A 57671-nucleotide genomic window follows, 5' to 3' on the forward strand; every position below is an offset into this window, starting at 1 on the left:
GGCAACGCAAAATCCGGAGCTGCGCAAAAATTATATGGGTGATCCGGCTCACGTTGTGAACTTCATGCGTTTTGTCGCTGAAGATGTACGCGAAATTATGGCTGAGCTTGGTTTCCGTACCATTCAGGAAATGGTTGGACGTACAGACTGTCTTGAAACGGTTCAGGCAGTAGATCATTGGAAGAAAAAAGGTGTGGATCTGTCTGTGCTGCTGCATGTACCTGAGATGCCGGAAGGTTCTGCACGTTATCGTACACAGCACCAGAATCATCAATTGGAAGAGACGCTCGACATGCAGCAACTGCTGACGTTGGCTCAACCTGCGATCGAATCTGGGCAACCTGTTGAGGCTGTTCTTCCGATTACTAACGTTAACCGGGCAGTAGGTACGATTTTGGGTAGTGAGATTACACGGAAATATGGTCTTGCTGGACTAACGGAAGACACCGTTCAATTCAAGTTTGTCGGTTCTGCCGGACAAAGCTTCGGGGCCTTTGTACCTAAAGGGATGACCCTGACTGTTGAAGGGGATTCTAATGACTACGTTGGTAAAGGGTTATCCGGAGGTAAACTGATTGTTATGCCTTCTCCAAAAGCAACGTTCAATGCCGAGGATAATATCATTATTGGTAACACGGCTCTGTATGGAGCAACCAGTGGTGAAGCTTATATTCGCGGGATTGCAGGTGAACGTTTTGCCGTACGGAATTCGGGTGCAAAAGTCGTTGTCGAGGGTGTGGGTGACCACGGTTGTGAATATATGACCGGCGGACGTGTCGTCGTTCTGGGCGATACAGGTCGTAACTTTGCTGCCGGGATGTCCGGAGGTATTGCTTACGTATATGATCCGGAAGGCACATTCCTGCAGCGTTGTAACCTCGAAATGGTTCTTTTGGAGCGGATTGAAGATGTATCTGAAAGTGCAGACCTGCGCGGCATGATTCAACGTCATGTGGCTTATACAGGCAGTGCTGCAGGTGAGCGTATTCTGGATAACTGGCAGGATTCTGTGAACCAGTTCGTTCGGGTTATTCCGAAAGACTTCAAACGGATGACAGAGCAGATCGAACGTGTTCAGGCGACAGGCTTGACGGGAGAGGAAGCTTTGCTGGCTGCATTTGAAGCCAATATGCGTGAGCTTGCACGTGCGGGAGGTTAAGTCCCTCTGTTAACAGGATTGCGTGAATGGGTTGTATGAAGAATTAATAGGAGCTTTATGGCTGCCGATGAGGCGCTGTAAAGCTCTTATTTGTGTTTCGACAAAATTAGAACCCGGACCAAAAACGCTATCGCCATGAGACGACAACATTGAGGAACTTTCTCAAGTATAATAAGGCTAGTTTTGGAGTGCAGGGAAAGTATATATAGATAAGAGAGGTTAGCGGAATGAATATGAAGAATCCAAACAGGGGCGAACTTAAGCCGACAGGTAAACAAGTGGAAGCAACCGAGATGGACATCATGAAGGTTTTACTGCAATGCGGAATCGACCCGGAGCGTTGGAACGAGTTCATATCCTCCGTCAACAATGAGCACTAATAACCAGGATCATACACAAATATGTATTGGAGGGAGTTAAGACGCAAAAAAACCCAGGAACCGAAGAGATGACTACTCGGGACTGGGTCTTCCTTTGTTGGAGTTAATCCATGCTGCGTTCCATTCGGACAAAAGCAATAAAACGACGTGCCTCTTCTTCTGTTAAGGGTTTGCCATCGATCATCAGGTCGAAGCGATCCAACACTTCCTTATCTGATAATTCAAGCGAGTCCACAAATTCCCGAACATCCTCATCCATAACCACATCGCTCTGCTTCGTACGCCCAATGAGATAATCAATGGATACATTAAAAATATCAGCAAGCCTGGTTAATACTTCAAAGTCCGGTTTGCGTCGATTCTTCTCATAATGGGAGAGAGCGGCCCTGGTAATATGAATGGAGCTCGCAAGTTCTTCTTGAGTAAGTCCCCGCTGTTCCCTTAATTCAGCAATGCGATTTCCGTAGTTCATACGCTTTTCCCCCTGAACGCCATGTCAAATATATTAAACCAATCCTGAGCTATTTTTTGATCAGGGCAGCTTTCCTGCAAAAAGATGACGCTTGGACAGACCTATATCTCAAATAGGTCTGTCTAAGGACATCTCATATTGTCGTAAATCAAAAGAACCATGTCCAAATACTGCTTGACATGATACAATTTGTATCGTAAATTGGACGTATGGAAGTTACAAAATGTATCATTTGGAATAATTTAAGTGTCTCCAAATTGTCTATGCAATATACCTGTGAGAAGGAATAATGGCAACACTTGGAGGTTAATCCATTCTAAAGGAATGAAACGATGAATTCAGTGATTCAGGAATGGGCCGATCTAGAATTAAATGTCCATATGTACATTCAGGAGTTTCAGGGTAAGACAGTAGACCGCAAACGACGTCCCGTTCTCTTGCTTGGGATGGATACAAAAGCGATTACTTTCCTGAGTGACCTGGTTTTACCGGTATCGTCAATGATGTTGATCGGTTTGGATGTAGAAGATCGCCAAGTATGTTTAAGGCTTCAGGCCAGCTTGCAATGGAAACAGCCCTTCGGCGAACTTACATTGTATCATTCAAGCCTGCATATTCAGCAAGAGCAGACACTATATATAACTGGACAGTTAAATCAGATGCTTCGTGACGTGCAGTTTCCTACGGTATCCCGATTTGCCTATGAAAAGGCAGCAGAACAACCGGACCTGCAGAAAACCTATCATTACATCGATTTTACCATATGAAGCATCACAAATTCTAAACATTTTCTGAACAAGCATGTACTTAACGCCATTTTACTATATTTCATAGCGTTATGCATTAGTTCTTTAACACCAAAAGCATTTTGCGCGATGAATAAAAGGGCGAGGGGGATCATACATTGAGGAAGTTTGGATATGGTTGAAATACACTGCCACATTTTATCAGGTCTTGATGATGGTCCGGTTCACATGGAACAGTCCATCGACATGGCCCAGAAGGCGGCAGCCTCGGGAGTTACCTCGATCATTGCAACTCCGCATCACCTGAACGGGCATTACAATAATGAACCGATTGTGGTCAATCAGGCCGTGGAACTGCTTCGTGCAGAACTTCGCAAACGCAACATTCGCTTGGAGATCCGCCCCGGACAGGAGATCAGGGTTCACGAAGCTCTGATTCGAGACTTACACGCAGGCAAATGCTGCACACTTGCCGGGAGTCGTTACATGTTGCTGGAATTGCCCTTTGGCTATATTCCCTCGCAGTTCACCGGAATACTTCATGAACTTAAAGTAGCCGGTATCGTACCTATCATTGCTCATCCCGAAAGGAATCACTCAATCCAGAAAAATCCTGGGCTATTGGTTGAATACATTCATCAGGGCGCACTGATTCAGCTCACGGCCCAGTCCATCATAGGACTTTTCGGACGAAAAGTTCAGAAATGGTGTTTTCATTTTTGCAAAGAAAACCCGTTTCATTTCATTTCATCAGACGCTCATGACATTCATATTCGTTCATTTGCTATGAATGCTGCATATGAGCAGCTAGGCCGCAGGTTTGGCAAAGAACTGGTTGCACGCTTAAAAAATAATGCTTGGTCGTTATGGAACAACCAAAGTATAGACATAGAGCAAGAAAAACCAATGGTTCTCAAACGCAGGTTGTTGTTCTGGTAAGCAGTCAGATCGATAGAATGTCTTCATAATCGCCGAATTGAATGGGAGGAATACAAGGTGGAACTGAAAGAGTACATGCAAATTTTACGCAAGCGAATTTGGATCATCGTAGCCTTTGTTGCTGTTGCTTGCATTGGAGCAGGTGTCAAAAATTATTTTTTTACCGTCCCCATTTATGAAGCGAACGCAAAATTGATCGTCAATCAGGCATATAACGCAGAGGGTGTTCCCAGTCTGGATATTGGGTCCATTCAAACCAACATTAAAGTGATTAACTCGTATATGGAAATCATCAAATCTTCAGCAATCCTCGACAAAGTAGCTGCTACATACCCCGATCTAGGCATGAACGGCAATCAACTGGCACAAAACATCTCGGTAACCACAGCGAATGAATCCCAGGTTATGAGTTTAACCGCTACCGGCTTGTCTTCGGAAAAAGCGGCCAAAACAGTTAACGCCGTTGCTAAAGTGTTTGAATCCCAAATCCCCGTAATTATGAAAGTGGATAATGTAACCATTCTAAGTGAAGCCAAACCCACGGAATCGTCCAGACCCATCAATGTAAATCCAACCGTTAATATCCTGATCAGCTTTCTCGTAGGACTTCTGCTGGCAGTAGGTTTTGTATTCCTCTTGGAATACTTGGATGATACGTTGAAAACCGAAGATGAATTGGAGAAAGAGCTGGGAATTCCAGCACTCGCTGTCATATCCAAAATCAAAAAGGAAGAAGTTCGCAGCTCCAAACAGACCACATCTCAAAAACAGGTAGGTGACGGCCAGTATGCCACGGTTAACCAATGATAAAGGAAGTCTAGTTACAATGGCTAATCCCAAGTCCAGTTCATCTGAGGCTTATCGGAAGCTGAGAACCAACATCCAATTTTCATCCATTGATAGTCAGATTCAAACGATCATGATTGCTTCGGCTTTGTCGGGTGAAGGTAAAACCACAACGATTGGGAATTTGGCCGTGACCTATGCACAGGAAGGGAAAAAGGTTCTGCTTATGGATACGGACCTGCGCAAACCTGCCGTGCACCGCATGTTTAATGTGCCCAACCATGTAGGGCTGACCAGTGTATTGTCGAGTCAATATAAAGTGACGGAAGTATTGAGAGAAACGGATGTGGAAGGACTGCATGTTCTCTCTTCAGGTCCGATTCCGCCCAACCCTTCCGAGATGCTGGGTTCCCGTAAAATGACAGCCCTGCTGGAGAGTCTAAAGGAAGAATACGATGTCATTCTATTTGATACTCCGCCTGTTCTGGCAGTGACGGATGCATTGATTATCAGTTCATTGTGCGATGGCGTCCTTCTTGTCGTAAGTGCAGGCAAGGTGAAGAAAGACTTGGTCAAAAAGGCAAAGGCACATCTCGAACATGTAAATGCTCGGATTCTCGGAGCAGTTCTGAACAATGTACAGGTACCGAAAAATCGGAATGCTGATTATGTCGAGAATGTTTAAGTGGCTTTCGTTATAAATCCCAAATAGCACTGTCAGGTCATGTCTACTATACCTTTATCAAGGTAGGCACTCGGTCACACTGTGGGTAGTGTACCTTAGACGTTAATCGTCAAGGGTGTGACGTGAGGTTGGGTTGAATGCCCCTTTATGAAATTGAAAGTAAGAATTGCATCAATTTATTTCAAGGTTTCATGGATTTAAGTGGTTCAACTCATACTTTTAAACCATAAAAATAAGAAGGATAGGGTGGTATTTATGACTAAAGTGAGGAAAGCGATCATTCCCGCAGCAGGTTTGGGGACCCGATTTTTACCCGCTACAAAGGCAATGCCTAAAGAGATGCTCCCTATCGTAGACAAACCGACGATTCAATACATTGTGGAGGAAGCGGTAGCTTCCGGTATTGAAGATATTATTATCGTAACTGGCAAAGGGAAGCGTGCAATTGAGGATCATTTCGATAGTGCGTTTGAATTGGAGCACAATCTGCTGGAGAAAGGCAAGCTGGGTTTGCTGGAAGAAGTCCGGAAATCCTCCAACGTTGATATTCACTACATAAGGCAGAAGGAAGCCCTGGGACTGGGGCATGCAGTTTGGTGTGCCCGAAATTTTATCGGCAATGAGCCCTTTGCCGTGTTGCTTGGCGATGACATTGTCGTATCCGAAGTACCGTGCACGAAGCAGTTGATTCAACAATACGAGAAGGTTAACCAGTCGGTGCTTGGTGTGAAAACGGTAAGTCCAAGTGAGACCTATCGCTATGGAATTATTGATCCACTGCATACCGATGGAAGACTTTCATCAGTAAATAGTATGGTAGAGAAACCGCCACTCGGTTCTGCTCCTTCCAATCTCGCAATCATGGGCCGATACATTTTGACGCCTAAGGTATTCGAGTATCTGGAAGAGCAAAATGTGGGAGCTGGTGGTGAAATTCAGCTTACCGATGCTCTGCAAATGCTTAATCACGATGAAGGCATCAGCGCGTATGATTTCGAAGGTTCCCGGTTCGACGTGGGCGAGAAACTAGGATATATCCTGACTACGCTAGATTTTGCGTTGAAAAATAATGAGCTGCGTGCACCTGTCTTAATGGCGATTGAAGAGATCCTAATGAAGGAAAAATTGAACCAAGTGCTTGTTGCAGGAGGGGATGGTCTGTGAATCTCTCGGGACCAGAATACTATGGAAGCGGCGGAGAGGCCATTGCCAAGGAAGCCCATGGGAAACTGCTTGAACAGCCATACTCCCAACGTGTAGGCGGGTACGCCGACGTTATGAAGCCGCTCATCGATTTCTTTGTAGCTGCTTTCCTATTACTGCTCACATCTCCGATCATGCTTGTCATTGCGGTAATGATCAAACTCGATTCCAAAGGACCTGTAATCTTTAAACAGGAGCGTTACGGAAAAAACGGAATCAAGTTTAATATTTATAAATTTAGAACGATGCGTACGGACGCGCCGAAATATGGCTTATCTCCAACAACAAGTCATGATCCCAGAATCACCCGTCTGGGTCGCTTGCTTCGCAAGACGAGTCTGGATGAGCTGCCACAATTGCTTAACATTATCAAGGGTGATATGAGCTTTGTGGGTCCTAGACCTGAAATGAAGCGAATTGTAGAAGAAAGCTACACCGATTTGGAGCGCAGACGTTTTCTGGTAAAACCAGGTATTACCGGGTTATGGCAGGTGAGTGAAGCTCGCAAAGAGCCCATCCATCACAATCTGCAATATGATTTCCATTATATCTCCAACGTCTCGCTGCAGTTAGACATTAAAATTATCTTCAGAACGGCAATGGTAATGATTAAAAGCAATACATTTTGACGGACGGAGCGTGAACGTATTGAAACATATTGTAGTGACGGGGGCAGCCGGCTTTTTGGGATCCCACCTGGTCAAATCTTTAATTCATCAAGGTCATCAGGTTACAGGAATTGATAATCTGTCGACAGGCGTGTCCAGTAACCTGGAAGAGGTGGCGAACAGCCACCTTTTTCACTTTCAAGAAGCTGATGTCACTTTGGCGGCTTCACTCGAGTTTCTGATTGATCAGCCTGTGGATGAGGTGTACCATCTTGCGTCGCCAGCTTCACCCAAATTCTATCAAGCGGATTCAATCGGTACCATATGGGTGAACACGCAGGGCACCTATCACATGCTTGAGCTGGCCCGAACCAAGGGAGCGAAGTTTCTATTTTCAAGTACAAGTGAAGCTTATGGGGATCCTGAAGTGCATCCACAGCCTGAGAGTTATCGAGGGAATGTAAACACATGGGGACCGAGAGCCTGTTACGATGAGGCCAAACGTTTGGGCGAAGTTTTTTGTTATGAATACTACACGAAACACAGAGTTCCCGTTAAAGTAGCGCGCATCTTTAATACGTATTCATCCGGTTTGCGGAATGATGATGGCCGTGTCATCTCTAATTTTGTGACCCAGGCACTGACCGGACAGGACATCACCGTTTATGGGGATGGCTCTCAAACCCGTTCGTTCTGCTATGTGGATGACAATATTCGTGGTCTGCAAAAAATGATGGAAACCGAAGAGGCGAATGGAGAGATTATTAATATCGGCAACCCGACGGAGTACACTGTCCTTGAAGTGGCGTATTTGGTAAAAAAGTTGGCCCAATCCGACAGTAAGCTGGTGTTCCAGCCTTTGCCTCAGGATGATCCCAAAGTTCGTCGTCCTGTCATTGATAAGGCGCGTACCGTGCTCGGCTGGGAGCCGGAAATATCACTGGAAACAGGACTGAAGTTAACGATTGAGAATGTTCGTGCCACATTGCAGGAAACTCCATGAAGCTAATCAAAGTGAGATGAGATGAGTGCATAAAATATTGATTGCCCACAGTTTGTATCCTCCGCATGTCATTGGCGGGGCAGAGATATCAACGCAGATCCTTGCACAGACGCTGAGTCCCAGTTATCACGTGAAAGTAATGACTGTTGGCAGTCATAAGGATGGCGAAGTGACTACAGATACGATTAACGGGATTGAGATATTACGATTACCATTTAACAATCGGTATTGGATCGGAGATTCAACCAAACAAGTATCCGCTCCAGATAAAGTGCTATGGCGAGTTCAGGATATTTTTAATAGGAAGCAGTATCAGCATATAAAACAATATCTTTTGCAGACTAAGCCCTCAGTAATTCATACTCAGAACATTCCGGGCCTAAGTCTGGCGATCTGGAAGGCAGCTTATGAACTTCATATTCCTGTGGTGCATACGTTGCGGGATTTCTCACTGATTGAACCCATTAAGATCGAGGCATACTCCAAAATATATAGACAAATTTCCAAAAGATATAGCCGGATGATCTCGGCAGTCATAGGCATATCAGGACATATCCTTAGAACTCATACAGGTCTGGGGTTATTTGAGCGTTCTTCCAAACATGTGATTCATAATATTGTCGAGAACAATGAAGAGGTACAGAATCTGTATGCCAGTAAACAGGTACATCATGATCAGCCTCTGGAAATTGGATATTTTGGGCAACTGACGGAAGTGAAGGGTGTTCAATATCTAATTGAAGCGGTAAAAAAACTAAATGAGCAAATTGTAGGTAAACTGTTCATTTTTGGGGATGGTCCAATGGTGGGGGAGTTAAAGGAAATATCCGAATCAGACCCAAGAATTAAATTTATGGGAAAGTTGGATAAATCACAAATTCCCCTGAAGATGAGGGATATGGACCTGACTATTGTCCCTTCCACTTGGAATGAGCCATTTGGCAGAGTAGTCATTGAATCTTATCAAGTGGGCACACCTATTTATGCTTCGAGGGTGGGAGGGATGCCAGAAATTCTACTGGATGCCGAACAATTCTCGTTTGCCCCCCACAGTGCAGAAGAAATTACGAAGTCCATTCTGCATTATTACAATCTGTCTGAGTCAGCGAAACAACGGTTGAAGAATCAATGCTTCGAGCACTGCCAGTCCTTTAATGAAGATTACCTTCTTAAAGAACATAGTGATATTTATGAAAAGCTAATCAGGCGTGGAGGTTAACATGCAAATGATATCCCTGAATGCCAGATCTCATCCACTCGTTCAGGTGAGATCGGATGCCCCATCCTCGCTATTTTTGGTTTCCATGCATATTTTGATCGTGTATTTATCCATTTATGGTTTGATATCCATTTACGTGGATAATATCGTGATTAGAACATTGAAAGATGTAGGTATGATCTTGGTTTCTCTTTTTGCACTGAGCAAAATGTATCGAGAACAAACCTCCTTTCTAAATCCGTTCTTGTTTGTGATGGGCTCAGTCATAGCGCTGGGCTCTTTGAATCTGTTCATGGGTTCGAGTGTGGTTACGCTCATCTATGGTCTGAAGATAACATTCTTACCTTTGATGATGATGTTCGCAGGTATGTTATTCGCTAAATACGGCGGATTCTACGCATTTGCCAGAACGAACTTTATTGTTTTCATTTTATTGATTGTAGGATGGTTAATTCAGTATTCATTAGGCATAGAGAAGTTAATAACGATGGGGTTTGTTTATGGTGTAAATATCAAGAACTATCTGGAAGGTGTACCTCGGCTATCTTCCATTACCTATTCACCTGATGGTTATGCCTATACCTTACTAATTACGGGTCTAATTGCAGAGCGCATGAAAGCAGCTGTTAAATACAACCTGTTTCGAATAAGTATCCAACTCTTGACGATTAGCTTCCTGTTACTGTCGACCATTCGTTCGGCTTTGGTGCTGTGGATCGTATATCAAGTTGTTCTGTTTTTTCTGAAAATTCGAAAGTACAACAAAAAGAACACATTAATACTTGGCATCACGTTTATGTTGTTGCCCATTGGTGTATTTGCTGGTACCCGCTTGTTGGATTCTTATAACCTGTTGTCTGTCTCTTCCATGCTTGATCGATTCAATAGCTGGGGAAGCAGACTAACATCTCCGTTGTCCATGCATGGGGTGGTAGGTAACGGTATTGGATCTGTTGGTGCTGCTAGTCGGCGAACGCACATGATCGGGTTGAACTCCAATAACTTCGCCGTGGATAATCAGATTTTTTCCTTTTATGAACAGACCGGATGGATAGGCTTACTTTATTTTGTTGTCTTGTTTGTTCTGCTCGTCGTGGCGCTTGTTCGTAAAATGGATTTACTGCCTTCTTCGGATAAAATTCGTTTACCACAAATGGCTACCGCACTACTCGCCGGAATTGCGGCTTCAAGTTTAACTACAAATGTACTTGAAATGTTTCCAGCCAATATATTTTTCTGGATTGTCATTGGTATGGCTCTTGTAGGTTCTCATGATGTATATGATAAGCCACAGAAAGTGGGGTGAGCGAAGTGAAGGTTTTGCATATTGGAGAGTACGTTGTTGGGGGGATGGCAACCTACCTTAATGAGGTTGTAGCATACCAGCGGCAACATTTCGACGTCTATCTCCTTATGAGTGCTTATAATAGTGCAACAAGTTTTGATTTGGAGTCAGATCATATTTTGCAATACAAATACAAGCGTCATCCCAAGCATTTTCTATCGGCGATGTGGCAAATTCATCAGACCATACGCAAATTACAACCGGATGTTATTCACATACACAGCTCATTTGCAGGATTGCTTGCAAGGAGCTTATTTTTTATTCAGCCCAAAAAAGCCAGCATCTTTTATTGTTCTCATGGATGGGCTTTTCTTATGGATACGAAGCCGTTGTACAAGAAGGGATATGCGTTCATCGAGAGGATTATGGCCTATAGAACGGATGTAATAATTAATATCTCTAAGCACGAGCTGGAAAGTTCCATAAAATTGGGTTTACCCGCCTCCAAGTCCAAGTTGGTGTATAACGGTGTACGTGAACGTGAAGATAATGGCGTGAATTCAATAAGCGAATTAGATCGTGATTCTGAAATGGTTCAGTTATTGTTTGTAGGCAGATATGATCGACAAAAAGGGTTGGACCTGTTGTTACAAATATTAAATGAAAATCCTGAATTACAGCGTTATCTCCGTTTATATGTTATTGGGGATAGTGTGCTGGAACAGAATGAATGGAGCTTTCCGGACAATGTTATCCGTTTGGGTTGGGTAAACAATGCAGATATTGATCGCTATTATCAACAGTGTGATGCAGTAATCATGCCCTCTCGCTGGGAAGGGTTTGGACTGGTCGCTGTAGAGGCCATGAAGAATCGAAAACCCGTTATTGCAAGCCGGCGCGGAGCTCTGCCAGAACTGGTTGAGCACGGAGATAGCGGATATTTATTTGACATCGAACATTCTCATGAACTGCTGCACATTCTCAAAAACCTTAACAAGGATGAGTTGAAGAAGATGGGTGAAGCGGGATATGTCTTGTATAAGAATAGGTTTCACGCGGAACGAATGAACGAGGAGATTGTGAATCTCTATCACCATGCCCATGCAGGCCATGTGGCCCAAGGAGCCTCTGTATCGGGTCATTTTGAACTTTCTAAGAGAGCTGGAGATGTACATGACTAAAATATATATTAATGCCCGGTTTCTTACCCAAACGATTACTGGAGTACAGCGATATGCACTGGAACTTGTAAAAGAAATAGATGCAATGATTGAAAAGGGAGAAATCGATTCTTCCCAGTACGAGTTTTGTTTATTGTCACCCTCCAACATAGTTACCCAGCCAGATTTCAAGCATGTTCGTCACAAAGTGGTCGGTAAACTAAAGGGGCACCTGTGGGAACAGCTGGAGCTGCCTTTTCACGCGAAGAATGGCCTCTTGATTAATCTATGTAACACAGGGCCGGCTTTTAACAAGAATCAGATCGTAACCATTCATGATGCTGCCGTTTTCAATTATCCTAACGCATTTTCATTTGCATTCCGCTCTTGGTACAAATTCCTGATGGTTCGTCTGGGCAAAACCTCAAAAAAAATCATCACGGTATCCCACTTTTCCAAGGGAGAGCTCATGCAGCACTGTAAAATAGCAGAGCATAAGCTGGCTGTCACTCATCTGGGCATCGATCATATTCATCGGAAAAAGGCTGCAGCAGGTACAAAAGAAAAATATGGTATTAAGTCTCCGTATATTTTGGCTGTCAGTACAATGAATCCTTATAAAAATTTTAATTTGATTTTTGATGTATTGCCCGAGATTGAAGCTCATCATCTGAACGTAGTTATTGTCGGGTCCAAAAACAGTAAGGTTTTTGGCGAACAAGCATGGACTGAATCGGATGCAGTGAATTGGGTGGGCTATGTTACGGATGAAGAACTAAAGGCACTATATGAAGAAGCTGCCGGTTTTATTTTCCCATCTTTATATGAAGGTTTCGGTTTGCCGCCGCTGGAAGCAATGGCAACAGGATGTCCAGTCATTGTATCTTCTCGTGCTTCCATTCCTGAAGTATGTGGGGATGCAGTTCTGTACTTTGATCCTAACCATCCCAAAGAAGCTGCTTCACGGTTAATTGAAATTACATCAGATCCAGATTTAAGCCAGCAATTGTCGTATAAGGGCAAACATCATTCAGGTCTATTTTCCTGGAACAAATGTGCAAAAGACACGGTAAATATCATTATGAGCACAGTGTAAAATTGAACCCATATGGTCTTTCAAGGGAGATAAATCGCATGACTAAAGTTTTTGTCGCAATTGATTTTCCACCAGAAAAAGGAGGAATTCATGATTATGCCTATGGGCTTATCTCTCAGATTCCTTCAGAAGAGGTTACGGTTCTAACCAATAAAATCAAAGATACGGTGGAATCGAATCAGTTTGACCGGAAAGCTGACTTTGAGATCATTCGGAAGCGAATATACTGGAACTCCAACAAAGTTCTGCTAATCCTATCGCAATTTATTTTAATATTACAGCTTATTATTCTGAAATGGCGTAGAAAGACGAGTGAGATTCACTTTGTTAATGTGTTCCCGGTAGGGGTTGCCGGGCCGTTCATGAAAGCATTCTTTGGAGTGAAATATTTCCCCTACGTACACGGTCTCGATGTTATGGGTATGGTAAACAGCAGGCTATTTCCACTCTTAATGATGATTCTTAAACGGTCTGACAAGGTGATAGCGAATAGTCAGTATACCAAATCCAGGTTGATAGAACTGGGAATACATGAACATCAGATCGTGATCATCCCTCCAGGTCTGAATGTGAGTAAGTTAAGTGGTGCAGTCGAATCCGTGGAGGATGTTCGAGACAAGTATGATCTGCATGGTAAGAAAGTGATGATTACCGTCTCTCGTCTGGTGGAGCGCAAAGGGCATGATGTCACACTCAAAGCAATCCGCCAAGTTATTAAGCATATTCCGAATCTTAAATATCTAATATGTGGTGATGGTCCTTACAGAGGTGAATTAGAACGTCTGGTTAGCCTATACGGTCTCGATACCATAGTTGTTTTCACTGGTGGAATTACCGATCAGGAACTTCATCAATTATATGAATGTTCGGATATATTCATTATGCCCAGCCGTGATATTAAGGAGAAGGGTGATGTTGAAGGCTTTGGCATTGTGTTCCTTGAAGCCAATTATTATAAGTTGCCCGTCATTGCCGGTAATAGTGGAGGAATACCTGATGCAGTGAAGGATCAAGTTACAGGGTACTTGGTTGATCCAATGGATGATATCGAAATCGCCAACCGTATTGAGGAGTTAGTTGTGAACGAGAAGTTGGCTGAAGAAATGGGAAATAATGGACATAATTGGGTTATCAATCATTGCCTATGGTCACATCGTAGTCAATTGCTGAAAAAGTTGGCGTAACCTCATTAAATTGTATTTTTGGAGGGGAACTATGAGGGCTTCAATATCCATCTGTACACATAATAGGGCTGTTGACACCATGCAGGCCGTGGAAAGTGTTTTGAATGGGGATGCAGAATCAAAAGATTATGAGATTTTGGTAGTAGATAATAACTCGTCAGACAACACAAAGGAACTTTTTTACTCACATCATTTTCCTGAGAATGTTCGGTATATTTTTGAGCCTCAATTGGGTCTGTCCTACGCGCGAAATAGATCTATAAAGGAAGCTAAAGGGGAGTTTATTTTATTTTTAGATGACGATGCACTGGCCTGTCCTTCTTGGATCAGAGAAATTATTCGCATATTTGACTTGAACTCAGAAATTGGCTGTGTGGGTGGGAAAATCGTACCAATCTGGGAAGGTGGCAAGCCCGAATGGATACCGAACGATATCATCAGTTTATATACACTTATGGATTTCTCTGGTGATATAGTAGAAATGGAGGCGCCAGCTATTCCATTTGGTGCAAATGTTGCCTTCAGAATGAGCATTTTTGAGCAGATGCAGCCCTTCAGAGAAGATTTAGGGCGTGTAGGAAGTAATCTGATGTCTAGCGAAGAAAGTGAGCTTATTGGCCGGGTTCGATTAGAGTATAAAGTATTTTACAATCCATACGCAGTTGTTGAGCACAAAATTGCTAAAAGTAGACTTACAAAACGTTGGTTATTAAGAAGAGTTTACTGGCAAGGAATTAGCGATGCTACCCGTTATCAAAAAAGCGGGTGGGGAATTTTTAAGCATGCAGCTAGAATAATTCAGGCAGTCTTATTAATTGTTATATCATTTAATAATGTTCAAAAGGTGATGAGTGAAATGGCAAAAATATCATACCGGAACGGAACAATTGTCGGTTCCTTCCGTAATGGCAGAGGATTGAACGCCTAATGAGTATGGCCGTTGCCAAAAACAGACGTGACTACAGCATGATTCAAAACATTCTTATGACGAGTTTTGCCAATATTCTTATTATGGGTGTTACAACACTCACGTCCATTGTGACAGCCCGCATGTTTGGGGCTACCGGCAAAGGCGAGCTTGCGGCCGTGCTGTTCTGGCCTGCGTTTATATCAGGACTTGCAGCTCTCGGGTTGCCGACTTCACTCATCTACAATGTTAAAAAACACAGTGATCAATTGCCGACATACATCAGCATGAGTTTTGCCGTTCAGCTTCCCATTAGTTTAATTGCCGGCATAATCAGCTGGTTTGGTATTCCCTTATGGCTCTCAGGATACTCTGAATCCGTAGTTACCATTGCACGCTGGTATACGGTCTCCATGGTCCCTGTTCTATTACTTATGGGAGTGCTGGCGGCATCAGCTCAAGGTACGGAAAAGTTTCATATTTATAATCTGTCGCGACTGCTTGCACCTCTTTTTAATTTGTTTGGACTTGTTGCATTATGGGCTGCAGGGTTATTAACTGTGGAGAAAGCCATCATGATCAGTTTTGCAGCCAATATTCTGGTTCTGCTTGGTTACATGTTCATGATGCGGCAACAGATTTTCGGTTCGATTAATCAATTAGTCTCTCAATTCAAAACCTGCATTCACCTGTTTAGTTACGGCATTCGAGTGTATGGAGTAGAGTTGTTAGGCACGTTGTATAACCAGTTCGACAAAATTATTATTTTGGCGCTTTTAACACCGATGGATTTTGGTTTATATTCTGTGGTTTATGCACTGTCCCGCATGTTCAATGTAGTACAGATGGCAATCACAAATGTGATCTTTCCCAAAGTTGCAGGAATGGAACAGGAGAAAGTACTGACGCTCGTAGGAAGAGCTTTTCGAATCAGTATGGTTCTTATGACGATCATCATCATACCCAGTATGCTGATTGGTCGTTTTTTTATTGGCTTACTATTTGGACCTGAATTTCTCCAGGCGAGCAGCACCTTTTATCTGCTTTCTCTTGAATGCATTGTAGGCGGGGGATCATGGATTCTGGCTTCGGCTTTTAATGCACTGGGTCGACCAGGCGTAATTGTTTTACGTCAGGTTATTGCACTTGGTGTGACGATTACCTTGTTTTTTGTGTTAACTCCGTTGTTTGGATTGTTTGGGATTGGCCTCGCCCTGTTACTGGGCTCATTTGTACGCATTCTGATGTCGCTCATATCCATATCTGTCATTTTTAAAATGCCGATTCGCAAAATGCTCTATGACCGAGCTGATATTTCATTTCTGAAGGATCGTTTAAGAGAGAAAAATATACTCAAAGGAGCCGGAAAAGATGCCAAACTTGCAAAGGACTCATCGCATGGATGAGTTGAAGAAGAAGCTTGAGCAGATATTGGAGATCATGCCTCCTGAGTCCAAAATCTACTATATTGATTATCCTGTGCATAGCAATTGCGGCGATCTGTTGATTATGAAAGGGACGGAAGCCTTTTTCAAAGACTATCGAATAAAAGTTGCTGAACGTTACAGTGTTCACGATTTCAATGAACAAACGGTAATCCCGAAAGACCATATTATTGTGCTTCATGGTGGTGGGAATTTCGGTGATTTATACGAAGCCCACCAACGTCTCAGAGAGAACATAATACGAAAATATCCCGAGCATCGGATCATTATTCTTCCTCAAACGATCTTCTTCAAGGAAGAAACAGCTCTGCGAAAAACGGCTGAAGTATTCAGCCAACATTCCGATCTTCATCTGTTTGTACGAGATGAACCCTCTTATCAGATAGCAACGGAGAACTTTAAAGGGTGCCACGTTTCATTGATACCAGATATGGCACATCAATTGTGGCCGATCGAGAGAAATAGCTCTCCGCGCAAAGAACGATTGAATTTTTATAGAACAGATATCGAAAAAGCGGCAGAACCTTCTCATATGGCTGCAGATCAGCAAGGGGATTTTCTGGATTGGCCTACTCTGTATAATCGCTACGAGCGCAAACTGGTGTATTGGCTAGGGCTTGGACTTCGGAAAGGAAGAGGCAGACGGCTGCTTCAGAAGATCTGGATGAATTACAGTGATTATTTGGTCAACAAAGCAATTCGTTGTTTCAGTGAATATGAGATGATTCATTCTTCGAGATTGCATGGACATATCTTGTCCTGTTTGATGGCGAAGCCCAATCTTCTAATCGATAATTCATACGGTAAAAACTCCGGATATTATCGAATATGGACCCACCAGGTCAACACAGCAACATTGGATTTATCTTCTGCTAAGAAAAGTCCAAAGATCGATCATAATTATATGGAGTCAACCGTGTCTGTTTAGCCTGCACATCCATTTCAAGGAGCATCCGTTTTTTGAAAAATATAGAGTGGAGTGATCATATTGCGAATCGTGCTTCTTTCCGGAGGATCAGGCAAAAGGTTGTGGCCCTTATCCAATGATACACGTTCGAAGCAGTTCCTCAAGGTGCTAGAAGGGCCGCAAGGGCAATCGGAATCAATGGTACAGCGTGTATGGCGGCAGCTGCAGCAAACGGGATTGAGTGAACTGGCGACGATTGCTACGAGTAAACCTCAAGTGGAAATTTTACGCAGTCAACTGGGAGAAGAAGTGGATCTGGTTGTTGAGCCAGAACGCAGGGATACCTTCCCGGCTATTGCTCTGACGGCTGTATATCTCTATTCGGTGCAAGGGGTAGGGCTGAATGAAACGGTAGCTATACTTCCGGTGGACCCATATGTGGAGGAATCTTTCTTTTACAAGGTTACCGAGCTAGAACAGGTGTTAGAAATTTCGGGTGCTGAATTGGCTTTGATTGGCGTACAGCCTACGCACCCTTCTGAAAAGTATGGTTATATTGTGCCAGCACAACGAATGGCAACCAGGGATGAACCAATAGAGTACGCCAAGGTATCCCGTTTTCAAGAAAAACCTCGCGAGGCTGAAGCGGCAGAGATGATCGAGCAATCTGCCCTTTGGAATTGCGGGGTTTTTGCGTTCAAGCTTAATTATCTGATTAATCTGCTGATCGAGCTTGAGCTGCCCATCCAGTATGAAGAGATGCTTAAGCAATATGGCAGACTGGAGAAAATCAGTTTCGACTATCAAGTCGTGGAAAAGGCATCTCAGATTGTCGTTACACCTTACGATGGATACTGGAAAGACCTGGGGACGTGGAATACGCTGACGGATGAGATGAGCACTAACATTGTGGGCAAGGGAGTTGTTACAGACAGCTCATTAAATACACATCTGGTCAACGAATTGAACATCCCGGTATGTGTACTGGGCGTTTCTAATGTAATTGTGGCTACAAGTCCGGATGGTATTCTGGTCAGCGAGAAAGAGGCAAGTCCACAGATCAAAGAAGTCCTTAAAGATAGTGCGGAACGCCCTATGTATGAAGAACGGCGCTGGGGCTGCTATAGAGTGCTCGATTATACACGGAATTCCAAGGGCGAAGAGGTATTAACGAAACGCATTATTATTGAAGCCGATAAAAATCTGTCCTATCAATATCATCTGAAACGAAACGAAGTTTGGACGGTTGTTTCCGGGCAGGGTGAGTTTATTCTGGATGGTGATTTACAACAGATTCATCAGGGCGATACCATTTCAATCCCATCTGGCGGAAAACATAGTGTAAGAGCTACCACGGAACTTGAAATTATTGAAGTTCAGATGGGTAGCGAGTTGATCGAAGAGGATATTGTAAGAATTGAAATGGAATGGGCGGACATCATCCAAAATTGTGTGAACTGGGGGAAAACAAGATGAATATTGCGGTAATTGGAACAGGGTATGTAGGTCTTGTATCGGGAGTCTGCTTTTCTGAACTCGGCAATCGGGTCATCTGTGTAGATAACAATCAGGACAAGGTTGAAATGCTGAACGCAGGGGAAGTACCCATTTACGAGCCTGGACTTCAGGAACTCATGGTTGCCAACAAACGGGCAGGCAAATTATCCTTCACGTCCGATATCGCAGAGGCTATTCGTGAATCCGATATTATTTTTATCGCAGTCGGAACCCCCTCTTTGCCAAACGGCGAGGCCAATCTGGGATTTGTTGAGCAAGTGGCAATCGAGATTGGTACCCATCTGGAGAGCTATAAAATTGTTGTGACCAAGAGCACAGTGCCTGTGGGCACTAATGATCGCGTAAGAGAGCTCATCCAGAGTATCTCCACTCAACCATTTGATGTGGCTTCGGTACCTGAATTTTTACGGGAAGGTTCGGCTGTTAAGGATACACTGAACCCGGATCGTATCGTGATTGGTACGGACAGTGAACGAGCGATTCAGGCGCTCAAGAAACTTCACCGCCCATTAACCGAAAACTTGATCATTACGGACATTCGGTCGGCAGAGATGATTAAGTACGCGTCCAATGCATTCCTCGCAACGAAAATATCATTTATTAACGAAATCTCGAATATATGTGAGAAGGTTGGCGCAGATGTTACACGGGTAGCGGAAGGAATGGGATATGATAAACGGATTGGTTCCTCATTCCTGAAAGCTGGCATTGGCTACGGTGGTTCCTGTTTCCCGAAAGATACACAGGCACTGATTCAGATTGCAGGCCAAGTGGATTATGATTTCAGATTATTGAAATCCGTAGTTCAGGTGAATCAGGATCAACGTTTCAATGTAATTCGCAAGCTTGAGGAAATTTTTGGAACCCTTAGCGGTAGAACCATTGCTATCTGGGGTCTTGCTTTTAAGCCTGATACTGATGATGTCAGGGACGCACCAGCTATTGATATTATTAGGTATTTGACAGAGGCCGGGGCTATTGTTAAGGCGTATGATCCGATTGCCACAACCAACTTCCGCAGAGAAGTTGATGCCGCCTCGATTGTTTGGGAAGAAAACCCCCTTCATGCGGCCAAAGGAGCCGATGCCCTTTGCGTGCTGACCGAGTGGAAGGAGTTCTCCCAAATGAATCTGAAGGAGCTTGCAAGCATGATGAATGAAGCGATCATGATTGACGGACGTAACGTGTACAACAAGGAACAGATTAAAGCCTCCGGATTCCAGTATTATTCTATAGGTCGTCCTGGGCTTAACCACGCTGAAGGCAAAGCGGCAGCAATCATCTAAACGGAAGATCATCATAACGTGAGTGAGGAAATACCATGAAAAAGTGGATGAAAATTTCGATCTGGGTGGTTTCCATTTTCGTCATTGCAGTGTTTGGGTATGCGACGTATCTATACCAATCCGTCAAATCTACGGCTGATCAGATCTATGAGCCGCGTGATCCTGCTCAGCCTGTGTCCATATCGGACAGTAGAGGCGGGCTGCCTGTTGATATTAATAGTAAAGAGCCCTTCAATGCTCTTATTCTCGGGGTGGATGAACGCCCGAACGATCCAGGGCGCTCGGATACTATGATCGTATTAAGTGTGAATCCTGGCAAAAAACAAGTGCTTATGTTTAATATTCCGAGGGATACACGAACCGAGATTGTAGGCCACAACACAGAAGACAAAATCAATCATGCTTATGCCTTCGGCGGTGTAGACATGTCGGTGAAAACCGTGGAACAGTTTCTGGATGCCCCTATTCACTATTACATGAAGGTAGACATGGAAGGCTTTGCGAAAATCATTGATTTGGTCGGTGGTGTGGACGTAAATAATCCGTTTGCATTCGATTATGACGGCCGACGTTACGAACAAGGAAATATTCATCTGGATGGTGTGGCTGCACTTGGTTTTTCAAGAATGCGGTATGATGATCCCCAAGGAGATTTAGGTCGTAATGGAAGACAGCGTGAAGTATTGAAGCAAATGATGAAAAATACAATGCAGTTCTCCAGTGTACTCAATCTTCAAAATATGCTGGATGAGCTCGGGACACACGTTAGGACGGATCTGACGTTTGATGAAATGAAGGAACTCATTCTGGATTACCGCAGTGATCTTGAACATATTGATACAGTGGAAATCAAGGGCAAGGGCGAAAAAATCAATGGTATTTATTATTACATTGTGGAACAACAGGAACGAGATCGCATTCATGGAATAATTCAGGAGAATTTGCAGAAATAAAGGTTTTGGATTGGGCAACGAAAGTGGTGATGACAATACGGATGGAGGAGGGCTCCGGAAAAAGGAGACACGGACGCAAACGGAGATTATACGGTTTTATCTTGTCCTTGTTGCTGGTTGCAGTTTGGATTTTGGTGATTTGGTCCATGTCCAAACAATCATACCAACAGCAGACCATTCAGCCTTGGCTGCATCAATTGTCCGAAAACGTCAAAATCGGATTTGCCTTGCCTGATGTACACTTCACTTACGGAGAGAATGACTATTCATTGAGACAGAGACCGTATGATTTTGCCGAGTTTATCTTTCGCAAGAGTGCACACTTGTTTGTCTATGCTGTGCTCGCAGTACTTGTCTACGGTGGACTGCGATACAGGAAAATGCGAATGGTGACCTCTATCGCTGCTTCGCTGGTTGTGGTGGCTATAATAGCCTCGATCGATGAATATATACAGCAGTTCAGCCCCAATCGAACAAGCTCGATACGTGATATCGGCGTGGATCTGATCGGAGGCAGCTGCGGGATTGCAATATATGTAATGACGAAGGCAGTGATCCGTAAATTAAGGTCTCGCGGACATTCGAGTTCTTGAGGATGATCTTAAACAAAGGGATTTCCCAGGAAATGCTCTTGTTCCTCCAGCTTCTACTTTCCTGCTATTCATCATAAGAATGGAGTAGGACAGGAGGGACGAACTTGCTGCGCAGACGCAATCGAAATGCCTTGTTCAAAAAGATTGGATTCATCGCACTTGTGCTGTTGCTGCTATGGTTAATAGGCAGAACGATCCCATATCTCTTTCGTGCAGATGCGCCGGACGACGCTGCTTCGGTGGTTGAAGAGTTTTACAAGTATGAGCAGGCGGGCGATTTCGGCAGCTCATGGGAACTGTTTCACCCATTGATGAAAGAGCGTTTCTCCAAAAGTGCTTATTTGCAGTCCAGGGCTCATATCTTCATGCAGCATTTTGGCGTGGAAACCTTTGAGTTTGAGATGGAAAAGCCCGAGCGGGAATTTGATGTAACGGTGATGGATGGCGTAAAGCCGTTTCCCGAGGCATACAAGGTCGGAATAACCATGAAGTACAGAAGTACCTTTGGGCAATTGGACATTGTACAGACCTGTTACGTCGTGCAGGATGGACAGGAGTGGACACTGCTCTGGTATTACCCTGGCAAGGGCGAGGAACAGCATTCAAGTGAGAGCAGCTAGTGATCCCCATGAAGTGGGGTGGCAGTTTAATATACACCTATACTTTGCATCATATTGTATCATTGTTCCTAATCTAAGCTCTATAAATGCGAGACTTTTGTCGCATTTATAGAGCTTTTTTTGTGTTTTACTCCATTTCAAAGCCGGAAAGGGCTTGACAATAGTCCTGGGGTCAAGTAAATTACGAGATAGATACAAAATGTATCAAAATTCAGCTTCTAACGACAAATAACAGGGACTACATTGCGCCTTGTTGAGGGGAAGGAATTTCTGTGATCGAAACGAGCCGCTTTTACTGTGTCAGTTGTGGGATGATTGTGTCGGTTGGTAGAGGCTCTGTCGAATTAAAGGAAGAGGGCTATGGAGGCAATCACGTATTTCGCACCGGATTTTACCGGAGTGAGATGCCGCTTGGATGCTGTGGAGCGTGTCAGATCCATATGAAGCGTAAGGAGAACACCCAGTTTACGGGACATTATACCAAAGATTATGATACACTATGTTCATATGAGAGGCGGGCATGATTTATTAGCCTGTCGATGAGGGAGGAAATTGCATGCAGCAGGAGCCGGTCGTCCGACTTCAGGGCGTCAGTAAAATCATATCTTCCCGATCGTTGGTCAGCGACCTGACTCTGGATATTTCTCCGGGGCAGGTTTTTGGTTTTTTAGGGCCTAATGGTGCCGGGAAAACAACAACGATCCGGATGATGGTTGGACTTATGTCCATTAGTAAGGGAGATATTTTCATCTCGGGACATAGTATCAAAAATGAATTTGAGCAGGCGGTGGCCCAGGTAGGTGCCATTGTAGAGAATCCGGAAATGTACAAATTTCTCACCGGATATCAGAATCTCGTCCATTTTGCCCGTATGTCGCCAGGGATTACCAAGGAACGCATTGCGGAAACCATTGAGCGTGTGGGGCTTACCGCTCGTATTCATGATAAGGTGAAAACCTATTCTCTGGGCATGCGTCAGCGTCTTGGTGTCGCCCAAGCCATATTACATAAGCCGAAGCTGCTTGTGCTGGATGAGCCAACCAACGGCCTTGATCCGCAAGGGATTCGGGAACTACGGGATTATCTTCGTCAGCTCACCCGAGAAGAAGGCATTACGGTCTTTGTGTCCAGTCACCTGTTGTCAGAAATGGAACTCATGTGTGATACAGTCGCCATTATCCAAAATGGTAAGTTGATTGACGTGAGAAACCTCAAAGCTGAAGCTGGAACGGATGCACAGACGGAAGTGGCCTTTGAGGTGAATGATGCACAGCGTGCTTCAGAACTTATTCAGGAGTCGACTGTTCAAGGCAACATGCTTGTGGTGCGCCTGTCGCGTGACCAGATTCCGGATTTCAATGCCAGACTGGTAAGCGAAGGTATTCAGGTATACGGTATCCGCAACGTAACACATACACTCGAAGATCAATTTTTACAAGTGACTGGGGGCGGAGGTATTGCCTAACTTTGGAAATCTGTTGTTGAATGAAAATATGAAAATCTTCCGGCGTCTCCGTACCTGGATTATGCTTTCATTTTTGGCTTTAATTTCGCTGCTGCTTCCGGTGCTGCTGAGAGAAGGCATGGGAGGCGGTGACGTTTACTTCTGGGAAGCGGCAATAACGACGGTTCAGATCGTATTCTTCCTGAATACCATCTTCTGTGTGGTCATTGCAGCTGAAGCGGTAGCTGGTGAATTCACATGGGGCACAATTAAATTGCTGCTTATTCGTCCGTGGTCACGCAGCAAAATCCTGGCTTCAAAATACATTACGGTTCTGGGATTCAGTCTGCTCAGTACAGTGCTCATTCTCTTGCTCGCAACGGGAATGTCCTATGTTCTGTTCTCCCATGATGGAAGTGCAGCTGGAGGCGTAACCTCGGCATCGTATGCCTTTACGTTATGGGCATACCTGTATGTTGATCTGTTTATTACGCTGGCCATTGCCTTTATGGTCTCCTCCGTGTTTCGTTCGGGAGCACTGGCCATTGGCCTGTCACTGTTTATCATGTTTACCCAGAGTATCTTTGCCTTGATCTTCAATCCAGCTCGCTATGACTGGGCCAAATATGTACTATTTAATAACATGGATCTCAGCCGGTATATGAATTCGGGAATGGACCTCGGATTGTTCGGCGGAGGTAATGCAGGAATGACCCTTGGCTTCTCGGTTGCCGTGTTGGCCGTGTACTATGTAATTTTTATGGTTGTTTCGTGGGTTGTATTCAGCAAAAGAGATGTGGCAGGCTAACCGCCTGCTTCTTTTTTTACTCATTTTTCATCGGCAAGAGAAAGGTCCTTCACGTTAACTGACATGCAATGTGGCAATACTTGCATTTAAGGGTACATATAATCAGGTGACTGAAGAAGGCATATCAGATTATAGCCCAGTGCTGGGAGAGCAGTGTATGGAGGGGATCAATTTCTTGATAAACAACAAGTTCTACCGAATTTGCACAGCCATTATTTTGCTGCTGCTCATTGTGTATTTGGGAGATAAGGTAAATTTTATTTTTCGCCCGTTAACATCACTAATACATATCATTATTATTCCGCTGTTAATCGCGGGCTTTTTCTATTATTTGCTTCGGCCGCTTGTTGATTTCATGGAACGACATCGGTTGAAAAGGGCCCTATCCGTTCTGATTATTTATGTTGTGATTGCCCTGCTGATTGCCGGGTTTAGCGTGCTCATATGGCCGTCACTTCGTGAGCAACTGTGGAACTTTATTGAAAATACGCCAGCTTTGATAGCCTCACTTAGTGCACAGCTAAACGAATTGGAGAGAAGCGGATTCCTGTCCAAATACTTGCCGGAGGACTCGGATCTTGTTTCAAGATTTTCCGAATTCCTGACACAGGGAATTACACAGGTAAGTGATTATCTGTCCGGCCTGTTCTCGGTTGTATCCAATCTGGTCATTATTTTGGCCACCTTTCCAATTATGCTGTATTACATGCTTAAGGAAGGCAGCAAGTTTGGCACCAATCTCACCTTGCTTTTGCCGAGACGTTATCGGAAGGATGGAGAAGAGACCGTTCACGAAATAGATGAAGCGTTGAGCAATTTTATTGTTGGGCGAGTTATTGTCAATGTTGCACTCGGGATCCTGATGTACATTGGTTTTCTTATCCTTGGTTTACCATATGCGTTATTACTGACGGCAGCTTCCATCATATTGAACTTTATTCCTTATGTGGGTGCAATATTGGCAGCGATACCTGTCGTGATTGTGGCCTTTATTGAATCTCCGTCGATGGCGATCTGGTCGCTGATCATTATTGTCGTTGCCCAGCAGATTCAAGATAACCTGGTATCTCCCTATGTATATGGCAAGCAGCTGGATATTCATCCGCTGACAACGGTTATTCTGTTGCTCGTGGGTGCCGACCTGTGGAACATTTTGGGTATGATCATCGTTATTCCGCTATATATGATCCTGAAAATTATAGTTCGCAAAATCCATTATCGGATTGTCGAAGATAAGACTGAACTTTGAATGGAATGTAAAATACAACACGGTCATGTGCCTCCACTCATATTTGCTCATCAATGACATAAGACTAAGCTCATGAAGATAAGCCGCATATCAATGGTGAAGGGTTAGGTAAGCCTGCCCCTGCCATTGATATGCGGCTTTATTTCCATGCGCATTGCCCCTTTATGTTATATCTGTTATATTTGATATATAACAGACAACAAAGAAGAAGGTGAACTCTTGATTATTCAACTTGACATGCAGTCCGAGCTTCCCATTTATTCTCAACTGGTTTATCAAATTATCGAAGGTATTGCTAGTGGTGAGCTGCAGCTAGGTGAGGCGCTACCTTCAGTTCGGAATTTGGCAGCAGATATTGGTGTTAACCTTCATACGGTCAATAAGGCTTATACACTACTCAAGCAAGATGGGTACATACTAATTCACAGACAAAAGGGAGTTGTAGTAAACCCTGATGGAATGCCTGGTCTAACGGATGATTTTTTGAAAAAGCAGCAAGGTGAATTAAGACCGATTATTGCCGAAGCGATATGTCGAGGAATGACCAAAGAGGAATTATCTGCGGTATTAGATCAAATCTATGATGATGTAAAAATGGGGCACAACAAGGAATAAACGAATAAGGGAGTGTGTTATGTATGCAACTATTTAGTATATTATCTGTCGTCTTAATCTTTGCTCCATTAGCCTTACTTTTCTCCTTTACACCTTATATAACAAGAGAAACCATTAGCTTTGGGGTTACGGTAAGCGAATATAATTACTACACACCCATCTTACGTAAGTTACGTAAAACGTTTGCTGCAGTAAGTCTGATCGGAAACGGGATGGTTATACTTGTCTGCCTTTATTTACTCCGATCTGCTAATGAAGAGTCTACTGCAACAATCATCGGTATTTGCACCATGATGTTTATTGTGTACTGGGTAGCACTACATCTAATTTTTCATTTCAAGATGAAAAAGTTAAAGGGAACACTTCCAACTGCAGAAGCTCCTCAACGGGTTAAAATTGATACCACCTTCCGCCAAAATAAGCTCACGTACTCCAACTACTGGTTTCTCATTCATATGGCTGTTATTGCAGCCGTTGCGATCATTTCGATCCTGAATTATGATGCACTACCTAACGTCATTCCAATGAAATATGATCTTCAGGGCAATGTCACTTCCAGTGTGCCTAAAACCTACCTCTCGGTATTGGCTATTAATCTGGTACAGCTAGGAATCATTGCACTCATGATGCTGGTGAACTGGAGTATTAAAACAAGCAAACAGCAGCTTACCACGACTGATCCTGCCCAATTTGTTACTAAACATATTCAATTCCGCCGTAAATGGTCTCTATTTACGATAATAACAGGGCTTCTACTTACTATATTATTTGCATTCATTCAGATGAATATGTTCGTCTCCAATCTGGTCTTGTTAACTGCTATCAGCTTCATCGTCCCTGTGGTGATCGTGTTGGGCGCTGTATTGCTGTCTCTCACAGGCAGACAAGGCGGTGGTGAAATTCGAAATCATCAAGAGGGTAGCGAACGCTCTAAGGAGCAGCCTGTGAATGATGATAAGCATTGGAAGCTGGGTTTTATTTACTTCAATGCGAGTGATCCATCTTTTACCCTAGAAAAACGTTATGGAATAGGCTGGACAATTAACTTCGCTCGTCCACTATCTTGGGTCCTGTTGTTACTTATCATTGCTATTGTTGTTATAAGCATAGTTCTGAGCCAATAAATGCCCATAGATCTATGCATATCATATAAATGATTAGGAGGAGTTATCACGATGAACAATTGGAAAAAGCTATTATGTTCTCTTACTTTCGTATGCCTTATCCTGCCGGTAACATCCATCTCAGCAGCTGCTGAGAAACCCGTTGATCATGAAAATCTAGTTCCTGTTCGTGAGATTGCAGCAAAGAATGGGGCAGAGGTATCTTGGCAACAAAACACAGGACGAATTACAATACGAAAAAATGAGCTTACGATTGTAGTTAAGGTAGGGGAGAAACAGGCGATGGTAAATGGGCAAGTCATTCCCTTAGACCATCCTGTTCAGTTAACGAAAGGGGTTACCTTTATGGATGGGGGATTTCTTACCGAGGCACTGAAGGCAGCGCCTGAGGATATATTCATTTCACTTATAAGTGAAGGGGATGGCAAGGAGGCTGCCAAGTATGTTCATACCTCTGTGAGTGGAATGTTGTCACCCGCCTTATTGAGTCAGCTATGGGCAGCATTAGAAGGACAAAATGGCAAAATTACAAGTAAAGCCATAGCTAAACATGTGGAAAATAACACAGTGCATCGCAATGTTACCTATACTTTTGAAACAGAGCTGACTCGTTTAAATATTACGGTCAGAATGAATCATGACGGACTGGTGGATGACTTGTATGTTGCAGCGGCTACTCCAAATGTTTATCAAAAACCAAGTTACGACGATCCATCTGCGTATACAGAACAAAAGATTACGGTTGGTCAGGATGATCTAGCTTTACCAGGGACATTAACCTTGCCCAAGGGAGAGGGACCTTTCCCGGTCGTCATTCTGGTACACGGTTCAGGGGCTAGCAATCAAGATGCTGCCATTGGTGGGGCAAAGCCATTTCGCGATCTTGCGGTAGGTTTAGCTTCACAGGGAGTTGCTGTATTAAGATACGATAAGGTCACATATGAGCATACCTATAAGGTCGCTTCACAGCCAAAATTCACATTAAAACAAGAAAGCGTAGATCAGGTAACCGATGCAGTAGAATTACTTAAAAAGAATGCACATATTGATTCTACAGCGATTTTTGTAGCTGGACATAGCCAAGGCGGGTTTGCAATGCCGTTAATCATTGCTGAGGATAAACAACATGATATTGCAGGAAGCATCCTACTTGCAGCACCAAGTAGTAGCTTTGTGGATGTGCTTACCGAGCAGCAGGACGAATTGGTAGATCGGATGAAGCAGCTTGGTTTAGACACGAAGATCATTAAGGAACAAGCTGATTTTTATAAAAATGTTGCTGCGATCGTTAAAGATCCTCAATATTCTGTAGATCATCTTCCTGAGGCGTTCCCACTTCAACCTGCTTATTGGTGGTTTGAGCAAAGAGATTATGTGCCTGCGGAACTGGCTAGAACACAAAGTATACCGATGTTTATTATACAAGGCGAGAATGACGTGCAGGTGTCTATGGATCAATTCCAGAATTGGAAAACGGCTCTTCAAGGTCATTCCAATGTAACGTACAATAGCTATCCAAAGGTAAATCATCTGTTATCCAGCTATGATGGACTTTCAATTGGTCAAGAGTACGCTGAGCCATCTAATGTCTCCAAAGCCATTATCGATGATATTGCGAAGTGGGTATTAAACGTTGAGTGATAACATGGGGGAGTGACATATTGAACGGGAAATAATAAGAAGAGCACTTACCAATGTAGGTAAGTGCTCTTCTTATTATCTATGGAGTTGCTTTATTTAGCCCAATTAGGCCTCTTTCTCGTCTTCATCGGTATAATCGGACATGACGAGTGGTTCTTTAGGTACAACAGCCACCTTGTAGAAACGGTTTTTGTCTTTTTCCAGTAGCACAAACGTCAGGTTTTCGAACTCATACTCATCCTGCTCGTTCATCTCTGGACGATGGCTGTAGAGCCATCCGCCAATGGTGTCCCACTCATCTGCATCCAGACTGGACATAAACATGTCGTTCACCTTTGATAAGGAAACCTTGCCATCCATAATGACATAGTTCTCATTGATGACCTGGATATCCTCCACTTCGTCTGCGTCGAACTCGTCGCGGATCTCACCAACAATCTGCTCAAGCACATCCTCAATGGTTACAATTCCGGAAGTTCCGCCATATTCGTCGACAAGTACGGCGATATGTACGCCATCCTTCTGCATTTTCTTAAGCAAGTCCTTCACAGGAGTTGTTTCGTGAACAGCCGATACAGGCTGAATCAGGGAGGACAGATCGACAGGTTCATCATTCCCGTAAAGCTCCAGGAAGAATTGCTTCGTATTAATGATTCCGATGATATCGTCTTTACTCTCATTGACTACTGGAAAACGGGTATATTGTTCTTCACGAATAATCTCCAGGTTTTCCTCGTTCGTTCTATTCACATAAAGGCAGACCATATCGGTCCGGGGTACCATGATTTCTTTGGCTAACATCTCATCAAAAGCAAAGATCCGGCTTACATAACCGAACTCGGCTTGGTTGATTTTACCACTTTCAAAGCTTTCATTAATAATGATCTGCAACTCTTCTTCGGAGTGTGCATCTTCATGTTCAGAAGCAGGCTTGATTCCAAACAATTTAACCAGTTGGTTCGCTGAGCCGTTCAACAGCCAGATAAAAGGATACATAATTCGGTTAAACCAGATGATAGGTGTAGACGTCAGCAGTGCAACAGTCTCGGCTTTCCGGATTGCAATCGTTTTTGGAGCAAGTTCACCAACCACAACATGCAGATACGTGATGGAAGCAAACGCGATAACAAACGATAAAAATGATGAGATCGCCTCAGGCATTTTCAAGCTTTCAAACACAGGGTGGAGAATCTTCTCTACCGTCGGTTCACCTAGCCATCCAAGTCCCAGGGATGTAATGGTAATTCCGAGCTGACACGCGGACAGATATCCGTCCAGGTTGGCAACAGCCTGTTTGACAGCTAGAGCACGCTTGTTTCCTTCTGCAATCATTTGGTCAATCCGGCTTGGACGAATTCGTACCAAGGCGAATTCTACCGCAACGAAAAAGGCCGAAAGTCCTATCAAAAACGCAACCAATACTAAATTTAACGCATACCTCTCACTTTCCATTCACTGCTCTTCTCCTTTAGGTAATAAGTTTTTAACGAATATTATATCGAATTTAACGCCAGAAGACCACCTTCAGGGGAGCTGAAGAGGAAGACTATGGAAGGGTAATTGCCCAAAAAGGCGCTGTGACGCGGTTTCTCAGACGCAATGAAGAATATGTAGATGCAAACACAGTCAGAATAGACAACTATTTCTGAGGAAACGGAGGACAAAAAAGCTTAAGGGTAGTTTGTGTATGTAAAGTTTTATCTATGCGAACGTTACGAATGGACCTAACATTGGGTATCTATGATTAGCCGTATGCTTTATCGTCAAAGCTGTTGAAGTGAGAGAGAAAGCAGGAGATTGTCATCAAGGGGGAAGCCGGATGTTTTGGCTGGTCATTATTTTAGTTATTTTTATTTTCCAGGCAGCCACCATTATCATATTGGAGTTCAGAAATCCGTCTAAAGCGGTGGCCTGGCTGTTTATTTTGTTTTGCGTGCCTCCGATTGGGTTTATCGTGTATTACTTCGTGGCACAGGATTTCAATAAGCGAAAAAAAGTGCGCAAAGCTGGATCCAGAATTTTCAGGGAGATTAAGGATACGATTTGGGAGCAGGCTCATATTGTGAAGGAAGCAGCCGAAATGCCGGACAATCGCTTTATGCATCAGCAAAGGCTGTTTAATTTGCTGTCCCACCTGTCGGAGAGCCCCATCACGGGCTGCAACCGAAGCAGAGTATTAACGAACGGGAAAGAGGCCTTCCCGGCCATGTTAAGGGAAATGGAGAAGGCGAAGCATCATCTGCATGTGGAGTTTTACATTTTTCGCGATGATGCAATCAGTACCAAATTCCAGGAAGTCATGATTCGTAAGGCACGTGAGGGCGTGAGAGTCCGGTTTATCTGTGATGGTCTGGGCAGCCATAAAATGAGCTTGGGTTTCATCCGTAAGCTTCAGGACGCCGGGGTGGAATTCCATTACTTCCTTCCACCGCTGATTGCCACCATTGATCGCAGGGTGAATTACCGGAATCATCGGAAGATTATCGTCGTAGATGGAAAGGTTGGATTCGTAGGCGGCATTAATGTGGGGGACGATTATCTCGGGAAATACCCGAAAATGGGGTTCTGGCGGGATACGCATATGCAGCTGGAAGGGGATGCCGTTTATTTTCTGCAAAACACATTTCTTAACGACTGGAAGCTTGCTTCCGGCGAGCAGATAACCGAAGCACAGCTGAAGGAACTGTTCCCACCTCATATATGCAGCGGAAATGAGAAAATTCAAATTTTGGCCAGTGGTCCCGATCAGGAATGGGATGCGATTCAGGAAATGTGTTTTGGGGCCATCTCGGTTGCCTGTGACCGGATTTATATTACAAGTCCTTATTTCATTCCGGATCCAGCCCTGTATGAAGCGCTTAAAACTGCAGCTGTCAGCGGGGTGGACGTTAAAATCATCATTCCGTACGAATCCGATTCCCGTCTCGTTCACTTGGCTTCCCTCTCATACGTGGAGGAACTGCTCCGGGCCGGGGTGGAATTTTATCAATATCGGAAAGGGTTCATACATGCCAAGGTAATGATTGTCGATGAATTGCTTGCTACTGTGGGAACAGCGAACATGGATATGCGCAGTTTTTTCTGCAACTTCGAACTGACAGCCGTGCTGTTTGAGTCATCCTCCATGGATCGTTTGGTCGGGGATTTTGAGCGGGATTTGAAGGTGTCCAGCAAGATTGACCTTAAGGCATTTCAGGAGCGTTCACGAAGACAAAAAGGGGCGGAAATGCTTTCTCGCATGCTTTCTCCGCTGCTTTAGCCGTTTTAGGTTCGATTTCTGAAGATAAATTCACTTTTTTTGAATTTATCTTCTTTTTGCTAACTATTTTGCTCAAATTTGATCTTTTATGATATAATAAATATATAAATCATGTCTTGGCGAAGGAGGGGAGTCTGCGGGAAACAGGCTCCCTTTTGCTCTCTTTTCGAAGTGTACACCTGAATTAAGACATATTTGAATCCATTTCATATAGCCTTTAGATGCTTATACAGAAGGGTGCGTATAGAGATAAGCGAGATCGTTTTCTACTATATGTAGCTTCCCCGTTGGTATTTAAATGATTTATGAAATTGATTCACATATTGATCAAACGGGGGGGATACCATGTCCAATGTAACGGTTAAAGAAATAACATCGAAGCCGGATCGGAGTGTAAAAAGCTCGGTATTTACGCTGAAGCTCCTGCAACGTATTGTAATGATTTTGATTGGTGCCGCACTGATGGCCGTATCACTTGAAATATTTCTCGTGCCCAATGGTGTAATTGATGGAGGGATTACGGGGATCTCGATTATGGTGTCAGAGCTCACGCATCTGCCGCTGGGGATTTTCCTGACCTTACTCAACTTGCCGTTTTTGATTTTGGGTTACAAACAAATTGGTAAAACGTTTGCGCTGTCCACATTGCTCGGTATCGTTGTCATGTCCATCGGAACGTCATTATTGCACCATGTTCCTGCATTGACGCCTGGTGAACCGCTGCTCGGAGCTGTCTTCGGCGGATTAATCCTGGGGGTCGGTGTGGGTCTCGTTATCCGGTCCGGGGGATCGCTTGATGGTACGGAGATTGTGGCCATCCTGCTTAGTGAGAAATCACCGCTGTCGGTCGGGCAGATCGTTTTGTTCATTAACGTGTTTATTTTCGCAGGCGCAGGATTTGTATTCGGTTGGCCGAATGCCCTGTATTCCATGATCGCCTATTATATTGCAATGAAGATGATTGATATCGTCAACGAAGGTCTGGATCAGTCCAAATCGGTATGGATTATCAGTGAGAAATACCGGGATATCGGTTCAGCACTGACAGACCGCCTTGGTCGTGGGGTTACTTTCCTGGATGGGGAAGGCGGATTCAGTGGAGATGAGAAAAAGATTATCTTTGTGGTCATTACTCGTCTGGAAGAAGCGAAGCTGAAGTCTATCGTGGAAGATTGGGACCCGCATGCCTTTGTGGCAATCGGTAACATTCATGACGTGAAGGGCGGACGTTTCAAGAAAAAAGGTATCCATTAGCGAGTCTTATCCGATGTAAGAAGCTTATAATAACAAATGAAAAAAATAGCCGGCGCCCTTGGTTTGAGGGATGCCGGCTATTTCTTTTTGAGATGCTGCGTAATTAATTCCACTGGCTGCGGCTCAACACTGGCAATGAGATCACCTACCTGCTGCAGCCGTTCCACAATATTCATCAAGTGATAATCCTTAACCGACACATTGTTCCGAACTTCATCCCACGTAAGCGGGGTGGATACGGTACCTCCGGGTTTGGCTCGCGGTGTGTACGGAGCTGCGAGGGTTTTGCCGCCATAATGCTGCAGGTAGTCAAAATAAATGCGATCGCCCCGGTCTTTTTTGAGCCGTTCCAGTGTGAACAGGTCCGGATGCTTCTGAGTGACATACTTGCCGACAAAATGACCAATATCCCGCAGCTCATCAAAGGTGACGCCCTGACGGATGGGAACGATGATCTGTATGCCTGTGGCACCTGAAGTTTTGGGTACAGAACGGAGGCCAAGGGAAGTCAGCGTTTCACCTACTATTAAAGCAGCCTGCATAATACGCGGCTCCTCTTCAAGAGAGGGGTCGAGATCAATCATCCATTCACATGGGAGATGGCTGCCTACAGCATGTAAGGAGGGATGGAACTCCAGGGCGGCCAGATTCCCGAGCCACAGCAGCTCCGGAAGACCGTCCATGACGATATAGCGGATGCCTTCGTGGATCTCGGTACGTACGAAATCAGGAATGGGTTCAGGAGCATTTTTTTGATAAAAAAATTCACCGCCTGCACCATGCGGATATCGGATGGTTGTCAGGAGGCGGTTCCTGGTGTACGTCAGCAGAAAGGGAGCAATAGCGGCAAGCTTCTGCAAATAGATGGCTTTTGTTACTCCTGCTTCAGGCCACAGCAGTTTATCCGGATTGGTTACAGTAAGCTCTATTCCTTCGATGGTAATGGTACCTTTGATCGTACGGGGCATATGGACGCCTCCTTTCATGATATAGATCTAAGCCAATATCACGCGCGCTTACTACACTCCATTCGTGAGTTGGCTGGCAAGACAGTCTTCCCGAGATACTTCCGCGAATGCTTGTATGCTCGGATGGCGTAGGGTGCGATGCTGGGTCAGTTCCATGTATTGCACTTTGACTCCGATCTGGGGCTTGATCCATGTCGTTTCGGAGCTTCGTTCGGGCACGTTATGGAACGGCCGCTCCTCTTGAATCAACGGTTCGACTTCCTCGGTCAGTTTACGCCAGCTGGCTGAGTTCAGTTTACCTGTGCCGACATGACCAATATAGACAAAATGAGGCCCATCATAAACACCAACCGCAATGGCGTTAACGACGCCGCTCCGGTAGGTAACCCCGCCAATCATGGCATATAGATCATGCATGATTTTAACCTTTTGCCAGCGCTGATCCTTGCCATTGATACCGTAGGTACTTGTCAGGTCTTTACAGACAATCCCCTCCATCTGATGCTGTCTCATAACGGTGAGCAGAGAAGCCGCATCGGAGGTATTGGTCACCTCCTGAACGTGTGAGCCCGGGTTGAGGACACGATGCAGCAGACGCTGGCGTTCTGCAAGTGGTTGATCGGTGACCCATTTTCCATCACAGTACAAAATATCGAAAACCATATAAGTCACTGGAATCCGGTAAACGGCTTGGGCGATCCCGTCTGGTTTGCTCATGCGGTCCCGGCGCAGCACATGGTAAAAAGAAGGTTTTCCCGTTTCAGGGTCAAGCGCAATCACTTCGCCATCCAGAATGTAGGAGGGGACGCTGCACAGATTGCGGTCAGAGACCAGTTCTGGATACTGAACTGTCCGGTCGTGCAGTCTGCGGTTAATCAATCGGAGTTCATTTCCATCCTCGTACGCAAGCATGCGAACGCCATCCCATTTCACCTGGGCAATCCAGTTAGGTCCGTTTGGAATCTTATCCCGAGATATAGGTTCAAAGGGGATCAGAGGCTTAAACATGTGCAGGGCTCCTTTCGGGTGGCATTATTGAGCAAACGTAATCAGAAGTGCTTACCTGTTATAGCGTTCGCGTTTTGAAGCACGAGACTTCAATTTATGTACCAAAATAAGCAGCACAGGAAGTGCGATGCCGCACGTAAGATCCCAGTCAATCCAATACGGGATGATCACTTTGAGATAAAAGACTTCATCCGGAGAGACCAGAATGGACATGGCCAAAATCAAAAGAGCTGCAGGCAGGATCAGTGAACGGTAGCTTGTCAGTCGGAACAGGTGCGAAATCCCCAAGATAAAGCTGTAGAAGAACAGAATGCTTTTGAAATAAACGGCGATAATCCAGACGGATGCCATAAAGGCTTCAATCCGCTGCAGAAAATTGCCTATATTTATCTTTTGCGACAGCTGAAATGAGGCGAACCAGTGATGCTGCGTCATGAATGGCCCCATGACGAGCAGACAAATGGTCAGCGTCAGTGTAAGCATCAGGCCACCAATAAGTCCTGTCAGAAGAATATCCTTCTCCCAATGTGGCTCCTTCTTGGCATAGGGAAATAGCATCAGGAAGATGCACAACTCGCAATAAGGATAAGTCAGCACAGCAATAAAGCCTCGAAATGGATCGACCAAGCCATGGGCAAGAACAGGCTGGATGTTGTCCAGCTTCAAGTGAGGCAGCAGACAAACCGTCAGAATAACCAGAAAAAATACGATCAAGGGAAGAAAGAGCTCTGCACTCCTGGCTATACACTCCAGTCCGCATATGAGTCCCCATACGAGGGAGAAGACAAAGAGCAGATGCACAACCAAGAGCGGTGATTCGCTCAAAATCTGGGTAGACATGAAATCCCCGATTTCTCTGACAAATGTCGATGTGCTTATCAAAAAGTAAAACAAATAAAAACAACTGAACAAGGCCCCGATCCAAGGTCCCAATGTTCGAAGAGCATTTTCGATCAGATTGAGTTTGGGGTGAAGCTTATAGGCGACCAAAAAAATGAACAGAATCCCCATACCCCCGGCGACACCGAGTAAAGCGGATATCCAAGCATCTTCGTGGGCGAATGAGGTGATCATGGCCGGAAATACAAGTATTTGTTCACCAATTGTGCAGAGGAACATTAAGGCGGCAAGCTGCCTTACAGTCAGACGTCCCTTTTCAACCATGTGGGTTCTCCTTCATCGATCGAGCTGGATATTAGGTTAGGATGCGCCAAATTCACCATATTTATAATAAATAAAGCCCGGACGAGGGCATCATCTCTAATCAAAGGATTAAGAGATGTACACTGTCCGAGCTTCCTCGGTATGAAATGGAAGATCAAAAAATGGTGGAGTAACGCGTTTATTCTGCTGTAACCAGCCGTATACGGATATTCTGCGGATCAATGGTAAACCATTGACCGCCCAGTTCTTCAAGTGCGGCACCTTGCGTGCGCAATTGTTCCAGCGCTTGCTGCAGTTGTTCCTGTCCGGCGTATACGATGGTAAAGTAGTCAATACCCGTAGCCTGGTTCGGATTTGCAGGAGCGCCTGTGCCTGCCCAGATATTCAGGCCGATATGGTGATGATATCCACCTGCGGAAACAAACAAGGCTGACATGCCTGCAAAATTGCCAACAATGTCAAAGCCGAGCAAGCCTGTATAGAAGCGGCGGGATTCTTCCAAGCTGCGTACATGAAAGTGTACATGACCAATAACCGTTCCGGCCGGCAGGCCATGCCATGGCTCATTCTCCGAGATGTCGAACAAGCTCTGTACATCCACCGGATCGCTTGCCATGATGAAGTTGTTGTCAGTATCACGTCTCCAGGTATCACGCGGACGGTCAGCGTAGATTTCAATGCCGTTTTGATCCGGATCGGAAATATAAAAGGCCTCACTCACCAGGTGATCTCCTTGGCCGATTTCAATGCCGGAAGCGGCGAGGTTGCGGAGTGCAAGCCCGAGGGACTTGCGATCAGGCAGCAGAATGGCAAAATGGTACAAGCCCGCGTGAGAGCGAACAGGCAATGTCACCGCATCTGTCAGTTCTTCCAGGCGCAGCAGCGACGTTTTGCCGTCGGCGGTCATCGTTGCGACCTTATCCTGGCGTTCTAATAAACGAAGTCCAACCACCTCGGTGTAAAATTGAATGGAGCGCTCCAGGTTGCTTATTCGCAGGCTTACTTCACCTAAGTGAGTCGTTGCAGGGATCTGGTATGGGGTAGTCATCATCATTTCCTCCTCATATAAAAAAAAGTTTAAGATCATCTCATCTAAATTGCGTTAACAAGTATAGGTACGTTAGATCATTCTCGCTTTGGATCCTATAGGATAAACTTTATAATGATAAATAAGTTACTTTTCATAAGTTAATATAAAATATAAATCTTCTTTCGTCAATTGTATTTTCACGTTTCGAGCAAACCTAAACTAGGACATGAGGGCTTATAAAAAAATAAAAATCCGGCTAACGGAGCCGGATGGGTCATATCGTAAAGATTTTGTTCGTTATGATTTGGGCTTGGAAGCGGCTCTTTTCTTTTTGGCTGGAGCTGCTTCGGTATCGCCTCCGACCACGGCTTGCACAGCTGTCTTTTTGGGAGCGCGTTTTTTGGGTTTGGCTGTCGTTGTTCCCGGGTCTGCAGGGATGGGCTTGACTGCCTCAATGCTGGCTTGAAGGGCTGCCATCAGATCCATGACATTTGCTTCCGGTTTAGCCGGCGCAATCTTGATCTCTTCACCCGCGACTTTGTGATTGATGAGATCCAGCAGTTTATTGCGGTAATCGTCTGTATATTTGCCGGGTTCAAAAGGCGTGGACAGTTGATCGATCAGCAGCTTTGCCATCGTCAATTCCTTATCATTGACATTTTGAACTTCTGGCAAGTTTGGTACTTGTGAGACCGGACGAATCTCATCCGGATAGAAAATGGTTTCCATGGAGAGACAATCCTCCAGAACCCGAATGGCAGCGAGGCTGCTTTTGGAACGAATGGAGACCTTGGCGATGCCGATTTTGCCTGTATCCCGCATGGCTGTCATCAGCAGCTGATAAGCGTTACCGCCGGCCTGATCGGGAGAGAGGTAATAGGTTTTTTGAAAATAGATGGGATCAATCTCCGTCAAATCCACAAAATCCAGAATGGTAATGGTTTTGCTGGCCGAATCATTCAGTGCCTCCAGCTCATCTTTTTCGAACAGGACAAATTTTCCTTTTTCGTATTCATAACCCTTGGTGATTTCTTCCCACTTTACGTCCACCTCACAGGAAGGACATTGGCGTACATAAGCGAGCGGGCTGCCGCAGACCTTATGGATATATCGCATGGAGATGTCTTTGTCTTCGGTAGCCGAGAACATTTTGACAGGGACATGCACGAGACCGAAGCTGATTGCACCTTTCCAGACCGTATGCATGAGTCGGCTCCTTTCCGGGGTACCTTTTTTATTATGTAGTATGGGCATTTCCGTGTCTGGATAATCGCTTACAGGATGAATTCGTATGGTTCGGGCTGACTGGGGGATGATAACAGAAACATGCTTGAACACGGTATTGAGTCTTAAGCATGTGAGTCAGGAAGTGTATGACATCGAACAAGCTGGGAGGTGCCGAAATGAAGAACAATAGGGATGAAGAAGAAGCGCACAAACATGCCTTTTCTCCATATCCCATTGCCGGGGCAGAGGATGCTGAAGAATTTTATACGCCAGCTGCTGCGGTGAACTGGGAAGCGGTGACTTCCGAAAAGCTGCCACTTGATCGGGAGTCCTTCATGCTCGACATTGACCGGATGGTGAATGAAGGGTTAGGTGGAGGTCAGGTTACGGAGGATAACGGGTTTATTGGTGAGAGTACGACGGACACGATGATTCGTGAACCACATGATGATCCGGAAGGAGAGTATGAATAAGATGATGGATGTGAAACGCGCCAAGGCAATTTACGATTCGAAAGATACCATTGCAGTGACACTTGAGGGGGATCCGGTCTGGATCGAACATGTGGATGAGGCTAATGGAATGGCAACCGTTCAAGTAGGCAGCAATCCGGGTAATACACAGACGGTTCGTGTGGATCGCCTAGAAGAGTAGAGAATAAGCGCAAGGATGTCCAGGTAAGGCCGGTGCCGTCAGGTGCCGGTTTATTTGAGTTTGTGAAGGGTAAGTTCCTCTTTTGCCTCGCAACCCCGATGCTTGCGGGGGAAGAAAGGGACCGATATAATAAGGTTCAAAGTGAACTCAGGCGGTTGACCGCCAAAGGTGGGGCGTATAGTGAATAAGACGCATGAGCAGTGGGTGTATCAATCCCATGGCATTGCAGATACAGAAGCGCTTGCATCCGCACTTGCTGAACAGGCAATTGCCGGAATGGTGATTGCACTTGACGGTGATTTGGGCGCGGGCAAAACAGCATTTTCACAAAAGTTTGCCTGGCATCTGGGTATACGTGAAGTGGTGAACAGCCCCACGTTTACGCTGATTAAGGAATATGAAGGGCGTCTGCCTTTATATCACATGGATGTGTATCGTATTTCACTGGAAGAAGCGGACGAGCTTGGACTGGACGAATACTTCTATGGAGCCGGAGTCAGTCTGGTGGAGTGGTCCAGTATCATTCCCGAACTGCTGCCGGAAGACCATTTGCATGTACAGATCGAAACAACCGGTCCGGAGGATCGCACGATTACGCTGGATGGGTACGGTGAAACTTATGCCGCCATGTGCCGGCAGTTCAGACAGAATGGAGTCAAATGATGATGGAAGATTTACAAAAAAAGCCGCGTCAGCGGTTTTTGGCGTTGGATACGTCCACTGCGGTGATGGCTGCCTCGGTGATGGAAGATCACGCCTTGCTGGAGGAGCGAAATGAACGTGCCGAACGGAATCACTCCGTGCACGTCGTGCCTGTAATGGAGCAGCTGCTGGCAGCAAGCGGCACTGCACCTGGTCAGCTGAACGGCATTGCCGTAGGCATCGGCCCAGGCTCATACACAGGTATCCGCATTGCGGTAACAGCGGCGAAGACACTCGCCTGGGCATGGGACATCCCCGTTGCCGGGGTGTCCAGCCTGCAGGCGATGGCCTGGGGCGGCTGGCATCGCGGCCTCGCGGCCAAGGCTGAAGCTGCGGCAGATGAACCTGCCGCAGCAGGGGCTGGCGGAACGCCATCCGTGGACCAGGGCGGCACAGGTGCCGCCCCAGTCCACTGGATCGTTCCGCTTGTGGATGCGCGGCGCGGTCAGGCTTACACCGCGCTGTTTGCCTCCGCCGGGAGCGATGCGCCCCGGCGGCTCGCGCCAGATGCCATCCGCCTGATGGACGGATGGCTGGAAGCCCTCGCCGCCCGCATGGCGGAGGCGGCGCCGGAAGAGCGGCCCGCAGCCGTCTGGATTGTCGGCGAGACGGGCCCGCATGCGGAAGCAGCGGCTGAGCTCCGCTGCCCTGCAGGTACGGCGCTCCAGCTCGTTCCCTATGAGCTGGAAGGCCGCTGGATCGGGCGCCTTGGCGCCGAAGCGCTGCTTGCAGGGCAGCGCGATGATGTGCACGCGCTGGTGCCCAACTACACCCAGCTGGCCGAAGCGGAAGCCAATCTACTGCGCAAAGGCTGAAAGAAGGGTGGCGATGCGGATGGACGGTAAGGAAAGCAGCATACAGGATGCAGCACTTCAGTTCAGACTCATGACATTGAATGATATTCCGGATGTCATGGTTATTGAACATGAGGCTTTTACAATGCCCTGGACGGAAGAAGCGTTTCGAAACGAATTAACAAATAATCATTTTGCCAAATATATGGTCATGGAACTGGACGGCAGGGCTATTGGATATGCCGGAATGTGGACCATCATGGATGAGGCTCATATTACCAACATTGCGGTAAGAGAGGCCTACCGGGGGCGCAAGCTTGGCGAGAAGTTGCTGGATGAGCTTATGAGAACAGCAGCATATCTCGGCATGGAGCGAATGACACTGGAAGTCAGGGTATCGAACCTGGTTGCCCAGCGTTTGTATGAGAAAAAAGGGTTTGAATCGGCAGGTCTTCGCAAAGGCTATTACTCCGACAATCAGGAGGATGCGATGATTATGTGGGCGAATTTGCTGCCTGCTGGCCGGAGCGGCGAAGAGGAAGGAAGCGTAACGGATTCATGAACGAACTGAGTGATAAGCAACAATCGGGTCCATCCTATATATTGGCGGTGGAGACCAGCTGTGATGAAACATCGGTTGCTGTGGTCAAGGATGGAAAGGAAGTATTGTCCAACCTGATCTCGAGTCAGATTGAGACACATAAGGCGTTTGGCGGAGTGGTGCCTGAGGTCGCTTCACGTAAGCATGTGGAAGTGATTACCTTGATGATGGAACAGGCGATTGAACAATCCGGTATCCGTCCAAGAGACCTGAGCGCGATTGCAGTGACACAGGGACCCGGACTGGTGGGTGCATTGTTGGTGGGGATCGTTGCAGCCAAAACACTCGCCATGGCTTTGGGCAAACCACTGATTGGCACGCATCATATTGCCGGCCATATTTATGCCAACCGGCTTACGCATGAGCTGCAGTACCCTGCAATGGCTCTTGTTGTGTCTGGCGGACATACGGAGCTTGTGCATATGGAATCCGAAGGCAAGTTCAAACTGATTGGACGTACACGCGATGATGCCGTAGGCGAAGCGTATGACAAGGTAGCACGTGCGTTGGGATGCCCATATCCGGGCGGCCCCCACGTGGACCGGATGGCGTCTGAAGCAGAACAGGTTGTGCCGTTACCTCGGGTGTGGCTGGAAGCGGGTTCTTATGATTTCAGTCTCAGTGGATTGAAATCTGCTGTGCTGAACGCCCTCAATCAGGCCAAAATGCGTGGAGAAACGCTGGAACCGTCTGCTGTTGCACGTGGGTTCCAGGAAGCTGTAGTGGAAGTATTGGTAGAGAAAGCGGTGCGAGCCGTTCGTGAATACGGATCACGCCAGCTGCTGCTGTGCGGAGGTGTCGCGGCTAACCGCGGTTTACGCTCGGCTCTGCAGGAGCGATGTGCCAAGGAAGGGCTCGAATTGCTGATTCCACCGATGGAGTACTGTACGGATAATGCAGCGATGATCGGAGCGGCCGCTTATTTGAAATGGCAGCGGGGTGAAATCTCGGAATTCGATGCCAAGGCAGATCCGGGATTATCCTTGGAGGCATGGTCTGTTCAGACTGAGTAGCCGGACATTTGAATTATAGAGTTGACAGCAGCATGTGAAGAATGTATATTAGTTACAAATTTAAACAGGATATTGAAGTCCTGAACCGAAAACGCAATGAACAGGAATATTAAGGTTAATCCGGGTCTTAGAGAGCTGCGGGGTGGTGCAACGCAGTCGAAGGAAACCTGAAACTCGCCTGGAAGCGGAACGATGGAACACGGAAACTCCCCAGGAGGATCCGAAGGCCGAACAGGTCATGAGAAAGTACATCGTTACGGATTGCCTCCGTGATAGGGCCGTTGCCGTGCAGATGACCTGAATGTCAGGTAAGAACTCGGCAATAACAAGGGGATTTTTCATCCTTGAGGAAATAGATCCGTATGGACGCATACGGTAGCTGCCTTGGGAGCATGGAAAGTCAACAAGAGTGGTACCGCGATGGTTACAGCCTGTCGTCTCTTGCATTATTGCGAGAGATGGCAGGCTTTTTTGATTGAACAAAAGGGTTACTACATACGATAAATGTAATGAACGGGAGCAGTAAAACGATGAAGCGCTCAGAGAGCTGCGGGGTGGTGCGACGCAGTGGCTGGAATCGTTTGAATCTCGCCCGGGAACGGAGCTGTGGAAACAGGAAGTCCTGTGTACACAGCAACGGCTGACCACCGTTATAAGGTGTTTCTCCAGATTGATCCATCAAGCAGCGCTATGGACAGCGCAGTGATGGTGAGCCTGGAGACGACGAGGTGGATGATGTCTGGCGCAAGCCGGAATCGTCAAGCAAGAGTGGTACCGCGGAGGGGATATAACCCGCCGTCTCTTAGATGAGATGGCGGGTTATTTGTTTTGCTGCCGGCAGCAAATGGGTGGGTGTGGAAGAGCATCGTTTTGAATGTTGAATAGGTATTGAATTCAGGAGTGCAAGTCGACGTGCGCTCAGGAGAGAAAAAACCAGCATAGATAATGTTTATCATGGAATACACATACATTGAAATTAATGGAGGCGGAGTATAATGACAACGGAAATGAACAAGCGGAAAATTGAGATTTTTGATACCACACTGCGTGATGGAGAACAGGCACCTGGAGCCAGTCTGCAGCCTGAACAAAAAATTGAGCTGGCTCACCAGCTGGCTGCGCTTGGGATTGACGTCATTGAGCCTGGATTCCCGATCTCCAGCCCAGGTGAGTTCGCGGCGGTTCAGGCGATATCCAGACAACTGCAAAATGTGGAAATTTGCGGATTTGCCCGTGCGGTCAAAGGAGACATAGACGCTGCAGTGAAAGCAACAGCTGATGCTGCACGACGCCGGATTCACCTGTTCATCTCTTCGTCAGATATCCATATTGAGCACCAATTGCGTCGTCCGCGCAGTGAGGTTGTTGCTACTGCACGGGAGATGGTGTCCTACGCACGCCAGTTTACCGACATTGTAGAATTCACGGCGATGGATGCAGCCCGGACCAAGATGGATGACCTGATCGAGATGATTGAGGTAGCTATTGAAGCTGGGGCCAGCATCATCAATCTGCCGGATACCGTCGGTTACGCGCTGCCGCATGAATACGGAGAGATGTTCCGCCGTGTCCGCGAGGGGGCCAGAGGTGGCGATCAAGTACGGTATAGCGCCCACTGTCATAATGATCTGGGACTTGCAGTGGCTAACAGTTTGGCTGCGATCGCGAACGGGGCTTCCCAGATCGAAGTAACGATCAACGGAATTGGTGAGCGTACAGGTAACTGTGCATTGGAGGAGCTGATCATGGCACTGGAGACACGAGGAGATGCCATTGGTGCCACAACGAATATCCAATTGAATCAGCTATACGAGACGTCCCGCCAGATCAGCCGGGCCATGCACTTCCCGATTGCTTATAACAAGCCGGTGGTCGGACGCAATGCGTTCCAGCATGAATCGGGAATTCACCAGGATGGACTGCTGAAGAATCGGAACACCTATGAAATCATGGATCCTGAAGCATTGGGTATTCCGCGCAGCATGATCATTCTGGGGAAACATTCGGGTCGTCACGCTCTGAAAGACCGTGTTCGCAAATACGGTTTCGAACCGGATGAACAACAAATGGAACAGCTGTACGAAGTATTCAAGGAAACGGCTGACAAGCAAAAAGTGGTCAGTGACGATCAGCTGCTGCAAATGGTCAGCCAAACGATGAACATTCCTGCGCAGGATTATGAGCTGGTTGAACTGCAGGTAACGGCAGGCAGCATGACAGACCGGATGGCAGCCGTTCGGATCCGGACAGGTGCGGGCGAACAGACGTATTCTGCCGTTGGCAGCGGACCGGTAGAAGCAGCCATTCGTGCGATCGGTCAGAGCATTTCCGATGATATCAGCTTCGTGGATATGGAAATCCATGCGCTGAGCGGAGGAGAAGAGGCGACAGCAGAGGCGGCTGTTGCCGTGGAGCGAGCAGGACGGGAATTCAGAGGAACGGCTACGCACAATGATATTGTTATGGCAGCAGGTCTTGCCTATGTGGCAGCATGTAACGCTGCGGGACTCAAGGCAGAGTCAACGGAAAGCGACAAGTCTGTACACGTATAGAAAAGGTTGATTAAGCAAGGAAAAAGAGTAAAGTGACTTATCAGAAATCGAAAAGCAGACCTTAGATTGGAAGGTCTGCTTTTGTCTGATTATGCGAGATAATCTATATAAGTAAAAAGCGATCTGTCAAGGTGTGATTATAGTTATCCACATATTCAGGATAATTTGTGGGTAACTGAACCAAAGTCAATCCAGCAATGTTTTCGAAACTAAAAGGGTTTAGGGGATAGTATACACCCATTGTATCCACAAACTTGTGGATAACGTGGATAACTTGGTGGATAAATATGGTTTTTGTTCAAAAATGCGATTCTACCGCTGTATAATTAACTTCATTAAACTGCTTGCTATCTTGCTTTTCTGTGGATAAACATGAAATGGAGTAAAGTAAAAATATTTTTCACCATTCGAGTAAATTTGACAAATGAAAAATCTCTAAATTAATTTCTGAAGTGATTCATATTAAAGCAAAAACAACAAAAAAGCCGATCCGGTGAAGGAGTCGGCTTTTACTATTTCTGTTTTTACTAACTTAACTTGCACATGAGCCCAATACGGATGCAGACGAGGTGTGAAATCAAGACTCAAGCGCGAGGATTTCCCAATCTTCATACGCTTTGGCCAGCTGGTGCTTCCGTGCTTCCGCGTCTCCCTGAAGTTCCTGCAGCTTCATGTAATCCTGATATACCTCTGGAAGGGCCATCTGGGATTCAAGCTCCGTAATTTCCGTTTCCAGTTGGGCAATCTGCTGTTCGATTGCTTCCTGTTTCCGCTGCCGGTTACGCTCCTCACGCTTGGCCTGCTTGTCAGCTTCGAATGAAGCGGCTCCAGATTTCTCAGTTGGTTCCTGATCTGGTTTCACAGACCGCTTAGAGGAAGAGAGAGCTGCTTCTTCAGCTTCGCGTGCGATGTCCTCAAGCTCCTGCTTCTTCTCAATATAGTCATCATAGTTTCCGAGGTAATGCTCGGTTCCTCCAGGATGCAGCTCCACGATACGTTCAGCCATTTTGTTGAGGAAATATCGGTCATGAGAGATGAACAGCAGTGTGCCCTCATAATCCATGAGCGCTGCTTCCAGCACTTCTTTGGCGAAAAGGTCGAGATGGTTGGTAGGCTCATCGAGAATCAGCATGTTGGCTTCCTTGAGCATGAGCTTGGAGAGGGAGACACGAGCCTTCTCACCGCCACTCAGCGAGGAGATCTTTTTGAGTACATCATCTCCGCTGAACAAGAAGTTGCCAAGCACGGTGCGAATTCGTGCTTCCTCCATGCCGGGATATGCGCTCCACAGTTCCTCCAGAACCGTATTGTTGGGGTTTAGCCCCGTTTGCTCCTGATCATAATAGCCGATCTGCACCTTGGTTCCCCACTGGATCTGGCCGCTTACCGGGCGCAGACTTCCGGTGAGGCATTTCAGCATCGTGGATTTCCCGATCCCGTTCGGTCCGATCAGCGCTACCGTTTCCCCGCGTCTAAGATCGAATGAGACATTGCGAAATAATGGCGAAGCTTCATCGTAAGCGACGGAAAGATCGTCCACACGAAGCACTTCCTTACCTGACATGACGGCTGTCTCAAAAGAAAAATGAGCTTTCTTCAAGTCACCCATCGGCTTGTCCAATCGTTCCATCTTGTCCAGCGCTTTACGGCGGCTCTGAGCACGCTTTGTCGTGGATGCACGTACAATATTTTTCTGTACAAAGTCCTCCATCTTGGCGATCTCATCCTGCTGTTTCTCGTACTGTTTCATCTGACTCTCATACTCGGCTGCCTTAAGCTCCATATAACGGCTGTAATTCCCTGTGTACTTTTTGGAGCGGTGCCGTTCGATCTCCACAATGGTGGTCACCAGCCGATCAAGGAAATACCGGTCATGGGATACAACGAGCAGTGCCCCTGAATAACCTCTTAGATAATCTTCCAGCCACGTCAGGGTCGGAATGTCCAGATAGTTGGTAGGCTCGTCCAGCATGAGCAGGTCGGGTGCCTGAAGCAGGATGCGGGCAAGTGCAAGACGTGTCTTTTGTCCGCCGCTTAGGGTAGCAATCGGAGTATCTGGTGAAAACTCGCCAAAGCCCATTCCGTGCAGGACGCTGCGAATGCGCGTTTCCATCGCATAACCGCCGTGATCCTTGAACCAGTCCGAACGCTGGGCGTAGCGTTCAAGCAGGTCCGCATACTTTTTCTCGTCCTCCATCTGGGCCGGATCGGCGATATCCTGTTCCATCTTCCGCAGTTCAGCCTCAGCCTGGGTCAGGTGAGAGAAGACATGCATCATCTCCTCCCAGATGGAGCGGTCGGATTGCAGACCACTGTTCTGGGCGAGATAACCCAGGGTTGTCTCTTTGGATTTGAAAATCTGTCCGCCATCATAGGACATTTCGCCCGCAATGATTTTGAGCAGGGTGGATTTCCCCGCACCGTTCACGCCCACGAGTCCGATGCGTTCACGTTCTAATATTTGTAAGTTCACGCCGTCCAGAATCGGATCGACACCATAACGTTTAATAATTCCGGATACTTGCAGCAGCATATAATTAAGTTCCTCCATAGGTCCAGTTCTTGATTACTCAACTACATTCCAGTTTACATGAAATACAGATCAAATGCACCGATAACGAGCGCCCCGGCGTGTAGTCTTTTTGCTCAACTAATGATAAACTGAAAGAAGACATGTGAATATATGAGGATTTTGCAGAAAATCACTCATTTTAATTTTTTCAACGAGACGACAACTGGTCTTAACATATAATTGTTTTGAATTGACGCTTTTTTACTACCTTCCACATCAACAGGAGGTTATTCAGGAACATGCAGGACCGGACGGAACCCAAAAGCCAGCTTCGTTCCAGACTGATGAAGAGTCGTGATCTGATGGATGAGGCAATTCGGCAGCACGCCATGAGTGAAGTTAGTCTTGTGGCTAAACAGGAGCTGCAGCGACTTCGGCAGGACAAGCAGAGGTTGACGATTTTCAGCTACTTGTCTTATAGAAGCGAAGCATCCACGGCCTTTCTGTTTGAGGATGGTTGGAAGCACGGCGACAGGATGTTCGCACCGAAAGTACTGGCGAATCCAGCCCGTATGGAATTAAGGCGGGTGGCCGGAGAGCACGATATTGAGCCTGGCGTATGGGGGATCCCGGAGCCCAAAGACACCTGCGAGGTGCTTCAGCGTGAGGAATGGCCCAATATTGATCTCGTCATTGTACCCGGCCTCGGATATGATCTTCATGGCGGACGAATTGGTTATGGTGGCGGTTATTATGACCGATTTGCCGAGCAGCTTGAAGAAGAATGCTTCAAGGCAGGGAAAAGGCCGCTTCTCGCTGCACTCGTCTTGCCGGGACAACTGCAGGATGACATTCCGATGGACCCGTTTGATCTGCGTATGGATCTGTTGATAACAACCGAAGGAATACTACATATCGAATAAAGGGTTGTGATGGTATTGAACTCCAATGCAAGGAATGGATCGGATACGAGTGAAGGCAAGCTGACACATTTTAACGAGCAGGGACGTGCCCGTATGGTGGATATTTCGGGCAAGGAAGTAACTGTGCGTACGGCAGTGGCCGTATCCAAAGTAACGATGAACCCCTCCACTCTGGAAGCCATTCGGGAGGGACGGATCGGGAAGGGCGATGTGCTCGCCGTGGCTCAAATCGCAGGAATTCAAGGCGCCAAGAAAACGTCAGACTGGATTCCGATGTGCCATCCACTGGCACTGAATGGTGTGGATATTCGTTTTGAGGACAACGGACTGGACGAACTATCGATTCGGGTCACGGTCAAAACAGAAGGCAAAACCGGTGTCGAGATGGAGGCGCTCACGGCGGCTTCAGCGGCGGCACTGACGATCTATGACATGTGCAAAGCATTGCAAAAAGACATGATTATCGGACCAACGATGCTGCAATCCAAAAGTGGTGGCAAAAACGGTGATTTCAACCGATAAGGGACATTTATTTTCATAGAGGAGAAGGGTGATCTTTATGGTGTGGAGAACAGCAATCCTGACAGCCAGCGACAAAGGGGCCCGCGGGGAACGTGAGGATACGAGTGCACAAGTAATCCGGGAGCTAGTGGAAGAAGAACTGGGTGGGGAGATCGTGGAATACCGCATCGTTCCGGATGAACCCGATGAGATTATTGCGGCCTTGATTGAGATGACAGACTATTTTCATGCCGACCTTGTACTAACAACCGGAGGTACGGAGCTGGCGATTCGTGATATTACACCGGAAGCCACGCGTCGGGTCATTGAACGTGAAGTTCCGGGAATGGCAGAAGCGATGAGATACAGCGTGATGAGCAAAAATCGTTCCGCCATGCTGTTCCGGGGCGTGTGCGGGATTCGTGGACGTACGCTGATTGTCAATTTGCCGGGTACACCGAAGGGTGTGCATGAGCATCTGGCTGCGATTATGGATCAGCTTCCCGAAGCGCTCCTGATGGTTACAGGGCAATTTAAGCAATAACGGCAATCAACCTGGAAAGATGTTGAGTTAAAAATCGTTTCTTTTATACTCCTTAGTTGATTTTGCGGGTTATGTAAGTGGTTACATCTGTGGTATGATGGGCTTAATTGTAAATTTACAGCAGATCCATCTATGAGTGTAGGGCCAAGTGTACGCATCTTCGAAGCTTGAGACGAGGAGGAATATCAATGTTTAGTTCCATTGGACCAACAGGTTTTATTTTGCTGGCCGTGATTGCTTTATTGTTGTTTGGACCTAACAAGCTCCCGGAACTGGGACGTGCTGTCGGACGTACTTTCCGTGAATTCAAAGAGGGCGCACGTGAAATCATCTCTGAGGATGATTCGTCCAATCGCAAAGAGCAGGAGAAATCCAAGCCGCTGGCAGTGGATAGTGAGCCTGAGACCGCTCCCAAGCCTGTAGACAAGCGTCTGCCGGAGTAACCTGACGGCAATGAATGAGAAATCCCTTCCTGCCGGAAGGGTTTTGTATTTTAAGCTGGCAATAATGGAGGGCAGGAATGACGCAGCAGAATGAAGAAATGACCATTACGGAACATTTGAGCGAGCTGCGCAAGCGGCTGATCTATGTGTTAAGCGTTTTTGTGCTGGGCCTGGTGGCAGGATTCTTCGTAGCAGATCCGGTGTACCGCTATTTGACGAAGGCGGAATCGGCTCAGGGGTTTGTGCTGCATGCCTTCTCCTTCTGGGATGGAATAGGGATCTATATGAAGATTGCCGGTCTGTTTTCATTGATTATTACGCTGCCCTTTACGGTGTTTCAGATCTGGAAGTTTGTAAGTCCAGGCTTACGGCCCCGTGAACGAAAAGCGACACTGAAGTATGTACCTTATGTATTTCTGTTATTTCTGGTTGGACTGGCCTTTGCGTACTATGTTGTATTTCCGATGGCACTCGCTTTCACTTCCACGATTACGGAGAAGATGGGGCTTGTGGAGACCTATGGAATGAAACAGTATTTCAGTTTCCTGTTTGGAATTGTGCTGCCGGTATCGCTGTTATTCGAGCTTCCGCTGCTCATCATGTTTCTGACAGGGCTTCGGATATTGAATCCAATCCGTCTGCGAAAGATGCGGAGGGTGGCCTATTTTGTCCTGATCTTCATCGCAGTTGTTGTGACGCCGCCGGATTTCATATCCGATCTGCTTGTTATGATTCCGTTACTCCTGTTATATGAGATCAGTGTGTTTCTGTCTGCCATCGTATACCGCAAGCAGCTTGCGGCCGATGAAGCGGCAGAGGCCAGATATGTACGTGCCAACAATGAGCAGAGCGCAGGTTAAGTGAACCTTCCTGTGCTCTTGTTCTTGCAGCTTTCAATTAGACTATGCTCGGTATAATGAATTGCGGAGAGATCTGCGTTCTGGGACAGGCAGGCATATTTTGTCCAGCAATGGATACAATGGTGAAGGGCTGTTTAGTGATTCCGTTACAGTTAATTGGTGACTCGGTAACAGGGTTACGCAACAAGAGGTGCGGTGCTGAACACGCTGTTTTGATGTCCTGATGTTAATGCAGCGTAAATTCTCGCATGAATTCTTCAAAAGGACTTGAAATCATGCTTCAAGTTGAGTATCATAAAGTTGGTTGTTAGCACTAAACACTGTCGAGTGCTAATACATATGGCTACAACCTACAATGCAACGTTATATAATTTCAAAAGGAGGCTATTTTTCATGATCAGACCTTTAGGTGAACGCGTATTGGTAGAACCACTGGAGCAAGAGCAAACAACTTCTTTCGGGATCGTACTTCCGGACTCTGCTAAAGAAAAACCGCAAGAGGGCAAAATTATTGCCGTTGGAGCGGGTGCACTGAAAGACGGCGTACGTGTAGCTCTGGAAGTGAAAGAAGGAGATCGCGTAATCTTCTCCAAATATGCCGGAACAGAAATCAAATTCGAAGGTAAAGAATATTTGATTATGAAAGAGAGCGATATCCACGCGATTCTCGACTAATTCAAATTTAATCGGTTAACCGAACCATATAGCAAGATCATTTTACAATATACTAGGGAGGTTTTCTTACCATGGCTAAAGACATTAAATTTAGTGAAGACGCTCGTCGCTCCATGCTTCGCGGTGTGGATGCATTGGCTAACGCAGTAAAAGTAACGCTCGGTCCTAAAGGCCGTAACGTGGTTTTGGAGAAAAAATTCGGAAGCCCGCTCATCACGAATGACGGTGTAACCATCGCTAAAGAAATCGAACTGGAAGATGCATTCGAGAACATGGGTGCACAACTGGTTAAAGAAGTAGCAACCAAAACAAACGATGTTGCTGGTGACGGTACTACAACAGCGACTGTACTTGCTCAAGCACTGATCACAGAAGGTCTGAAAAACGTAACTGCAGGCGCTAGCCCAATCGGTATCCGCAAAGGGATCGACAAAGCAGTTAAAGCGGCTGTTGCTGAACTGCAATCCATCTCCAAACCAGTTGAAACTAAACAATCCATCGCACAAGTTGCAGCTATCTCTGCAGCTGACGAAGAAGTAGGCGAACTGATTGCTGAAGCTATGGAAAAAGTGGGCAAAGACGGCGTAATCACTGTTGAAGAATCCCGTGGATTCGCAACGGAGCTGGAAGTGGTTGAAGGTATGCAATTCGACCGCGGTTACATCTCTCCATACATGATCACAGATACGGACAAAATGGAAGCTGTTCTGGACAACCCGTACATCCTGATCACAGACAAAAAAATCTCCAGCACACAGGACATCCTGCCATTGCTTGAGAAAATCGTACAACAAGGTAAACCACTCGTATTGATCGCTGAAGATATCGAAGGCGAAGCACTGGCGATGCTGGTTGTGAACAAACTGCGTGGTACATTCAACGCTGTAGCTGTTAAAGCTCCTGGCTTTGGTGACCGTCGTAAAGCAATGCTGCAAGATATCGCTGCCCTCACTGGTGGCCAAGTGATCACGGAAGAACTGGGTCTGGACCTGAAATCCGCTGTTGTGGAACAACTGGGTACAGCTCGTCAAATCCGTGTAACCAAAGAAAACACAATTATCGTTGACGGTGCTGGTAACAAATCCGATATCGATGCACGTGTTAGCCAAATCCGTACACAACTGGAAGAAACAACTTCCGAGTTCGACAAAGAGAAACTGCAAGAGCGTCTGGCTAAATTGTCCGGCGGCGTAGCGGTAATCAAAGTCGGTGCGGCTACTGAAACAGAATTGAAAGAACGCAAACTGCGTATCGAAGATGCCCTGAACGCAACTCGCGCTGCGGTTGAAGAAGGTATCGTATCCGGTGGTGGTACTGCGCTCCTGAACGTATATCAAGCGGTTGCTGGTGTAGCACTGTCCGGTGACGAGCAAACAGGTGTGAACATCGTGCTGAAAGCACTGGAAGCACCAATCCGTACGATCGCTGCTAATGCTGGCGAAGAAGGTTCTGTCATCGTGGAACGTCTGAAAAAAGAGCAAGTCGGCGTAGGCTTCAACGCTGCTACTGGCGAATGGGTAAACATGATCGAAGCAGGTATCGTTGACCCTGCGAAAGTAACTCGCTATGCGCTGCAAAACGCAGCTTCCGTAGCAGCAATGTTCTTGACTACTGAAGCGGTTATCGCTGACAAGCCAGAACCTGCAGGCGCTGCTGGCGCTCCTGATATGGGCGGCATGGGTGGAATGGGCGGAATGATGTAAGTAAAGGTGTAAAAACCTTGTAAAACCAGTAGTTTAAAGGCTCCCAATAGGGAGCCTTTTTTTATTTAATCACGAAAAAATTATATTTCCTGCAAAGAGATAGGAGGAACGAGGACTAAGTCAGCTGGTGTTTACAGAACGAATTGGTATGAGCAATAGTGTCCTCTCGAGAATTGAATCCGGTAAACGTCCCATTGAAGATAATGAGATCAATATTTTTGCTGATTTATTTGAAGTATCCGGTATCCGGTGACTAGATATTGGGTCGCTCAATCTCAAGAACTCCTTCAGACGGTAGTGCATACTTGGATGGCGGAAAGGGCTGTTTGACGGGGAACGCAAGCTGCCTGAGCAGCAGGAGGCAAACGGAAAACACAGCTGAGCAAGTCGGAGAAGCTGCCCAAACGGAAGTTGATGTCTAAAAAAACGTATGAGGACGACACAAAAGCGTCTGCCCAACATCCTTCTGAAGATTACGTTACTGAACGAACGATCCCTACGGTGATGATATTCCGGAATGGATGAAAGATGACAGCCAAATCCAGTCTGAATCGAAGAAAATGGACTTCACCTCTGAGGAAACAGAAGGGGAGCAGGAAGCAGCTGCAGTTCAGGAGGAAGGCGAACAAACTCAACCTGCAGGAGATTCGGAAGGGACTTCGGGTGAAAACGACAAAGATGCTCTTGAACAGTACATCATCACTGAGCGTCCTTCCTTCCCCGACATGCCAATTGATTTCCCTAATCTCTTTGAACAGAAGCGGGACCAAGGAGTCATATGGCGCGAGATTGCGAATAGCGTCGGGCTAACGTCCGGCTAACGTCCGGCCAGTTCAGTAGCTTAATCCGAGTATGCAACAGCATTAAAACTCTCCATACCTATCCGAGTCGCATCTGTTGTGCAAAAAAGATATAAGGTATAAACCAATTCATTAGATGGTGGTAGTGGCACATCAAAATCAGATGCATTAATGGTGACGACTTGTACAGCGTTCGGGTTTGCTTCTGAGACACTGACTGAATACAGGGCGTAGGCAACAAGGGAATCAGTACCTCTTGCAATGGAAAATGAAATCACGGAGTCAAATGGTGGAGTCGTAGGAAAGGCGAGCTCCGCTATACCTGATAATTGTACGCGTATGTTTCCATCTGCGTCAGTTACATCTAGACCAACCTCCCCGATTGCAACTGGAGTATTGGCTGGTAAGGGGATTGAGATTGTATTACCATAGCTCGCATTTTGAGAGGTTCGAGCATCTAGCAGTCTCGCCATAAAACATACCCCCAATAAGTTTTGGTATATATTATGTGGCAATTCGATAGATTCTTCCGCAATGTGGTAATTCTTCGGATTAATAGAAAAGTCTCTGGAAATTAAAAGTGAATATGAAATTTAATATAGGGAGCTGAGATTCTTGGATCATGAAGTGAATTAAACAGAAGGGCAACGATCATTAGCGCAATGCGGTTGCTTATAACATTAACTGACCTGAAGGAAGGCACTCAAACGAGGAGCCAGTAGTACAGCAGACGCGGAGGTGTATGGTAGGCTTGGCAACGAGATCATAGAGCTTTGCCTAGCAGTATGGTTACCCGGAAGAACTGGTAAGTGTTACGAGTGCTGAAGACTGCGAAGCGGAGTGGATTCAATTTTGCCTGCCAGTCGTGGGTACCATGTGTGCATAACAATAAGACTGACAACATCTTGACAGTTTCTCGGGCTTACAAGCAATCAGTTTTTCCTCTTCGGGGTAAGGACGAACGCTCACAGGATCTGATTCAAGGTATCACGCTGGCAGAGATGTTCGTCGGCGAGGTTTCTCTTATGCCTAAGTCGTTTATCGACCAGGCAACAGCTCGTTGTTCTATTGATGCGGCCAAGATATGGTTCAACTGCAACCCTGCAGGTCCTTATCACTGGTTCAAAGAAGAGTGATTGGATAATTTGGCTGGTAAGCGTGCCAAACATCTTCACTTTACAATGGAGGACAATCTTTCCCTGTCGGAGAGGGTCCGGGATCGAGATCGTCGTATGTAAACAGGTTTCTTCTGACTTCTTTTGAGGTCTCTTGGTTTCGTTCTATAACATAAGGATGGGAGGCGCTCCCAAGAGTCATCTAAAATTTGATATACCTTTCATCTCAATTTCAGATTCATTTAAGGTAGTGAAGGTAATATCAATCTTGTAAGCCCCTTCTCGTGTTAAATAGATGTGTGAATGGCCCTATCGGATTGTCCTCCGGTAGGGCACTTTTTTTCCTAAATTATTCTTGAGATGATATGATAGAGAAAATAGTAGAGTGATTGAAATAGTTAGTTATCCTTAGGTTTTGGAGGGGAGTTATCAGTGGACGCCAGGCTGCACCCGTTGTTCAGGCCAATCCAGATGAATGGGACCGATGTACACACCTATTACATAGAACAACCACCGTCTTACCCGATGACAGCCTATATCGCTTGCTTCTGGGAATCGGGGACTACTTCTTATGCTGGTTATAATCCTTTAGAGAGTGTGCCCGGCAGAGTATTACCTGATGGTTGTACGGATATCCTGATAACATATGATGCTGTTCTTCAGAAGCATTCTTTTGCCTACTGTGGTAATTATACAGAACCGTTTGCCATTCCGGTGAGTGTAGAGATCAACCCGCCTGCAGACTATACCTTTGGTGTTCGATTTTTCCCCGGTGGGGCACGTCACTTTCACGGTTTGCCGCTAGAATTCTTCACGGACCGGCGCGTCCCCTTGGAGGAATGCTGGCCAGCTAACATCGACGAGCTTCGCGAACGAATGGCTGGGACCAAGCATTTTGAAGAGAGAGTGCAGGTCATGGAGACATATTTGTGCCTATTATCTGGGGATGGAAGTACTTATGAGAAAGATTTGATGAAGAATGCCATGCACCGAATCTTTGTTCATGGTGGGCAGATGAGTGTGAAAGAGCTGGCCAGCTGTGAGGTTGTCAGTGAGCGGCAGCTGCATCGCAAGTTTGGTGAATGGGTGGGGATCAGCCCCAAACGGTTTAGCGAGGTCGTTCGGTTTCACTGTGTTCTGAGAGATATCCATCAGGGGCATCGTATGGACTGGTCGGCACTGGCTCAAAATCATGGATTCTTCGATCAGGCCCATCTAATTCGGCAATTTCGCAAGTTATATGGAGAAACCCCGCTGACCGCTGCGAGCGAGCATCGCCGGATGTTGTCCGAATTGTACAATAGATCAGACGAGCTATAGTATATACTGGACATGTAGAATTTAAAATAAAGGGGACTTAACCTATGAATGGAACAATGCAAATTCGGGATCATCTGTTGGATGAGTTGGAGACAGGTGTACGGACCGGAGCTTCTCTGATTCGCCTGATTCGTCCGGAAGACTGGGCTTATCGCCCTCAGGAAAACATGCGTTCACTGGTGGAGCTGGTTCACCACTGGATCCAGATTACGGCATCTGACCTTGCCATCATGCAGGAGAAAAGTGAAGCTGAAGTTGGAACAATAGAAAATAGTCTATCTGGTATTGAGGATATTGAACAGCTGGAAGCGGCCCTGTGGCGCAATTTTGAAACATATAAAGCGTACATCGTATCACTGAGTGAAGAAGATCTGTTGAATCGATCCACCACAGCATTTTATATGGAACATGGGCATGTACAGGTGAAATGGCAAATTGAGACGGTAACCCATGTGTTCCATCATCGTTCCCAGTTGTACAACTATCTTAAGCAACAAGGACATGAGTTAAACTTTTTCATGTTATACGCATAGTAATGAGGCCCTGAAGGCAGACACATCTTGTGTCGATTCCTTTAGGGCTTTTTTTGTGTTAGTGGCCTATATAAACTATGAATTCTATCAAAATGGACGTAGTTCCACGGTCAATTTACCGTTACAATGCTAGATTTCAAACATAGAATACCGTATCAAAGCAAAAGGAGGTGATTTCAATGGCCATCCTTTTACCACAACAGTTTTACAACTTGGCTGCTGGCGTAGGGAAATCGTATTACGAAAATCTGTTTGGAGGTACTAATGCCAGCATCACGGTCAACAACTTTGGACCTGCTCCGGTAGAACTGGTTGTAACTCGTGTCAATGCACCCGTGATCACGTATACGATTCCTGCAGGTAACAGTCTCACGTTGTCGGTTCATTTGCTGCTCGTTGCTGCCTTGTTAACTACGGTTGCAGGTGCTTCGACCGGTACGATCCAAATCGCAACATCTGATTTCTAATGAATGCAGCATGC

General features: G+C 46.0%; 59 protein-coding genes, 1 pseudogene and 2 other annotated features (1 of these 62 cut by a window edge). Of the genes and pseudogenes, 51 read left to right on the forward strand and 9 right to left on the reverse strand.

Translation table 11 applies throughout. From position 1 onward, the window contains the following. Both gltB and PIL01S_RS29505 read left to right on the forward strand, forming a co-directional pair. Window positions 1–1159: the final stretch of a glutamate synthase large subunit gene (gltB, locus tag PIL01S_RS14585; RefSeq protein ID WP_127538120.1), read on the forward strand. The gene continues 3440 nt to the left of window position 1, outside the view; 1159 of the gene's 4599 nt are visible here — the last part of the coding sequence; its start codon lies beyond the left edge, outside the window; it ends in the stop codon at window positions 1157–1159. A gap of 227 nt (window positions 1160–1386) precedes the next feature. After that, window positions 1387–1539 carry a hypothetical protein gene (locus PIL01S_RS29505; protein ID WP_153977277.1) on the forward strand — a complete coding sequence of 51 codons (153 nt, stop codon included), beginning with the start codon at window positions 1387–1389 and terminating at the stop codon, window positions 1537–1539. Window positions 1540–1642: 103 nt separating this feature from the next. Here the strand turns inward: PIL01S_RS29505 and PIL01S_RS14590 are convergent, their stop codons facing one another. Beyond that, window positions 1643–2011 (reverse strand): helix-turn-helix domain-containing protein, encoded by a 369-nt coding sequence (locus tag PIL01S_RS14590; protein WP_095360712.1) that lies wholly within the window; start codon window positions 2009–2011, stop codon window positions 1643–1645. Window positions 2012–2343: 332 nt separating this feature from the next. On the opposite strand from PIL01S_RS14590, the gene PIL01S_RS14595 reads away from it, so the two are divergent. The 27 genes from PIL01S_RS14595 to PIL01S_RS14725 all read left to right on the forward strand — a co-directional run bounded on the left by PIL01S_RS14595 (window position 2344) and on the right by PIL01S_RS14725 (window position 29035). After that, window positions 2344–2778 carry a hypothetical protein gene (locus PIL01S_RS14595; RefSeq protein ID WP_127538121.1) on the forward strand — a complete coding sequence of 145 codons (435 nt, stop codon included), beginning with the start codon at window positions 2344–2346 and terminating at the stop codon, window positions 2776–2778. A gap of 153 nt (window positions 2779–2931) precedes the next feature. Further along, complete coding sequence (locus PIL01S_RS14600) at window positions 2932–3696, forward strand: tyrosine-protein phosphatase (protein WP_127538122.1); 765 nt, start codon at window positions 2932–2934, stop codon at window positions 3694–3696. A 57-nt stretch (window positions 3697–3753) separates the two neighbouring features. Next, window positions 3754–4503 (forward strand): YveK family protein, encoded by a 750-nt coding sequence (locus PIL01S_RS14605; protein WP_095360709.1) that lies wholly within the window; start codon window positions 3754–3756, stop codon window positions 4501–4503. Then, window positions 4484–5167, forward strand: coding sequence for a CpsD/CapB family tyrosine-protein kinase (locus PIL01S_RS14610; protein WP_095360708.1), 684 nt, complete (start codon window positions 4484–4486; stop codon window positions 5165–5167). The genes PIL01S_RS14605 and PIL01S_RS14610 overlap by 20 nt, the downstream gene beginning before the upstream one ends. Before the next feature lie 255 nt (window positions 5168–5422). Further along, window positions 5423–6331 (forward strand): UTP--glucose-1-phosphate uridylyltransferase GalU, encoded by a 909-nt coding sequence (gene galU / locus PIL01S_RS14615; RefSeq protein WP_127538123.1) that lies wholly within the window; start codon window positions 5423–5425, stop codon window positions 6329–6331. Then, window positions 6328–6999, forward strand: a complete 672-nt coding sequence (locus tag PIL01S_RS14620) for a sugar transferase (RefSeq protein ID WP_246058283.1) — start codon at window positions 6328–6330, stop codon at window positions 6997–6999. Before galU ends, PIL01S_RS14620 begins: the two co-directional genes overlap by 4 nt. A 19-nt stretch (window positions 7000–7018) precedes the next feature. After that, complete coding sequence (locus PIL01S_RS14625) at window positions 7019–7981, forward strand: UDP-glucuronic acid decarboxylase family protein (protein ID WP_127538124.1); 963 nt, start codon at window positions 7019–7021, stop codon at window positions 7979–7981. A 25-nt stretch (window positions 7982–8006) separates the two neighbouring features. Continuing rightward, window positions 8007–9200, forward strand: a complete 1194-nt coding sequence (locus PIL01S_RS14630; protein ID WP_127538125.1) for a glycosyltransferase family 4 protein — start codon at window positions 8007–8009, stop codon at window positions 9198–9200. Between the two features lies 1 nt (window position 9201). Further along, a complete protein-coding gene (locus PIL01S_RS14635) occupies window positions 9202–10506 on the forward strand; it encodes a hypothetical protein (protein ID WP_127538126.1) in 1305 nt (434 codons plus the stop codon). 5 nt (window positions 10507–10511) lie between these two features. Next, window positions 10512–11666 carry a glycosyltransferase gene (locus PIL01S_RS14640; RefSeq protein WP_246058289.1) on the forward strand — a complete coding sequence of 385 codons (1155 nt, stop codon included), beginning with the start codon at window positions 10512–10514 and terminating at the stop codon, window positions 11664–11666. Next, entirely contained in the window at window positions 11659–12741 is a 1083-nt protein-coding gene (locus tag PIL01S_RS14645; RefSeq protein ID WP_164764236.1) for a glycosyltransferase family 4 protein, read from the forward strand. Before PIL01S_RS14640 ends, PIL01S_RS14645 begins: the two co-directional genes overlap by 8 nt. Window positions 12742–12779: 38 nt before the next feature. Beyond that, window positions 12780–13925 carry a glycosyltransferase family 4 protein gene (locus PIL01S_RS14650; RefSeq protein ID WP_164764237.1) on the forward strand — a complete coding sequence of 382 codons (1146 nt, stop codon included), beginning with the start codon at window positions 12780–12782 and terminating at the stop codon, window positions 13923–13925. Between the two features lie 31 nt (window positions 13926–13956). Next, entirely contained in the window at window positions 13957–14853 is an 897-nt protein-coding gene (locus PIL01S_RS14655) for a glycosyltransferase (protein WP_127538129.1), read from the forward strand. Next, a complete protein-coding gene (locus PIL01S_RS14660) occupies window positions 14853–16238 on the forward strand; it encodes an oligosaccharide flippase family protein (protein WP_127538130.1) in 1386 nt (461 codons plus the stop codon). Before PIL01S_RS14655 ends, PIL01S_RS14660 begins: the two co-directional genes overlap by 1 nt. Continuing rightward, entirely contained in the window at window positions 16204–17205 is a 1002-nt protein-coding gene (locus tag PIL01S_RS14665) for a polysaccharide pyruvyl transferase family protein (RefSeq protein WP_127538131.1), read from the forward strand. Before PIL01S_RS14660 ends, PIL01S_RS14665 begins: the two co-directional genes overlap by 35 nt. A gap of 60 nt (window positions 17206–17265) precedes the next feature. Continuing rightward, a complete protein-coding gene (locus PIL01S_RS14670; protein WP_127538132.1) occupies window positions 17266–18660 on the forward strand; it encodes a sugar phosphate nucleotidyltransferase in 1395 nt (464 codons plus the stop codon). Next, a complete protein-coding gene (locus PIL01S_RS14675; protein WP_127538133.1) occupies window positions 18657–19988 on the forward strand; it encodes a UDP-glucose dehydrogenase family protein in 1332 nt (443 codons plus the stop codon). The genes PIL01S_RS14670 and PIL01S_RS14675 overlap by 4 nt, the downstream gene beginning before the upstream one ends. 35 nt (window positions 19989–20023) lie before the next feature. After that, window positions 20024–20941, forward strand: a complete 918-nt coding sequence (locus PIL01S_RS14680; protein WP_127538134.1) for an LCP family glycopolymer transferase — start codon at window positions 20024–20026, stop codon at window positions 20939–20941. Window positions 20942–20982: 41 nt separating this feature from the next. Then, the gene (locus PIL01S_RS14685; RefSeq protein WP_281280802.1) at window positions 20983–21534 is read left to right on the forward strand and encodes a VanZ family protein; all 552 of its coding nucleotides are present in this window, start codon (window positions 20983–20985) and stop codon (window positions 21532–21534) included. Between the two features lie 104 nt (window positions 21535–21638). Next, entirely contained in the window at window positions 21639–22154 is a 516-nt protein-coding gene (locus tag PIL01S_RS14690; protein WP_127538136.1) for a hypothetical protein, read from the forward strand. 272 nt (window positions 22155–22426) lie between these two features. Beyond that, window positions 22427–22678, forward strand: a complete 252-nt coding sequence (locus PIL01S_RS14695) for a hypothetical protein (RefSeq protein ID WP_127538137.1) — start codon at window positions 22427–22429, stop codon at window positions 22676–22678. Window positions 22679–22710: 32 nt separating this feature from the next. Beyond that, on the forward strand, window positions 22711–23619 hold the full coding sequence (locus PIL01S_RS14700) for an ABC transporter ATP-binding protein (protein ID WP_127538138.1): 909 nt from the start codon (window positions 22711–22713) through the stop codon (window positions 23617–23619). Beyond that, complete coding sequence (locus PIL01S_RS14705; protein WP_127538139.1) at window positions 23612–24406, forward strand: ABC transporter permease; 795 nt, start codon at window positions 23612–23614, stop codon at window positions 24404–24406. Before PIL01S_RS14700 ends, PIL01S_RS14705 begins: the two co-directional genes overlap by 8 nt. Window positions 24407–24581: 175 nt before the next feature. Then, on the forward strand, window positions 24582–25655 hold the full coding sequence (locus PIL01S_RS14710) for an AI-2E family transporter (protein ID WP_127538140.1): 1074 nt from the start codon (window positions 24582–24584) through the stop codon (window positions 25653–25655). A 219-nt stretch (window positions 25656–25874) separates the two neighbouring features. Beyond that, window positions 25875–26270 carry a GntR family transcriptional regulator gene (locus tag PIL01S_RS14715; protein WP_127538141.1) on the forward strand — a complete coding sequence of 132 codons (396 nt, stop codon included), beginning with the start codon at window positions 25875–25877 and terminating at the stop codon, window positions 26268–26270. Between the two features lie 23 nt (window positions 26271–26293). Next, window positions 26294–27394, forward strand: coding sequence for a DUF1648 domain-containing protein (locus PIL01S_RS14720; protein WP_127538142.1), 1101 nt, complete (start codon window positions 26294–26296; stop codon window positions 27392–27394). A gap of 51 nt (window positions 27395–27445) precedes the next feature. Further along, window positions 27446–29035: an alpha/beta hydrolase family protein gene (locus tag PIL01S_RS14725; protein ID WP_127538143.1), complete on the forward strand. Its 1590-nt coding sequence runs from the start codon at window positions 27446–27448 to the stop codon at window positions 29033–29035. A gap of 105 nt (window positions 29036–29140) precedes the next feature. On the opposite strand, the gene PIL01S_RS14730 is transcribed toward PIL01S_RS14725, so the two are convergent. Continuing rightward, window positions 29141–30487 (reverse strand): hemolysin family protein, encoded by a 1347-nt coding sequence (locus PIL01S_RS14730; RefSeq protein ID WP_127538144.1) that lies wholly within the window; start codon window positions 30485–30487, stop codon window positions 29141–29143. Window positions 30488–30854: 367 nt separating this feature from the next. On the opposite strand from PIL01S_RS14730, the gene cls reads away from it, so the two are divergent. Further along, a complete protein-coding gene (cls, locus tag PIL01S_RS14735) occupies window positions 30855–32294 on the forward strand; it encodes a cardiolipin synthase (protein ID WP_127538145.1) in 1440 nt (479 codons plus the stop codon). A 345-nt stretch (window positions 32295–32639) separates the two neighbouring features. Beyond that, the gene (locus PIL01S_RS14740; RefSeq protein WP_127538146.1) at window positions 32640–33548 is read left to right on the forward strand and encodes a YitT family protein; all 909 of its coding nucleotides are present in this window, start codon (window positions 32640–32642) and stop codon (window positions 33546–33548) included. Window positions 33549–33625: 77 nt separating this feature from the next. Here the strand turns inward: PIL01S_RS14740 and ligD are convergent, their stop codons facing one another. The 5 genes from ligD to ku all read right to left on the reverse strand — a co-directional run bounded on the left by ligD (window position 33626) and on the right by ku (window position 38924). Further along, window positions 33626–34516 (reverse strand): non-homologous end-joining DNA ligase, encoded by an 891-nt coding sequence (gene ligD / locus PIL01S_RS14745; protein ID WP_095289012.1) that lies wholly within the window; start codon window positions 34514–34516, stop codon window positions 33626–33628. Window positions 34517–34567: 51 nt separating this feature from the next. Then, window positions 34568–35524: an ATP-dependent DNA ligase gene (locus tag PIL01S_RS14750; protein WP_127538147.1), complete on the reverse strand. Its 957-nt coding sequence runs from the start codon at window positions 35522–35524 to the stop codon at window positions 34568–34570. A 51-nt stretch (window positions 35525–35575) separates the two neighbouring features. Beyond that, complete coding sequence (locus PIL01S_RS14755) at window positions 35576–36688, reverse strand: GerAB/ArcD/ProY family transporter (protein WP_127538148.1); 1113 nt, start codon at window positions 36686–36688, stop codon at window positions 35576–35578. 178 nt (window positions 36689–36866) lie between these two features. After that, complete coding sequence (locus tag PIL01S_RS14760) at window positions 36867–37736, reverse strand: VOC family protein (protein WP_127538149.1); 870 nt, start codon at window positions 37734–37736, stop codon at window positions 36867–36869. A 279-nt stretch (window positions 37737–38015) separates the two neighbouring features. After that, window positions 38016–38924, reverse strand: a complete 909-nt coding sequence (gene ku / locus PIL01S_RS14765; RefSeq protein WP_127538150.1) for a non-homologous end joining protein Ku — start codon at window positions 38922–38924, stop codon at window positions 38016–38018. Between the two features lie 197 nt (window positions 38925–39121). Here ku and PIL01S_RS29855 point away from each other — a divergent pair, with 197 nt between their 5' ends. From PIL01S_RS29855 to PIL01S_RS14805, 7 genes are all read left to right on the forward strand, one after another. Continuing rightward, a complete protein-coding gene (locus tag PIL01S_RS29855; protein ID WP_246058291.1) occupies window positions 39122–39418 on the forward strand; it encodes a hypothetical protein in 297 nt (98 codons plus the stop codon). A 4-nt stretch (window positions 39419–39422) separates the two neighbouring features. After that, the gene (locus PIL01S_RS14775; protein WP_127538296.1) at window positions 39423–39599 is read left to right on the forward strand and encodes an H-type small acid-soluble spore protein; all 177 of its coding nucleotides are present in this window, start codon (window positions 39423–39425) and stop codon (window positions 39597–39599) included. Between the two features lie 180 nt (window positions 39600–39779). Continuing rightward, window positions 39780–40262: a tRNA (adenosine(37)-N6)-threonylcarbamoyltransferase complex ATPase subunit type 1 TsaE gene (tsaE, locus tag PIL01S_RS14780; RefSeq protein WP_127538151.1), complete on the forward strand. Its 483-nt coding sequence runs from the start codon at window positions 39780–39782 to the stop codon at window positions 40260–40262. Window positions 40263–40264: 2 nt separating this feature from the next. Then, on the forward strand, window positions 40265–41116 hold the full coding sequence (gene tsaB, locus PIL01S_RS14785; protein ID WP_127538152.1) for a tRNA (adenosine(37)-N6)-threonylcarbamoyltransferase complex dimerization subunit type 1 TsaB: 852 nt from the start codon (window positions 40265–40267) through the stop codon (window positions 41114–41116). 19 nt (window positions 41117–41135) lie between these two features. Further along, a complete protein-coding gene (rimI, locus tag PIL01S_RS14790; protein WP_127538153.1) occupies window positions 41136–41657 on the forward strand; it encodes a ribosomal protein S18-alanine N-acetyltransferase in 522 nt (173 codons plus the stop codon). Then, the gene (gene tsaD / locus PIL01S_RS14795; RefSeq protein WP_127538297.1) at window positions 41654–42709 is read left to right on the forward strand and encodes a tRNA (adenosine(37)-N6)-threonylcarbamoyltransferase complex transferase subunit TsaD; all 1056 of its coding nucleotides are present in this window, start codon (window positions 41654–41656) and stop codon (window positions 42707–42709) included. The genes rimI and tsaD overlap by 4 nt, the downstream gene beginning before the upstream one ends. Before the next feature lie 87 nt (window positions 42710–42796). Beyond that, window positions 42797–43154: a binding site (T-box leader), on the forward strand. Between the two features lie 55 nt (window positions 43155–43209). Further along, window positions 43210–43515: a binding site (T-box leader), on the forward strand. A gap of 189 nt (window positions 43516–43704) precedes the next feature. Next, window positions 43705–45261 carry a 2-isopropylmalate synthase gene (locus tag PIL01S_RS14805; protein ID WP_127538155.1) on the forward strand — a complete coding sequence of 519 codons (1557 nt, stop codon included), beginning with the start codon at window positions 43705–43707 and terminating at the stop codon, window positions 45259–45261. A 577-nt stretch (window positions 45262–45838) separates the two neighbouring features. On the opposite strand, the gene PIL01S_RS14810 is transcribed toward PIL01S_RS14805, so the two are convergent. Next, window positions 45839–47794, reverse strand: coding sequence for an ABC-F family ATP-binding cassette domain-containing protein (locus PIL01S_RS14810; RefSeq protein WP_127538156.1), 1956 nt, complete (start codon window positions 47792–47794; stop codon window positions 45839–45841). A gap of 278 nt (window positions 47795–48072) precedes the next feature. Here PIL01S_RS14810 and PIL01S_RS14815 point away from each other — a divergent pair, with 278 nt between their 5' ends. From PIL01S_RS14815 to PIL01S_RS14855, 9 genes and pseudogenes are all read left to right on the forward strand, one after another. Further along, a complete protein-coding gene (locus tag PIL01S_RS14815; protein WP_127538157.1) occupies window positions 48073–48696 on the forward strand; it encodes a 5-formyltetrahydrofolate cyclo-ligase in 624 nt (207 codons plus the stop codon). A gap of 15 nt (window positions 48697–48711) precedes the next feature. Next, window positions 48712–49218, forward strand: coding sequence for a cyclic pyranopterin monophosphate synthase MoaC (gene moaC / locus PIL01S_RS14820; RefSeq protein WP_281280800.1), 507 nt, complete (start codon window positions 48712–48714; stop codon window positions 49216–49218). Between the two features lie 37 nt (window positions 49219–49255). Continuing rightward, window positions 49256–49741, forward strand: coding sequence for a MogA/MoaB family molybdenum cofactor biosynthesis protein (locus PIL01S_RS14825; RefSeq protein ID WP_095289023.1), 486 nt, complete (start codon window positions 49256–49258; stop codon window positions 49739–49741). 188 nt (window positions 49742–49929) lie between these two features. Then, window positions 49930–50184 (forward strand): twin-arginine translocase TatA/TatE family subunit, encoded by a 255-nt coding sequence (gene tatA / locus PIL01S_RS14830; protein WP_127538158.1) that lies wholly within the window; start codon window positions 49930–49932, stop codon window positions 50182–50184. 77 nt (window positions 50185–50261) lie between these two features. Continuing rightward, window positions 50262–51044 (forward strand): twin-arginine translocase subunit TatC, encoded by a 783-nt coding sequence (tatC, locus tag PIL01S_RS14835; protein ID WP_110821396.1) that lies wholly within the window; start codon window positions 50262–50264, stop codon window positions 51042–51044. 393 nt (window positions 51045–51437) lie between these two features. Then, entirely contained in the window at window positions 51438–51719 is a 282-nt protein-coding gene (gene groES / locus PIL01S_RS14840) for a co-chaperone GroES (RefSeq protein ID WP_090918205.1), read from the forward strand. Window positions 51720–51790: 71 nt separating this feature from the next. Beyond that, window positions 51791–53422: a chaperonin GroEL gene (gene groL, locus PIL01S_RS14845; RefSeq protein WP_127538159.1), complete on the forward strand. Its 1632-nt coding sequence runs from the start codon at window positions 51791–51793 to the stop codon at window positions 53420–53422. A gap of 115 nt (window positions 53423–53537) precedes the next feature. Beyond that, a pseudogene (locus tag PIL01S_RS30180) lies at window positions 53538–53675 on the forward strand (helix-turn-helix domain-containing protein); the annotation flags it as partial. A 268-nt stretch (window positions 53676–53943) separates the two neighbouring features. Then, window positions 53944–54243 carry a hypothetical protein gene (locus PIL01S_RS14855; RefSeq protein ID WP_127538161.1) on the forward strand — a complete coding sequence of 100 codons (300 nt, stop codon included), beginning with the start codon at window positions 53944–53946 and terminating at the stop codon, window positions 54241–54243. A gap of 20 nt (window positions 54244–54263) precedes the next feature. On the opposite strand, the gene PIL01S_RS14860 is transcribed toward PIL01S_RS14855, so the two are convergent. Beyond that, window positions 54264–54695: a hypothetical protein gene (locus tag PIL01S_RS14860; protein WP_127538162.1), complete on the reverse strand. Its 432-nt coding sequence runs from the start codon at window positions 54693–54695 to the stop codon at window positions 54264–54266. A gap of 432 nt (window positions 54696–55127) precedes the next feature. Here PIL01S_RS14860 and PIL01S_RS14865 point away from each other — a divergent pair, with 432 nt between their 5' ends. The 4 genes from PIL01S_RS14865 to PIL01S_RS14880 all read left to right on the forward strand — a co-directional run bounded on the left by PIL01S_RS14865 (window position 55128) and on the right by PIL01S_RS14880 (window position 57657). Continuing rightward, complete coding sequence (locus PIL01S_RS14865) at window positions 55128–55358, forward strand: hypothetical protein (RefSeq protein ID WP_127538163.1); 231 nt, start codon at window positions 55128–55130, stop codon at window positions 55356–55358. A 411-nt stretch (window positions 55359–55769) separates the two neighbouring features. Beyond that, window positions 55770–56657 (forward strand): helix-turn-helix domain-containing protein, encoded by an 888-nt coding sequence (locus PIL01S_RS14870; protein ID WP_127538164.1) that lies wholly within the window; start codon window positions 55770–55772, stop codon window positions 56655–56657. Window positions 56658–56701: 44 nt separating this feature from the next. Further along, window positions 56702–57190, forward strand: a complete 489-nt coding sequence (locus PIL01S_RS14875) for a DinB family protein (RefSeq protein ID WP_127538165.1) — start codon at window positions 56702–56704, stop codon at window positions 57188–57190. A gap of 179 nt (window positions 57191–57369) precedes the next feature. Then, the gene (locus PIL01S_RS14880; RefSeq protein WP_127538166.1) at window positions 57370–57657 is read left to right on the forward strand and encodes a hypothetical protein; all 288 of its coding nucleotides are present in this window, start codon (window positions 57370–57372) and stop codon (window positions 57655–57657) included. Window positions 57658–57671 lie beyond the last annotated feature (14 nt).

Source organism: Paenibacillus illinoisensis NBRC 15959 (assembly GCF_004000925.1).
GTDB classification, from domain to species: domain Bacteria; phylum Bacillota; class Bacilli; order Paenibacillales; family Paenibacillaceae; genus Paenibacillus; species Paenibacillus illinoisensis.

Bases quoted from the DNA above. Each gene is read 5' to 3' on its own strand.
- PIL01S_RS14760 (WP_127538149.1), bottom strand. From the start codon at position 37,736: ATGACTACCCCATACCAGATCCCTGCAACGACTCACTTAGGTGAAGTA.
- rimI (WP_127538153.1), top strand. From the start codon at position 41,136: ATGGACGGTAAGGAAAGCAGCATACAGGATGCAGCACTTCAGTTCAGA.
- ligD (WP_095289012.1), bottom strand. From the start codon at position 34,516: ATGCCCCGTACGATCAAAGGTACCATTACCATCGAAGGAATAGAGCTT.
- PIL01S_RS14880 (WP_127538166.1), top strand. From the start codon at position 57,370: ATGGCCATCCTTTTACCACAACAGTTTTACAACTTGGCTGCTGGCGTA.
- PIL01S_RS14720 (WP_127538142.1), top strand. From the start codon at position 26,294: ATGCAACTATTTAGTATATTATCTGTCGTCTTAATCTTTGCTCCATTA.
- PIL01S_RS29855 (WP_246058291.1), top strand. From the start codon at position 39,122: ATGAAGAACAATAGGGATGAAGAAGAAGCGCACAAACATGCCTTTTCT.
- PIL01S_RS14855 (WP_127538161.1), top strand. From the start codon at position 53,944: ATGAAAGATGACAGCCAAATCCAGTCTGAATCGAAGAAAATGGACTTC.
- groES (WP_090918205.1), top strand. From the start codon at position 51,438: ATGATCAGACCTTTAGGTGAACGCGTATTGGTAGAACCACTGGAGCAA.
- PIL01S_RS14725 (WP_127538143.1), top strand. From the start codon at position 27,446: ATGAACAATTGGAAAAAGCTATTATGTTCTCTTACTTTCGTATGCCTT.
- PIL01S_RS14755 (WP_127538148.1), bottom strand. From the start codon at position 36,688: ATGGTTGAAAAGGGACGTCTGACTGTAAGGCAGCTTGCCGCCTTAATG.
- PIL01S_RS14675 (WP_127538133.1), top strand. From the start codon at position 18,657: ATGAATATTGCGGTAATTGGAACAGGGTATGTAGGTCTTGTATCGGGA.
- PIL01S_RS14650 (WP_164764237.1), top strand. From the start codon at position 12,780: ATGACTAAAGTTTTTGTCGCAATTGATTTTCCACCAGAAAAAGGAGGA.
- PIL01S_RS14595 (WP_127538121.1), top strand. From the start codon at position 2,344: ATGAATTCAGTGATTCAGGAATGGGCCGATCTAGAATTAAATGTCCAT.
- PIL01S_RS14610 (WP_095360708.1), top strand. From the start codon at position 4,484: ATGCCACGGTTAACCAATGATAAAGGAAGTCTAGTTACAATGGCTAAT.
- PIL01S_RS14665 (WP_127538131.1), top strand. From the start codon at position 16,204: ATGCCAAACTTGCAAAGGACTCATCGCATGGATGAGTTGAAGAAGAAG.
- tatA (WP_127538158.1), top strand. From the start codon at position 49,930: ATGTTTAGTTCCATTGGACCAACAGGTTTTATTTTGCTGGCCGTGATT.
- PIL01S_RS14730 (WP_127538144.1), bottom strand. From the start codon at position 30,487: ATGGAAAGTGAGAGGTATGCGTTAAATTTAGTATTGGTTGCGTTTTTG.
- PIL01S_RS14655 (WP_127538129.1), top strand. From the start codon at position 13,957: ATGAGGGCTTCAATATCCATCTGTACACATAATAGGGCTGTTGACACC.
- tatC (WP_110821396.1), top strand. From the start codon at position 50,262: ATGACGCAGCAGAATGAAGAAATGACCATTACGGAACATTTGAGCGAG.
- PIL01S_RS14805 (WP_127538155.1), top strand. From the start codon at position 43,705: ATGACAACGGAAATGAACAAGCGGAAAATTGAGATTTTTGATACCACA.
- PIL01S_RS14635 (WP_127538126.1), top strand. From the start codon at position 9,202: ATGCAAATGATATCCCTGAATGCCAGATCTCATCCACTCGTTCAGGTG.
- PIL01S_RS14700 (WP_127538138.1), top strand. From the start codon at position 22,711: ATGCAGCAGGAGCCGGTCGTCCGACTTCAGGGCGTCAGTAAAATCATA.
- PIL01S_RS14660 (WP_127538130.1), top strand. From the start codon at position 14,853: ATGAGTATGGCCGTTGCCAAAAACAGACGTGACTACAGCATGATTCAA.
- PIL01S_RS14600 (WP_127538122.1), top strand. From the start codon at position 2,932: ATGGTTGAAATACACTGCCACATTTTATCAGGTCTTGATGATGGTCCG.
- PIL01S_RS14590 (WP_095360712.1), bottom strand. From the start codon at position 2,011: ATGAACTACGGAAATCGCATTGCTGAATTAAGGGAACAGCGGGGACTT.
- tsaD (WP_127538297.1), top strand. From the start codon at position 41,654: ATGAACGAACTGAGTGATAAGCAACAATCGGGTCCATCCTATATATTG.
- PIL01S_RS14875 (WP_127538165.1), top strand. From the start codon at position 56,702: ATGAATGGAACAATGCAAATTCGGGATCATCTGTTGGATGAGTTGGAG.
- galU (WP_127538123.1), top strand. From the start codon at position 5,423: ATGACTAAAGTGAGGAAAGCGATCATTCCCGCAGCAGGTTTGGGGACC.
- groL (WP_127538159.1), top strand. From the start codon at position 51,791: ATGGCTAAAGACATTAAATTTAGTGAAGACGCTCGTCGCTCCATGCTT.
- PIL01S_RS29505 (WP_153977277.1), top strand. From the start codon at position 1,387: ATGAATATGAAGAATCCAAACAGGGGCGAACTTAAGCCGACAGGTAAA.
- PIL01S_RS14740 (WP_127538146.1), top strand. From the start codon at position 32,640: ATGTCCAATGTAACGGTTAAAGAAATAACATCGAAGCCGGATCGGAGT.
- ku (WP_127538150.1), bottom strand. From the start codon at position 38,924: ATGCATACGGTCTGGAAAGGTGCAATCAGCTTCGGTCTCGTGCATGTC.
- PIL01S_RS14810 (WP_127538156.1), bottom strand. From the start codon at position 47,794: ATGCTGCTGCAAGTATCCGGAATTATTAAACGTTATGGTGTCGATCCG.
- PIL01S_RS14680 (WP_127538134.1), top strand. From the start codon at position 20,024: ATGAAAAAGTGGATGAAAATTTCGATCTGGGTGGTTTCCATTTTCGTC.
- PIL01S_RS14775 (WP_127538296.1), top strand. From the start codon at position 39,423: ATGGATGTGAAACGCGCCAAGGCAATTTACGATTCGAAAGATACCATT.
- PIL01S_RS14825 (WP_095289023.1), top strand. From the start codon at position 49,256: ATGGTGTGGAGAACAGCAATCCTGACAGCCAGCGACAAAGGGGCCCGC.
- PIL01S_RS14645 (WP_164764236.1), top strand. From the start codon at position 11,659: ATGACTAAAATATATATTAATGCCCGGTTTCTTACCCAAACGATTACT.
- cls (WP_127538145.1), top strand. From the start codon at position 30,855: ATGTTTTGGCTGGTCATTATTTTAGTTATTTTTATTTTCCAGGCAGCC.
- PIL01S_RS14750 (WP_127538147.1), bottom strand. From the start codon at position 35,524: ATGTTTAAGCCTCTGATCCCCTTTGAACCTATATCTCGGGATAAGATT.
- tsaB (WP_127538152.1), top strand. From the start codon at position 40,265: ATGGAAGATTTACAAAAAAAGCCGCGTCAGCGGTTTTTGGCGTTGGAT.
- PIL01S_RS14685 (WP_281280802.1), top strand. From the start codon at position 20,983: ATGGAGGAGGGCTCCGGAAAAAGGAGACACGGACGCAAACGGAGATTA.
- PIL01S_RS14815 (WP_127538157.1), top strand. From the start codon at position 48,073: ATGCAGGACCGGACGGAACCCAAAAGCCAGCTTCGTTCCAGACTGATG.
- PIL01S_RS14860 (WP_127538162.1), bottom strand. From the start codon at position 54,695: ATGGCGAGACTGCTAGATGCTCGAACCTCTCAAAATGCGAGCTATGGT.